47 protein-coding genes are annotated in these 47,773 nt (G+C 63.9%); 24 read left to right on the plus strand and 23 right to left on the minus strand.

All coding sequences use genetic code 11. From position 1 onward, the window contains the following. Positions 1-151 precede the first annotated feature (151 nt). From CV770_RS27595 to pncA, 5 genes are all read right to left on the minus strand, one after another. The gene (locus CV770_RS27595; protein WP_245453876.1) at positions 152-1,357 is read right to left on the minus strand and encodes a DUF1236 domain-containing protein; all 1,206 of its coding nucleotides are present in this window, start codon (positions 1,355-1,357) and stop codon (positions 152-154) included. Positions 1,358-1,487: 130 nt separating this feature from the next. Then, a complete protein-coding gene (locus CV770_RS27600; protein WP_245453877.1) occupies positions 1,488-1,868 on the minus strand; it encodes a GrlR family regulatory protein in 381 nt (126 codons plus the stop codon). Positions 1,869-1,900: 32 nt separating this feature from the next. Next, a complete protein-coding gene (locus tag CV770_RS27605) occupies positions 1,901-3,934 on the minus strand; it encodes an NAD(+) synthase (protein WP_104464610.1) in 2,034 nt (677 codons plus the stop codon). A gap of 156 nt (positions 3,935-4,090) precedes the next feature. Continuing rightward, positions 4,091-5,206: an alpha/beta fold hydrolase gene (locus tag CV770_RS27610; RefSeq protein ID WP_104464611.1), complete on the minus strand. Its 1,116-nt coding sequence runs from the start codon at positions 5,204-5,206 to the stop codon at positions 4,091-4,093. Between the two features lie 16 nt (positions 5,207-5,222). Next, the gene (pncA, locus tag CV770_RS27615; RefSeq protein WP_104464612.1) at positions 5,223-5,849 is read right to left on the minus strand and encodes a bifunctional nicotinamidase/pyrazinamidase; all 627 of its coding nucleotides are present in this window, start codon (positions 5,847-5,849) and stop codon (positions 5,223-5,225) included. Between the two features lie 271 nt (positions 5,850-6,120). Here pncA and glk point away from each other — a divergent pair, with 271 nt between their 5' ends. The 3 genes from glk to CV770_RS42770 all read left to right on the plus strand — a co-directional run bounded on the left by glk (position 6,121) and on the right by CV770_RS42770 (position 7,774). Continuing rightward, positions 6,121-7,122 carry a glucokinase gene (glk, locus tag CV770_RS27620; RefSeq protein ID WP_104464637.1) on the plus strand — a complete coding sequence of 334 codons (1,002 nt, stop codon included), beginning with the start codon at positions 6,121-6,123 and terminating at the stop codon, positions 7,120-7,122. Between the two features lie 150 nt (positions 7,123-7,272). Beyond that, on the plus strand, positions 7,273-7,476 hold the full coding sequence (locus CV770_RS27625; protein WP_104464613.1) for a hypothetical protein: 204 nt from the start codon (positions 7,273-7,275) through the stop codon (positions 7,474-7,476). Between the two features lie 142 nt (positions 7,477-7,618). Continuing rightward, positions 7,619-7,774, plus strand: coding sequence for a hypothetical protein (locus CV770_RS42770; RefSeq protein ID WP_201760071.1), 156 nt, complete (start codon positions 7,619-7,621; stop codon positions 7,772-7,774). A 155-nt stretch (positions 7,775-7,929) separates the two neighbouring features. Here CV770_RS42770 and CV770_RS27630 read toward each other — a convergent pair whose 3' ends face one another. Both CV770_RS27630 and CV770_RS27635 read right to left on the minus strand, forming a co-directional pair. Then, a complete protein-coding gene (locus CV770_RS27630) occupies positions 7,930-8,307 on the minus strand; it encodes a response regulator (RefSeq protein WP_104464614.1) in 378 nt (125 codons plus the stop codon). Between the two features lie 111 nt (positions 8,308-8,418). Next, positions 8,419-9,231: a Spy/CpxP family protein refolding chaperone gene (locus tag CV770_RS27635; RefSeq protein ID WP_104464615.1), complete on the minus strand. Its 813-nt coding sequence runs from the start codon at positions 9,229-9,231 to the stop codon at positions 8,419-8,421. A 467-nt stretch (positions 9,232-9,698) separates the two neighbouring features. On the opposite strand from CV770_RS27635, the gene CV770_RS27640 reads away from it, so the two are divergent. From CV770_RS27640 to CV770_RS42775, 6 genes are all read left to right on the plus strand, one after another. Continuing rightward, the gene (locus tag CV770_RS27640) at positions 9,699-11,039 is read left to right on the plus strand and encodes an ABC transporter substrate-binding protein (protein WP_091963592.1); all 1,341 of its coding nucleotides are present in this window, start codon (positions 9,699-9,701) and stop codon (positions 11,037-11,039) included. Positions 11,040-11,185: 146 nt separating this feature from the next. Beyond that, positions 11,186-12,124, plus strand: a complete 939-nt coding sequence (locus CV770_RS27645) for a carbohydrate ABC transporter permease (RefSeq protein ID WP_104464616.1) — start codon at positions 11,186-11,188, stop codon at positions 12,122-12,124. Beyond that, on the plus strand, positions 12,124-13,035 hold the full coding sequence (locus CV770_RS27650; protein WP_091963585.1) for a carbohydrate ABC transporter permease: 912 nt from the start codon (positions 12,124-12,126) through the stop codon (positions 13,033-13,035). The genes CV770_RS27645 and CV770_RS27650 overlap by 1 nt, the downstream gene beginning before the upstream one ends. 6 nt (positions 13,036-13,041) lie before the next feature. Continuing rightward, positions 13,042-14,142, plus strand: coding sequence for an ABC transporter ATP-binding protein (locus CV770_RS27655; protein WP_104464617.1), 1,101 nt, complete (start codon positions 13,042-13,044; stop codon positions 14,140-14,142). A gap of 34 nt (positions 14,143-14,176) precedes the next feature. Continuing rightward, positions 14,177-15,166, plus strand: coding sequence for a hydroxyacid dehydrogenase (locus CV770_RS27660; protein WP_091963580.1), 990 nt, complete (start codon positions 14,177-14,179; stop codon positions 15,164-15,166). Between the two features lie 169 nt (positions 15,167-15,335). Continuing rightward, on the plus strand, positions 15,336-15,827 hold the full coding sequence (locus tag CV770_RS42775; protein WP_165637621.1) for a hypothetical protein: 492 nt from the start codon (positions 15,336-15,338) through the stop codon (positions 15,825-15,827). Between the two features lie 61 nt (positions 15,828-15,888). On the opposite strand, the gene CV770_RS27670 is transcribed toward CV770_RS42775, so the two are convergent. Beyond that, a complete protein-coding gene (locus tag CV770_RS27670; RefSeq protein WP_028144585.1) occupies positions 15,889-16,386 on the minus strand; it encodes a DUF1993 domain-containing protein in 498 nt (165 codons plus the stop codon). A 126-nt stretch (positions 16,387-16,512) separates the two neighbouring features. On the opposite strand from CV770_RS27670, the gene CV770_RS27675 reads away from it, so the two are divergent. From CV770_RS27675 to CV770_RS27705, 7 genes are all read left to right on the plus strand, one after another. Beyond that, positions 16,513-17,292: a transporter substrate-binding domain-containing protein gene (locus CV770_RS27675; protein WP_104464638.1), complete on the plus strand. Its 780-nt coding sequence runs from the start codon at positions 16,513-16,515 to the stop codon at positions 17,290-17,292. Between the two features lie 14 nt (positions 17,293-17,306). Continuing rightward, positions 17,307-17,792: a hypothetical protein gene (locus tag CV770_RS27680; protein WP_104464639.1), complete on the plus strand. Its 486-nt coding sequence runs from the start codon at positions 17,307-17,309 to the stop codon at positions 17,790-17,792. A 203-nt stretch (positions 17,793-17,995) separates the two neighbouring features. After that, a complete protein-coding gene (locus CV770_RS27685; protein WP_104464640.1) occupies positions 17,996-18,859 on the plus strand; it encodes a DUF2147 domain-containing protein in 864 nt (287 codons plus the stop codon). Positions 18,860-19,189: 330 nt separating this feature from the next. Beyond that, positions 19,190-22,102 (plus strand): PAS domain-containing protein, encoded by a 2,913-nt coding sequence (locus tag CV770_RS27690; protein WP_104464618.1) that lies wholly within the window; start codon positions 19,190-19,192, stop codon positions 22,100-22,102. After that, positions 22,099-23,676 (plus strand): CHAT domain-containing protein, encoded by a 1,578-nt coding sequence (locus CV770_RS27695; RefSeq protein ID WP_161500035.1) that lies wholly within the window; start codon positions 22,099-22,101, stop codon positions 23,674-23,676. Before CV770_RS27690 ends, CV770_RS27695 begins: the two co-directional genes overlap by 4 nt. 23 nt (positions 23,677-23,699) lie before the next feature. After that, positions 23,700-24,938, plus strand: coding sequence for a hypothetical protein (locus CV770_RS27700; protein ID WP_146101368.1), 1,239 nt, complete (start codon positions 23,700-23,702; stop codon positions 24,936-24,938). 157 nt (positions 24,939-25,095) lie between these two features. Then, positions 25,096-25,452, plus strand: a complete 357-nt coding sequence (locus CV770_RS27705) for a hypothetical protein (RefSeq protein ID WP_091963561.1) — start codon at positions 25,096-25,098, stop codon at positions 25,450-25,452. A gap of 143 nt (positions 25,453-25,595) precedes the next feature. Here the strand turns inward: CV770_RS27705 and CV770_RS27710 are convergent, their stop codons facing one another. Further along, entirely contained in the window at positions 25,596-26,000 is a 405-nt protein-coding gene (locus tag CV770_RS27710) for a (R)-mandelonitrile lyase (RefSeq protein ID WP_027542853.1), read from the minus strand. A gap of 17 nt (positions 26,001-26,017) precedes the next feature. Then, a complete protein-coding gene (locus tag CV770_RS27715; RefSeq protein WP_104464621.1) occupies positions 26,018-26,716 on the minus strand; it encodes a ribonuclease activity regulator RraA in 699 nt (232 codons plus the stop codon). Positions 26,717-26,968: 252 nt separating this feature from the next. On the opposite strand from CV770_RS27715, the gene pxpB reads away from it, so the two are divergent. Genes pxpB through CV770_RS27730 form a run of 3 tightly spaced genes read left to right on the plus strand, consistent with a single transcriptional unit; the run spans position 26,969 to position 29,534 of the window. Then, positions 26,969-27,700: a 5-oxoprolinase subunit PxpB gene (pxpB, locus tag CV770_RS27720; protein ID WP_104464622.1), complete on the plus strand. Its 732-nt coding sequence runs from the start codon at positions 26,969-26,971 to the stop codon at positions 27,698-27,700. Beyond that, positions 27,697-28,734, plus strand: coding sequence for a 5-oxoprolinase subunit C family protein (locus CV770_RS27725; protein ID WP_104464623.1), 1,038 nt, complete (start codon positions 27,697-27,699; stop codon positions 28,732-28,734). Before pxpB ends, CV770_RS27725 begins: the two co-directional genes overlap by 4 nt. Positions 28,735-28,766: 32 nt before the next feature. Continuing rightward, on the plus strand, positions 28,767-29,534 hold the full coding sequence (locus CV770_RS27730) for a LamB/YcsF family protein (protein WP_104464624.1): 768 nt from the start codon (positions 28,767-28,769) through the stop codon (positions 29,532-29,534). Between the two features lie 119 nt (positions 29,535-29,653). On the opposite strand, the gene CV770_RS27735 is transcribed toward CV770_RS27730, so the two are convergent. From CV770_RS27735 to CV770_RS27760, 6 genes are all read right to left on the minus strand, one after another. Further along, positions 29,654-29,806 carry a hypothetical protein gene (locus CV770_RS27735; RefSeq protein WP_165637618.1) on the minus strand — a complete coding sequence of 51 codons (153 nt, stop codon included), beginning with the start codon at positions 29,804-29,806 and terminating at the stop codon, positions 29,654-29,656. 205 nt (positions 29,807-30,011) lie between these two features. Further along, positions 30,012-31,625 (minus strand): sulfite reductase subunit alpha, encoded by a 1,614-nt coding sequence (locus tag CV770_RS27740; RefSeq protein WP_104464626.1) that lies wholly within the window; start codon positions 31,623-31,625, stop codon positions 30,012-30,014. Beyond that, entirely contained in the window at positions 31,622-33,409 is a 1,788-nt protein-coding gene (locus tag CV770_RS27745) for a NirA family protein (protein ID WP_201760072.1), read from the minus strand. The genes CV770_RS27740 and CV770_RS27745 overlap by 4 nt, the downstream gene beginning before the upstream one ends. A gap of 335 nt (positions 33,410-33,744) precedes the next feature. Then, positions 33,745-34,908 carry a CmpA/NrtA family ABC transporter substrate-binding protein gene (locus tag CV770_RS27750; RefSeq protein WP_104464628.1) on the minus strand — a complete coding sequence of 388 codons (1,164 nt, stop codon included), beginning with the start codon at positions 34,906-34,908 and terminating at the stop codon, positions 33,745-33,747. Then, complete coding sequence (locus CV770_RS27755; RefSeq protein ID WP_008564898.1) at positions 34,905-35,495, minus strand: ANTAR domain-containing response regulator; 591 nt, start codon at positions 35,493-35,495, stop codon at positions 34,905-34,907. The genes CV770_RS27750 and CV770_RS27755 overlap by 4 nt, the downstream gene beginning before the upstream one ends. A gap of 247 nt (positions 35,496-35,742) precedes the next feature. Next, a complete protein-coding gene (locus CV770_RS27760; RefSeq protein WP_104464629.1) occupies positions 35,743-36,306 on the minus strand; it encodes a hypothetical protein in 564 nt (187 codons plus the stop codon). A gap of 279 nt (positions 36,307-36,585) precedes the next feature. Between CV770_RS27760 and rimO the strand changes: the two genes are divergently transcribed. Beyond that, positions 36,586-37,905 (plus strand): 30S ribosomal protein S12 methylthiotransferase RimO, encoded by a 1,320-nt coding sequence (gene rimO / locus CV770_RS27765; protein ID WP_104464630.1) that lies wholly within the window; start codon positions 36,586-36,588, stop codon positions 37,903-37,905. Positions 37,906-37,924: 19 nt separating this feature from the next. On the opposite strand, the gene CV770_RS27770 is transcribed toward rimO, so the two are convergent. Further along, positions 37,925-38,458: a YxiH-YxzG fusion protein gene (locus tag CV770_RS27770; protein ID WP_245453878.1), complete on the minus strand. Its 534-nt coding sequence runs from the start codon at positions 38,456-38,458 to the stop codon at positions 37,925-37,927. Between the two features lie 214 nt (positions 38,459-38,672). On the opposite strand from CV770_RS27770, the gene CV770_RS42780 reads away from it, so the two are divergent. Then, the gene (locus tag CV770_RS42780) at positions 38,673-38,810 is read left to right on the plus strand and encodes a hypothetical protein (protein WP_201760073.1); all 138 of its coding nucleotides are present in this window, start codon (positions 38,673-38,675) and stop codon (positions 38,808-38,810) included. 196 nt (positions 38,811-39,006) lie between these two features. Here the strand turns inward: CV770_RS42780 and CV770_RS27775 are convergent, their stop codons facing one another. The 3 genes from CV770_RS27775 to CV770_RS27785 form a co-directional block, all read right to left on the minus strand. Beyond that, positions 39,007-39,426, minus strand: coding sequence for a carboxymuconolactone decarboxylase family protein (locus tag CV770_RS27775; protein WP_104464631.1), 420 nt, complete (start codon positions 39,424-39,426; stop codon positions 39,007-39,009). Then, positions 39,359-39,790: a MerR family transcriptional regulator gene (locus tag CV770_RS27780; protein ID WP_091963536.1), complete on the minus strand. Its 432-nt coding sequence runs from the start codon at positions 39,788-39,790 to the stop codon at positions 39,359-39,361. Before CV770_RS27780 ends, CV770_RS27775 begins: the two co-directional genes overlap by 68 nt. A gap of 178 nt (positions 39,791-39,968) precedes the next feature. After that, complete coding sequence (locus CV770_RS27785) at positions 39,969-40,916, minus strand: hypothetical protein (protein WP_091963533.1); 948 nt, start codon at positions 40,914-40,916, stop codon at positions 39,969-39,971. Between the two features lie 124 nt (positions 40,917-41,040). On the opposite strand from CV770_RS27785, the gene CV770_RS27790 reads away from it, so the two are divergent. Both CV770_RS27790 and CV770_RS27795 read left to right on the plus strand, forming a co-directional pair. Next, positions 41,041-42,198 (plus strand): tetratricopeptide repeat protein, encoded by a 1,158-nt coding sequence (locus tag CV770_RS27790; protein WP_245453879.1) that lies wholly within the window; start codon positions 41,041-41,043, stop codon positions 42,196-42,198. 301 nt (positions 42,199-42,499) lie between these two features. After that, the gene (locus tag CV770_RS27795) at positions 42,500-43,690 is read left to right on the plus strand and encodes an acetylornithine transaminase (protein ID WP_104464633.1); all 1,191 of its coding nucleotides are present in this window, start codon (positions 42,500-42,502) and stop codon (positions 43,688-43,690) included. 143 nt (positions 43,691-43,833) lie between these two features. Here the strand turns inward: CV770_RS27795 and CV770_RS27800 are convergent, their stop codons facing one another. The 3 genes from CV770_RS27800 to pcsA form a co-directional block, all read right to left on the minus strand. Further along, positions 43,834-44,808, minus strand: coding sequence for a quinone oxidoreductase family protein (locus CV770_RS27800; protein WP_091963524.1), 975 nt, complete (start codon positions 44,806-44,808; stop codon positions 43,834-43,836). Between the two features lie 74 nt (positions 44,809-44,882). Further along, the gene (locus CV770_RS27805) at positions 44,883-45,617 is read right to left on the minus strand and encodes a TerC family protein (protein WP_091963521.1); all 735 of its coding nucleotides are present in this window, start codon (positions 45,615-45,617) and stop codon (positions 44,883-44,885) included. After that, positions 45,614-46,381 (minus strand): phosphatidylcholine synthase, encoded by a 768-nt coding sequence (pcsA, locus tag CV770_RS27810; RefSeq protein WP_104464634.1) that lies wholly within the window; start codon positions 46,379-46,381, stop codon positions 45,614-45,616. Before pcsA ends, CV770_RS27805 begins: the two co-directional genes overlap by 4 nt. Positions 46,382-46,467: 86 nt before the next feature. Between pcsA and CV770_RS27815 the strand changes: the two genes are divergently transcribed. Continuing rightward, positions 46,468-47,652, plus strand: a complete 1,185-nt coding sequence (locus CV770_RS27815) for a UbiH/UbiF family hydroxylase (RefSeq protein ID WP_104464635.1) — start codon at positions 46,468-46,470, stop codon at positions 47,650-47,652. The last annotated feature ends 121 nt before the right edge of the window (positions 47,653-47,773 follow it).

Genomic DNA, 47,773 nt, shown 5'->3' on the forward strand with positions numbered 1-47,773 from the left:
ACATGGGGCGGGGGATTGAAGGCTGGGGCAAGGTGACGAGGTCCGGACTCCTAGGCACTCCGGACCTCGAAACTTTCAGATTGAACGCAGCAACGCGCCGTCCGGTTGGGGCATCCGGGCGGCGCGTTGTCGTTTCAGCGTTGTCTTTCGATCAGCGCGTCTGCGGCTCGATCGTCACCGTGCAGTCCCCCTGCCCTTGCGTCGCGACCACGATATTGCCGGCGGCCGCCCCAAGGGCGACCGGTGTGGACGAGCTGCCATCCGGCATCTGAACCGTCACGCTCAGCGAATCCGTGCGCGCGGTCGAGCCGACAGTTGACGGCTCTGCCTGGGCGACATTGCCCGACGCATCGCGCCGCATGATCTGACAATTCACGCTACTGCTCGTTGCGCTGCCAGCGGCTGCCACGTTCGACGAGGCCGCGCCGCCCATCTGCGCGCGGGCTCGCGACGGATCGCGCGGCACCTGGCTGACGATGCGATGCGTCCGCGGCTCCACGATGACGACGTCATCATCGGTCGCGAAATACTCGTAATCCCGATATTGGGGCTCGATCGTGACGATCTCGGGCGGCAGCCGGTAGAGACGCACGCGCGGCGGGATCGTCTCGCCGATCCGGATCGAGATGTTCAGGTTGCGCTCGGGCTGCGCCAACCGCGCACGGCTCACCGTTTCGGACATCCGCACCTGTTTCTCGGTGGTCACGCTGGTCTGCTGACCAACTTGCGTGTTGGTCTGGGTGGTCTGATTGGCTTGATTGGTTTGCGTGCCGGAAGGCGCGGTTTGCGCATTGTTGGTCGGAGCTGCGCGGTTCGTGTCCGTCGCGGTGGCCGGCCGGTTGTTCTGTTGCGCCGGCTGTTGCTCGGCTGCATTGTGCGGAGGCTGGTTCTGCTCTTTCTGGTTGGCTGCAGCTCCCGTGCGCTCGTTCTGCTGGCCAGCCGGACCGGTCTTGGATTTCTCGGACTCGGCGGTTGATTTCTGCGGCGCAGACTTGTCCTGCTTCGTCTCTGCGCTGCTCTTGCCACTCTCGCGACCTTGTTTCGCCGTGTCGGCTTCACGATTGCGATCTCGCGATGGCTCGCGAGACTCCTGGGCCTGCTCTTTCGCATTGGGCTGGCCGCGTTCAGCGGCGGTGCCCGGTCGTCCCTTCTCTTCCTCCGCACGGCGGCCGCCGCCCTTCTCTTCGCGGCCGGCGCCCTGCAGTCGCTCCTGGGCGCCCTGGGCGCGATCTTGGACGCGTTCTTGAGCTGCACCACCGCGCTGGGGCGCGGCGCTTTTCGCCGGTTCCTCGGTCCGTTTTGGCTCGTCTCTGCGCTCACCGGGCGCCTGGGCGTAGGCGATGCCGGACGCGAGCATGAGCCCGACGGCCGCAGTCGATAACATCAAGTGTTGACGCATGGTCCCTCTCCTCGACAATTCGCAACAAACGCGAACGCTCTGTGGGTGCGAAGGTTCCTGAGCAGGAACGAGGGCCGATCACGCGGATTTACATCGCGTCCTTCAATGTGAGGCGGGCCGTGAATGTCACGGTGGTCTTGCCGACCAGTGCCATGCCTTCGACCTCGGCGCCGCCGGCGGAGTAGTCGCCCGAGAAGCCGCAGGTGACCTCCCTGCCGCCGAACGCAAGCGTCCTGCCGACCGCTTCGGTGTGCTGATTGACGATCATGTCGCCCCGCCACTTGCCGTTCCGGAAGGTGTAGGTGCCGGTGTAGTAGAAATAGCTGTCGCCACCCATGATGCGTCCGTCGCACAGCACGACGACGCCCCTCGCCTGCCCGCGCTTACCGTCGCGCATCTCGATGTCGAAGATGTAGAGGCCGTTGACGACCCTGGCCTCCTCCACTTCCGCTCCATCCCCCGCCGACATCAGATCATCTCCCCAACGATCCGCCGCCCCGATCAGTTCGGCACGTTCCGCTCGAGATCCTCGAGCCAGGCCGCCGCGCTCGAATCCGACGGCGCGCGCCAATCGCCGCGGGGCGACAGTGAGCCGCCCGCCGAGACCTTCGGGCCGTTCGGCATCGCCGAGCGCTTGAACTGGCTGAAGGCGAAGAAGCGGCGCAGGAACACCTCGAGCCAGCGGCGGATGTCCTTGAGATCATAGGCCTTGCGCCGGTCGCTTGGGAACGCCGGCGGCCATTCGCCCTTGGCGACATCCTTCCACGCGTGCTGCGCCATGAAGGCGATCTTGGACGGCCGCATGCCGAACCGCAGCGTGTAGAACAGGTTGAAATCCTGCAACTCGTAAGGGCCGACGGATGCTTCGGTGCTCTGCGGCTTCTGGCCGGGCTCGACCGGCACCAGCTCAGGCGAGATCTCGGCGGCGAGGATCGAGCCAAGCGTCCGGTTGACGTCGTCGCTGAACTGCTTCGATGAGATCACCCAGCGGATCAGGTGCTGGATCAGTGTCTTCGGCACGCCGGCATTGACGTTGTAATGTGCCATCTGGTCGCCGACGCCATAGGTGCACCAGCCGAGCGCGAGCTCGGAGAGATCGCCGGTTCCGATGACGATGCCGCCGTGATGGTTGGCGAGCCGGAACAGGTAATCCGTACGCAGGCCCGCCTGCACGTTCTCGAAGGTGACATCGTAGACCTTCTGGCCGTTGCCGAAGGGATGGCCGATATCCTTCAGCATCTGCGTCGCGGTGGTGCGGATATCGAGCTCCTGCCAACTCGTCTGCAACGCCTGCATCAGCGCCAATGCATGGGTCTTGCTTTCACTGCCGGTGGCAAAGCCCGGCATGGTGTAGGCCAGGATGTTTTCGCGCGGCAGGCCGAGCAGGTCGACTGCCTTGGCGGCGACGATCAGTGCATGGGTGGAATCAAGCCCGCCCGACACGCCGATCACGACGCGCTTGGTGCCGGTCGCGCGCATGCGCTGCACGAGGCCGGCGACCTGGATGTTGTAGGCCTCGTAACAATCCTGCTCGAGCAGGCTTTCGTCGCTCGGCACGAACGGAAAGCGCTCGACCTTGCGCAGGAAGCCTATGTCGGCGGCCGGCGGCTTCAGGGCGAATGTCACTTTGCGGAAAAACGCCTCGCGCTGCCGGCGGTTGTCGTCGAACGTCCCCATCGAGGCACGCTCCTGCCTGAGCAGATCGAGATCGACGTCAGCCAGCGTGATCTGGCCGCCCTGGCGGAACCGCTCGCCCTCGGCCAGCAGCACGCCATTCTCGTAGATCGAGGTCTGGCCGTCCCAGGAAAGATCCGTGGTCGATTCCCCTGCCCCTGCGGCCGAATAGACGTAAGCCGCGAGGCAGCGCGCCGATGTCGATTGGCACAGAAGCGCGCGCGAGCGCGCCCGACCGATCGTGATCGGGCTGCCCGAGAGATTGATCAGCACGCTCGCGCCCGCAAGCGCCAACTCCGAGGCCGGCGTCACCGGAATCCACATGTCCTCGCAGATCTCGACGCCGATGGTGAGGCCCGGAACGTCCTCGGCCGCAAACAAGAGGTCGACGCCGAACGGCGCGTGCAGCCCGCCGAACGCAATCGTCTCGCCGGCGATACCGGCGCCGGAGGCGAAATGCCGCCCTTCGTAGAATTCGCGGTAGGTCGGCAGATAGGTCTTCGGCACCACGCCGAGGATGTTGCCGCGGTGAATGACGACGGCACAATTGTAGATGCGATGACCAAAGCGCAGCGGCGCTCCGACGATCAGGACCGTCATCAGTCCCGCTGAGGCCTCGACGAGGCCTACGAGGCCGCGCTCGACCGCATCGAGCAGCGGATCCTGCTTGACGAGGTCTTCGATCGCATAGCCGGACAGGCACAGCTCGGGAAACACCGCGACCGCCACCGACTGCTCATGGCAGGCATTGGCCGCCGCCAGCACGGCCTTTGCGTTGGCCGAGGGATCGGCGACATGGGACGTGGTGACACAGGCCGCCACGCGCGCAAATCCGTGGGCGTAGATCGAGTGGAAAGTCATCGAGCGCAGTACCCTTAATCTCTTCGCTGCCGAAGCCGTCAGCTCCAGACCCTATGTAGCCCATCGACCCGGTCCCGTGCAGGCCATCCGCCGTCATGCATAACGGATTTGCGTCGTGGTCTGCCCGGCCTTGGTTTGCCCAGCACCTTGGCGAGCTCAGGCGCTGCGGGCCAGCACGCCGGACAGATCATCGCGCAGCCACGCGGCGATCCGCGGCCAGGCGTGCGCATGGGTGCGCGCGCCCATGAACAGGCCGAGGTGATTGCTCGGCTCGGACGCCGCCGCAACGAAGGCCGGCGGCGCGCCGAGGAGACCGGCGGTGGCGAGCGCCTGCGCAGCCGGCACGACCTCGTCGTCGAGCCCGGCCAGCAGGAAGACCGGCGCCTTGACGTCCCTCGGATCGACCGTGCGGCCAAGCGCAACGAAACTGCTGCCGGCGATCTGGTTCTCCCGGAAAATCCGGTTGACGATCTCCAGATAATATTTGCCCGGCAGATCGAGCGTCTCGGCGTTCCAGCGGTCGAACCGCGCGAGCAGCGCCGCGCCCTCCCCGTCCGACAGGTCTCTCTGCAACGCCGTTACGATATCGTCGCGGTTCGGCGCCTTGGACCAGAAGCGCAGCATCTCCTCGCCGCGGACATTGCCGCCGCCGCGTGCGACGAGCTGGTCGTAGACCATCTCGGGCGCGTTGCGGGTGAGCCGGCACAACGAGGATTCAATCGACAGATCCACGGGAGCGCCGACCAGCACCAGCCGCCGCACCTTGGCCGGAAAGCGCGCCGCATAAAGCAGCGACAGCCAGCCGCCCTGGCACAAGCCGACCAGATCGACCGGCGCGCCGATCTCGTCGATGGCGACGTTGAGATCGCCGAGATAGCTGTCGATCGAGAGATAGCGCATATCCGGCGTCGCCGACCGCCAGTCGGTGAGATAGACCCTGTCGATGCCGCCGGTTTGCAGCGACTGCACCACACTGTGGCCGGGGGCGAAATCGGCGATCAGGGCCCGATGCAGCGCATAGGGCGCGCAGACCAGCGTCGGCTGACCGGACCGCGCCTGCGAGCAATCGCGCAGGCGCATGGTCGCGAGTTCGAGCGCGACGGTGCTCGGGGTCGTCCAGGGCAGAGTGCTATCGTCCTGCTCCGCCGGACCGCGCTCCAGCCACCAGAAGCAGCTGTCCATGGCGAGGCGCGCCGCTGCAAACGGCCACATCAGCGGATCGTCCGGGACGGGCCCCTGCGCGCCGCTCTGTTTGCCGGCCTGCTTCACCATAGCTATCTCACGATTGTCACAGGAACGCCTCGAGGCTCACGATGGAAATGCCGAGGTCGCGAAAACTCCGATGGGCCGCGGCGACCGAGCCGTCGAGATCGATGCCGCGGCAGGCGTCCTCGATGACGGCGACCTCGAACCCTGCCTTGCGGGCATCCTCCGCCGAGAAGCGGACACAGAAATCAAGCGCGAGGCCGGCGACGAACACGGTCTTCAGCTCGCGTTCGCGCAAATATCCAAGCAGGCCCGTCGGCGTCCGCTTGTCGTTCTCGAACAGCGCCGAATAGGAATCGATGCCACGGCGAAAGCCCTTGCGCACCACGAGGTTCGCCCTGACCATGTCGAGATCGCGATGGAACTCCGCACCCGCGGTACCCTGCACGCAGTGCGTCGGCCAGAGCACCTGGGTGCCGTAGTCGAGCTGGATGGTCTGGAACGGCTGCTTGCCCGCATGGTTCGGCGCGAACGAGACGTGGTCGCGCGGATGCCAGTCCTGGGTCAGCACCACATTGGCGAATTTTTGGGCGATTCGGTTGATGGCAGGGACGACCTTCTCGCCGCCGGGAACGGCAAGCGCCCCGCCGGTGCAGAAATCGTTCTGCACGTCGATCACCAGCAGCACGTCGCGGTCGGAAATCTTCATCGCCAGTCTCGTTCGCTGTGCCCGACGCGCCGGCGCCGGACAAGTCCCCTGAGTGTCGGCCTTCCCGCGCAGCTTCGCAACCGCCCGCGCCGTGCGAAGCCCTGCGCGAATTGGTCATGGGAAGACCGCCATGATGCAACGGTTTGGCCTCGTCCGTGTTGACTAGGCGCACCCAAGGGCGGATTCTCGCACTGTCCGTGACTGCGCGGATCGGGTCGAAGGACTGGAGGACAGGGTTGTCGTGCCGCAAGGCGGCGGCGGCCACGAAGTCATGAATATCGGCAAGACAGGACAGATACTTCTCGCCGATATCGGCGGCACCAATGCGCGCTTCGCGCTGATCCGGAGCGAATTGGGCCACGGCGACCTCGGCAACGGCGACCAGACCGGACCGATCGATTATGTGAAGGTCGCCGACTTCCCGACCGTTCGGGAAGCCATCGCGGACGTGCTGGCGCGCCGGTCCGGCGGCGAGCAGCCGCAAAGAGCCGTACTGGCCGTGGCGGGTCCCGTCACCAACAACCGCTGCGTCATGACCAACAGTCCCTGGGTCATCGACGGCAACGAGCTGCAGCCGGCTCTCGGCTTCGACAGCGTCCATGTGCTCAACGATTTCGAGGTGGTGGCCTGGTCCCTACCCGCCTTGCGGCCTGCCGATTTGATCCCGCTCGGCGGACAGGATGGCCTGCCCGGAGAGCCGTGGCTGGTGGTCGGCCCCGGAACCGGCTTTGGCGTCTCCTGTCTGGTCGAACGCCATGGCGCGCGCCTCGCCGTCGTCACCGAAGCAGGACATGCGACCCTGCCGGCGGAGAACGAGCGCGAGGAACGTGTGATTGCGTGCTTGCGGCGACGCCTTGGCCACGTCTCCATCGAGCGCGGCGCGCTCTCGGGTTCCGGGCTACAAAACCTCTACGAGGCCTTGGCTGAGGTTGACGGCGCCCAGGTGCCCCACCGTGACGCTGCCGCCATCACCAAGGCCGCGCTGGAAGGCACCTGTCCCGTCAGCCGCGCGACGCTGGAGATGTTTTGCGCCATCCTTGGGTCGGTCGCCGGCAATCTCGCGGTGACGTTCGGTGCCCGCGGCGGTGTCTACGTCGCCGGCGGAATCGCGCCGCGCTTCCCCGAGTTCCTTCTCGCCTCCGCGTTCCGGGCGCGCTTCGAAGCCAAGGGGCGCTTCCAGGACTATTTGCGCAACATCCCGACCAAGCTCGTGACCAAGCCAGACGCGAGCTTCGTCGGCCTGAAGATGTTCGCCGACTCCAATCCAAACTGAAGTCGGTCGTTCTCCCTGCTCATGGTTCCATTAATACACAGCTGATTGCCGCGCACGCGCGGTTCCATGCAGAACGTGCTTGCCTGCGTGTTCCGGATGAGAAACAATCCTGCCGTGTGTTTGTGTGTGGCGTAGTTGCGGGGGCGTGACATGCGTAAGCAGGATTTGGGTTTCGACTATCACCGCTATCATCGGCTGCTGAGCGAGGCGGATGACGAAGACAAGCGGCTGGCCCTGATCGACCTTCTGATCGAGGAAAAGGCACGAGACCGGCTGGCTGCCCAGCGCGCTTCCAACCGCGCGGCCATGACCGCCCACACCATTGCCAGGGTGCTGAAGAACGGCCGCAGCTGAGACTTGCAATCCGGTCCGCGGCGCCCGAGAACGCGGGATCCAATTGGGATTCCGTTAAGGATGCCCCGCAATCTGACGTCAAACTTTTTGCTCTAGGGTTCCCTCACCTGATGCAATTCAGGGTCAACAAGGGGGCAATGACATGAGCATGATTTCGATCGCCGCGATGCCGGCCGTCGTCGAAACGCGTTTCGCCGATTCGTCCTTCAAGACCATCTTGCTGTTCAGCTGCACGGGCCTGGTCGCCTCATTCGGCCTGATGGCGTACGGCGTCGACCTCAGCGCCGGCCTGATGTGAGACGCGACAAATTCTGCCGCCAAATGGCCGCCCCTGACGGGCGGCCATTTTCGTTGGGCTATCTCAGTGCGGCGTCTTCGCCGTCACCAGTGCGGCGTCTTCGCCGTCACCAGTGCGGCGCCTTCGCCGTCACCAGTGCGGCGCCTTGCCGTCACTCAGTGCGGCGCTTTGACCGGGGCTCCCGGAAACATGGAATCGATCATCGCCTTGAGCTGATCCATTGCGATCGGCTTGCGCAGGATCGGCCTGCGCCGGAGCAAGGACGGCAGCAGTTCCGGACCGTACCCCGTGGCGAACATAAACGGCTTTCCGCGACGTTCGATCAGGTCGGCGACGGGATCGACGTAGACGCCCATCAGATTGATGTCGAGGATGGCCATATCGTATTGCGCGGTCATGGCGAACGCGCTCGCGTCCCGGACATTGTCCGCTTCCGCAACGACGTGGTGGCCGAGTTCCGCCACCATGTCGGCGATCATCATCCGGATCAACGCCTCGTCTTCGACCAGGAAAACGGAGAGTCCGTCCGCCATATCAACCCCGCAGTCAGCTTGCCAAACTAATCATAACTCAATTGCGGAGAAGATTCACGAATTCGTGGCGGGCGCCGTTAATTCACACGCGCCCGATCCGATTCAACTTGATCAATCCAATCCTCGCTCGTGGCTCAGCCGCACCATCTCCTGAATGAAGACCTGCCTCTGCTTGTCATCGAGGCTCGAAAACAGCGGCTCGGCGGCGTCGGCGACATTGCGCTGGTCGGCGGCGCGGTCGATCAGGAACTGCGCCTCGTTGCGCATTTGCTCAATAATGTCGTCGGGCGGATCCCGCTTGGCGCGCGCAACCCGCAAGTTGAGCCGCTCTGCACCATTATGCCCAAGGTAGTGCATTGCGCTCGAGAAGCCGTACCAGTGCTTCTCCTGATCAGCCGTAAGGTTCAGCTGAGTCTTGATCCGCTCGATATAGGAATCGCTGTTGGCGACGATCTGCTCGGCGGTCTGCTGCGGCGCGCCGGTCTGGGTGAGGACGGTGACATCCTTATTGTCCTTGCCCTGCGGTGCGTTCTTGGCCTCCTTGCTCGCCTTGGCGCCCTTGCCTGCTTTGGCGCCCTTTGCATCCTTATCCTTGGCATCCTTGTCCTTGGCATCCTTGTCCTTGGCCGCGCCCTGTTGCTTGGCGTCCTTGCCTGCATCCTTGGCGGCCGGGGCCTGATTGCCATTGTTGTTGCCGACGCCGAGCACGCCGGTGAAAACGCCGACCACGCCGCCGATTGCACCGCCGAGCACGCCACCAACCGGACCTGCCGCCTTGTTTCCGGCCGCCGCGCCGTCCTGAACGCCTTTGACCAAGCCTTGAGCTTGGGCCACCGCGGCCGCACCGAGCAGCAGCGTAAGCACGGCCCCCAGCGCGAGCCATCGCCGCATGTGAAGCCGCGCAGACGGCGCCGGGTTGATCATTCTCGTCTCCATCGTGATCTGACTGGCCTGTTGAGGCGGAGTCACCCGCCAGCTGCAACTCTATCGTTTCCGCCGCTTCGCGGTCCAGACGCGGCTGAATGCTGTCCACGCCCGAAAAGTCTTTCGCGCGAAGCGGTTATGCAGGCTTATTCGAAACTGCGGCGTAATTGCGCACGGATCGTTCCAGGCCGGTTCTCGCGAAGTGTGCGTCGCAAAACAAGCGATCGCAGCTCTCCACCGGCACAGCGCTGCCGCGTTCGAGGACGCAACGTTAGTTCTAGGCGCGAGCCGTTCGGCTTTCTCGACAGACGCGGTCAATCATGATCTGATCGCGCTACCAATTTGCTGCGGCCTGCGTGAATTGTTCACTTGGGCCGACGGCATCAATAAGAAAATCCAACAACAAGAACTCGGAAAAGAAGTCTTAGAGGAAACTCCAACAACAAACACCCAGGCGAGGAAACGAGATGTCACGCAAGACACTGACGCGACGTCAATTTGTGGCTGCCACTGCAATGTCCTCCGCGGCGCTGATCACAGCGCCCTATGTCCGGGGCGCTTACGCCGCCGGCAAGCTCTCGATCGGCTTCTGGGACCATTGGGTGCCGGGCGCCAACAAGGCCTCGACCGATCTCGTCAATGAATGGGCCGCGAAGGAGAAGGTCGAAGTCTCCATCGACTACATCACCAGCAACAACAAGAAGATCGAGCTGACCGCCGCGGCCGAAGCCCAGGCGAAGTCCGGTCATGACATCCTTCAGATGCCGAGCTGGTGGCCGCAGGCCTATTCCGAGAATCTCGAGCCGCTCAACGACGTCATGGAGCCGCTCCTCAAGCAGAACGGTGAGGTGAACGGCACCGTCAAATATCTCGGTCAGTCGGGCGGCAAATGGCTCGCAGTGCCCGCGACACCCGGCAGCCAGATCAAGGGCCCCTGCTCCCGCATCGACCTGATGAAGAAGCATGCCGGCATCGACGTGCAGGAGATGTACCCGGCCGGCGGACCGCCCAAGGTCGAGAACTGGACCATGGAGACCTTCCTGAAGGCAGCCGAGGCTTGCCACAAGGCCGGCGTTCCGTTCGGCATCGGTCTCGGCGAGACCACCGACAGCGTGGACACCGCCGGCGCGATCTTCCAGTCGTTCGGCGCCGAGCTCGTCAACGCCAAGGGCGATATCACGGTGAAGACCGATCAGGTTCGCCAGGCCATGGAGTTCTACAAGAAGCTGATCGCCTTCCTGCCGCCGGATGCGCCGTCCTGGGACGACGCGTCGAACAACAAATGGCTGATCTCCGGCCGCGGCGCGATGATCCTCAATCCGCCGAGCGCCTGGGCCGTCGCCAAGCGCGATGCGCCGCAGGTTGCCGAGCAGTGCTGGACGCACGGCTTCCCGTCCGGTCCGAAGGGCCGGTTTGCACCGTACCTGCCCTATTTCTGGGGTGTCTGGAGTTTTGGCAAGAACAAGGAGGCGGCCAAGAGCCTGCTTGTTCACATGTCCTCGCCGTCGTCGATCGAGAAGTTCGTCGCGGTGAGCGGCGGCTACGACCTGCCGGCCTACGCCAACATGACCAAGCTCAAGACATGGGCCGAGGAAGGACCGCCGCAGGGAACGCTGTTTCACTATCCCGACCCCTACAAGCACCAGACGCTGTCGATCGCGGCGTCGCCGGCACCGCCCAAGATCGCGCAGCAGATCTATTTCCAGGCGACGCTGACAAAGATGGCGCTGCGTTTTGCGCGGGGCGAGACGATGGATCAGGCGCTCGCCTGGGCCGAGGGCGAGTGCGAAGGCTTCATGCGGAGCTAGCCGGGTGCGCGGGGCGGTTCACGCCATCTGCGTGAGCCGCCTGCATCCCGTCATCGGATTCGCATGGCCGGGAAGCCGACCCCAATGGCCGGCTTCGCGGTTGGAAAAAGAAGTAGATCCAATAGAGCTGATTCAAGGAAGCTGAGATGGCCGATGTCGTCGTCGAGCAAGGTCGCGTCGTCCGTGCAAGGGGCGCGCGGAAAGGATCAAGCCTGCGCAACGCGCTCGGGCGGAAATCGACGGTGGCGTTCTTCCTGACGCTGCCGCTGATCCTTCTGATCGCCCTGCTCGTGCTCTACCCCGCCTTCTACTCGGTTTACCTCGCGACGCTGAACAAGGCGATGACGAAGTTCGTCGGCCTCAGCAACTTCACCTTCCTGTTCAAGCGCGAGACGTTCTGGATGGTGGTGCGGCAGTCCTGCATCTTCGCCATCACCGCGGTGGTCTTCAAGGCACTGATCGGTTTCATCGTCGCGCATTTCGTCCACAACATTCCGGGCAAGAAGCAGCGCAAATGGCGCGGCATGCTGCTGGTGCCCTGGGTGATTCCGCCGGCGATGAGCACGCTGGCCTGGCTGTGGCTGTTCGATCCCTCCTACAGCGCCTTCAACTACACGCTGTCCTTCTTCGGCGTCGGTCCGATCCCCTGGCTCGGCGACACTTTCTGGGCGCGCTTCTCCGTCATCCTCGTCAACGTCTGGTATGGCGCGCCGTTCTTCCTCATCATGTATCTGGCGGCGCTGAAATCCGTGCCTGATCAATTGTACGAGGCCGCGGAGATCGACGGCGCCAATTGGTGGCAGAAGATCTGGCACATCACCTTGCCGATGATGCGCAACATCATCGCCATCACCACCCTGTTCTCGCTGATCGTCACCTTCGCCAATTTCGACATCGTGCGCATCCTGACGTCGGGCGGCCCGCTGGATACGACGCATCTGTTCGCCACCTGGGCGTTCCAGGTCGGCATCCAGAGCAGCGACATTCCGCTCGGCGCCTGCGTCTCGCTGTTCATGGTGCCGATCCTGGCGGTCGCTGCGATCTTCATCCTGCGCGATGTCAACAAACGCGGAAACGAAGCCTGATGAGCACGCTCGCAATCGACAAGGCCGGACCGTCCCGCAAGGTCAAATACGGCAGCATGAGCCGCGACCGCGTCTGGGCGCTGCGCTGGTCCTATTTCTTCCTGGTGCTGTTTGCGATCTTCTTCCTGACGCCGCCGGTCTACATGCTGATCACCTCGCTCAAGAGCAGCGCGGAGATCTCGGCAGCGACCAACCCGTGGTGGGTGTTTCACCCGACGCTATCGAACTATGTCGAGCTGTTGAGCTCGAACCAGTTTCTGCGCTTCTTCTGGAATTCGTCGATAATTTCGATCATCGTGGTGATCGTGACCATGATGATCAGCATTCCCGCGGCCTTCGCGCTGGCCCGGATGAAGTTCTGGGGCTCGGCGACGCTGGCCACCGGCGTCTTCCTCACCTACCTGATTCCGGACAGCCTCCTGTTCATCCCCTTGTTCAAGGTGCTCGGGGGCGTCCAGGAGTTGACCGGCATCACGCTGCTCAACAGATGGTACGTGCTGGTGTTCATCTATCCGACGCTGACGGTGCCGTTCTGCACCTGGATCATGATCGGCTATTTCGCCTCGATCCCGAAGGAGCTGGATGAGGCGGCCCTCATCGATGGCGCCTCCTGGCTCCAGACGCTGACGCGGATCTTCATTCCCGTCGCGCTGCCCGGCCTGATCGCCGCCACCATCTTCGCCTTCACGGTGTCCTGGGCGCAGTTTCTCTATCCCCTGGTGTTCACGACGTCGGTGGATCAACTGGTGCTGCCGGTCGGCATCACCACCACGCTGATCAAGGGCGACGTCTTCAACTGGGGACAGATCATGACCGGCGCGCTGCTCGGCGCTGCGCCGCCGCTGGTCATCTATGCCTTCCTGATGGACTACTACATTGCCGGCCTGACCGCCGGCGCGACAAAGGGTTGATGTCTGATGGCTGACGTTGCTTTGCGGAAAGTAGTTAAGCGTTACGACGATGTCGAAGCCGTGCGCGGCATCGATCTCGATATCGCCGACCATGAGTTCATCGTGCTGGTCGGGCCTTCCGGCTGCGGCAAGTCGACGACGCTGCGGATGATCGCGGGGCTCGAGGACATCAGCGACGGCGACATCATGATCGACGGCGACGTCGTCAACGACGTGCCGCCGAAGGACCGCGACATCGCGATGGTGTTCCAGAATTACGCGCTCTATCCGCACATGACGGTCGCCGAGAACATGTCGTTCGGGCTGCGCCTGAAGCACTATCCCAAGGCCGAGATCAAGGCGCGGGTGACGGAAGCCGCCCGCCTCCTCGACATCACCGACCTGATCGACCGCAAGCCGAAGCAGCTCTCGGGCGGCCAGCGCCAGCGCGTCGCGATGGGCAGGGCCATCGTGCGCAACCCGAAGGTCTTCCTGTTCGACGAGCCGCTGTCCAATCTCGACGCCAAGCTGCGCGTGCAGATGCGGATCGAGATCAAGAAGGTGCACCAGAAGGTGCGCACCACCACGGTCTACGTCACCCACGACCAGGTCGAGGCGATGACGCTGGCCGACCGCGTCGTGGTGATGAACAAGGGAAAGATCGAGCAGATCGGCACCCCGAACGAGCTCTACCACAAGCCGGCCACGCGCTTCGTCGCCGGCTTCATCGGCTCGCCCGCCATGAACTTCATCCCGTGCCGGCTCGAGGACGTCGGTGGCACGCTCCAGATCCGGCTCACCGACCGCATCGCGTTCGCGCTGCCGCCGGCCCGCGCGGCGCGCTACAACGCGCTGCCGCGCACCGACAAGCTGCTGCTCGGCCTGCGGCCCGAGCATCTCACCGAGTCGCATGCGCATCTGGGGCCGGGCGTCGAGAGCTTCGACACCGTGCTCGACGTCACCGAGCCGATGGGAATGGAGACCCTGGTCTATTTCGGGCTCGAGGGCACGCCGATCTGCGGCCGCGTCGATCCCAACGCCGGCGCCAAGGACGGGGCACCCATGCGTTTGGCGATGGACCTCAATAACATGCACCTGCTAAACGAGGCGACCGGCGTCGTATTGTGACGCCAACCTAAGAAACTCGCGCAGGCAGGGGACGATGGCGACCAACAAGAAGAAGATTTTCGTTACACAAACTTTGTCGCAAGGGGCACGCGCCCTCCTCACCCAGCGGGACGATATCGAGCTCGTCGAGTTTGCGAACCTGATCTCGGCCATGGATTTCGAGGCCTTGCTGAAGAGCCATGCGCCGGTCCATGGCGTGGCGCTGGGCGCCACCGCCTTCGGCGAGACCGAGCTCGAGGCGTCCAAGGACATGAAGGTCGTGACCCGCATCGGTGTCGGTTACGACGCCGTCGACGTGCCCGCCCTCTCCCGCCGCAAGGTGCCGCTGATGGTCGCGGGCAGCGCCAACTCGCCCTCGGTCGCCGAGCAGGCGCTCTTCATGATGCTGACGCTGGCCAAGCGCGCGAACGAGTTGCACGCCTGCGTCAAGGACGGCAAATGGGCCGACCGGCTCGGCATGCTGCCGTTCGATCTCTACGGCAAGACCGTGCTGATCATCGGCTTCGGCCGCATCGGCAGCCGTACCGCCAAGCGGTGCCTGGCGATGGAAATGACCGTGCAGGTCTACGATCCCTACAAGCCAGCTGCCGAAATCGAGGCTGCCGGCTGCGAGCCCGTCGCTGACCTCGATGCCGCGCTGCCTCACGCCGATTTCGTCACCATCCACTGCCCGAAGACGCCGGAAACGGTCGGCCTGTTCGATGCGGCGCGGATCCGCCGGATGAAGCCGAAGTCCTATCTCATCAACACTGCGCGCGGCGGCATCGTGAAGGAAGCCGCGCTGTACGACGCCCTGGTCTCCGGCAAGCTCGCCGGCGCCGGCATCGACGTGTTCGAGGTGGAGCCGCCGCCCGTCAGCAACGCGCTGTTCGCGCTGCCCAACGTCATCATCGCCCCGCACGTCGCCGGCGTCACGGTGGAGGCGGTGAGCCGCATGAGCGAGCAGACTGCGCGCAACATCCTGAGTGTGCTGGACGGCGATCCCATCAGGCAGAACATCATCAATCAGGACGTGCTGGGCTGAACAAGCCGAAGGTGGGCGGGTTAAGCTACCCGCCTTCGGAAGGCCAGAATGCGTCCCATTTTGGTGCAGATCGAGCCCCAACTCAGCCTTAATCAAACGCGCGTAATAAGTCCGGCCGCGGCGGCAGTGGGACAGACTAGCCGGCCGCGTCGAGCTGGAGGATGGACCCTTGTCAGAGATCGACCCGACCGACCACGCGCTTGCGACTATCGCCAGCATCCTGGAGCACCCCGAGCCCGTCCTCGTCGTCCGCCACACCGAGACCGAAATCGTGGTCGCCGGCGAGCGTGAGCATCTGGCTTCCGACGAGCAGGCAGTCATCGACGAACAGCCGGCTCTCGACGAGCATCCGGTCGTCGAGGAACAGCCGCTGGTGCCGGAGCACACCGATGCCGACGGCTACAGCAAGGTCGGGCCAGGGCCCATGGTGGCGATCCGTCTGAAATGGACGGTCCATCGCAGCGATGACGACCAGTATTACGTCCACGAGACCATCGGCGAACAATCCGTACCCGTGGTGAGCGGCCCCATGACCAGCGAGGCCGCGGTACATTTCGTCGACGTCCAGCAGGACGAGGCGAACAGGCGCTTCGAGCAGCTGCGCAGCGAGATCGCCGGCCGCAGCTCGCTCGCCGATTACGAGCGCAAGGGCGAAGCCTGAGGCCGCGGGTCGAAATTCTCCACCTCTCCCCGCTGGGGAGAGGTGACATCGAGTCTCGCAACTACTTCCTTCCCAGATAATCCTTCTTCACGAGCTCGACGCCTGCATGCCGCAATAGGTCGTAGGCGGTCGTGACGTGAAAGAAGAACTGCGGGACACTGAACGTCAGCAGCAGCGCTCGCCCGGTAAAGGGCAGCTCGGTCCCGTTCTTCAGCCTGAAGAAGACATTCCGTTCCGCCGCCGCATCGATCTCCGCGCGCGGCAGGCTTTCGATGAACTCGATCGAGGTTGCGATCCGCGCCTGAAGCCCGGCCATGTCGTGCTCCAGCGCCGGCAGCGCCACCGGCTCGAGCTCCGCCAGCAAGGCCGGGGCGACCACGGCATGCCGGCAGGCCTCGCCGACCTGCTGCGCCAGATCGTACATGTTCGGGGCCAGCCGCATACCGAGCAGAACGGCCGGATTGAACTTGCGGGTCTCCGCATAGGCCACGCCCTTGTCGAGCAGCCCCGACAGGTTGCGCAAATGCGGGACGAAGAGGCCGACAGAGGCCTCGTACATCGAGATCGTCACGTCAGGATTCCCTTCAATTCCACCTCGCCAGCGACTGGCATCTGGTCTAAATCCACCCCTCAAGAGCTGCACAATGACAGCTCGCGCAGGGGTAGAAAAGAGATGATCGTTCGGATGGCTGTTCGAATCTTGGCGGCTGCGGCCGTGGCGTTGCTGGCAAACCTTTCGGCTCACGCGCAGCAGGCGCCCTCGCGCCTCGACGAGATCGTCAAGCGCGGCACCTTGCGCGTCGGCATGACCGGCGACTACAAGCCTTTCACCTATCTGGACAAGGCGACGCAGCAGTTCAGCGGCTTCGATGTCGACATGGCTGAGGCGCTCGGCAAGGCCCTCGGGGTCAAGGTCGAGTTCGTTCCAACGGCCTGGCCGAAGCTGATGAAGGATTTCGAGGCCGATCAGTTCGACGTCGCCATGGGCGGCGTGTCGGTCACGTTCGACCGGCAGAAGAAGGGCTTCTTCTCGACGCCGATCATGCGCGAGGGCAAGACGCCGATCACGCGCTGCGCCGACGTCGGCAAGTACCAGTCGCTTCCCGACATCGACAAGAAGGGCACCCGCGTGATCGTCAATCCCGGCGGCACCAACGAGCGCTTTGCGCGTGCCAACATCAAGGACGCCGAGATCACCGTCTTCTCCGACAATACCGTGATCTTCGACGAGATCGCCAAGGGCAACGCCGATCTGATGATGACGGACGCCTCCGAGACGCGCTACCAGCAGAAGCAGCACGCCGGCGTGCTCTGCGCGGTGCATCCCGAAAAACCGTTCGACTTCTCCGAGAAAGCCTATTGGCTCCAGCGCGACATGGCGCTGAAGGCCTTCGTCGACCAATGGCTGCATATCTCGATGGAAGACGGCAGCTACAAGAAGATCTATGCAGCGTGGTTCGACTAGCAATGCGAAGGGAATTGGCAGTCGCAATCGTGCTCGGGATCAGCGGGACTCACGGCGCGCTCGCGCAGACGAAGTTCACGCCCGCGACCGGGGCGGCCTGCAAGGACGAGTCGACAGATGAACTCGGCCTGTGGACCTGCCCGGGTCCGGCCGGTTACGTGGTGAGCTTTGCCGACGAAGGCAACATCGTATCAGTCACGATTGCGCCTCGGATCGCAATCGAGAAGGTGTCCGGGCCGACCGCGCAGTGGCGCGGCGCCGGCAAGTCGTTCGGCGAAAAGGTGCAATGGATCATGCGAGCCGGCGTGCCAAGGGCCGCGGTGATCCGTACCTGGCGAACGGTCGAGGATGAGAAGGAGCTCCAGGAGCTCTCCGTGTTCGCGATCAGCGGCGCAAAGGCCTGCCTCGTCGGTTCGGTCGATGTTCATACCGATAAGGCGAACGACGTAGCGCTTGCCCGCGCCCACCAAGCCGCCAATGCGGGCTGTCCGCGGAAGTAGACGCGGGCGCGCTGAATTTCCGCCGGTCGGGCGCGCCACATTGGCGCGGGGACCGCCCCGCCCAACTCCGGGCAGAGTTCGGCGTTATTGAACCAAGGTCGCCGCGCGCACGACTCATACCGAGGACAGTGATCTAGATCACTTTTGAAGATCGAACCGGGGCGTAAGCGTCGGTCCGGGGACTATCTGCTCAGGAGATGGAAATGAGGAAGCTGTTGGCCGCGGCCGCATTCCTTTTGGCGAGCACAGCTGCTCAAGCCCAGTACACTTTCGAATATGGCGGGCGCACCATCCGCATCGATCCGGACCGCGGCACGGTGCAGATTCCCGGCGTGTACGACAACACCGGCCAGGGCAAGGCCAAGAAGGCCAAGAAGAACGAGCAGGCGCCGCAGCAGGCCACGGTCGATCCGCAGGCACCAGCCGCTCCAGCTCCCGCTCCCGCCGCGCCGCCCGCAGCCGTGCAGGCGCCCGCGGCTGCTGCGGCCGTGGCGCCGCCTCCTGCGCCACCACCGTCGGCGCCTCCGCCGACGACGACCGCCACCAACGCGCCGGCTGATACGGCCGTGCTGCCGCCGCCTGCGCCGCCTCCGGCCCCTGCGCCCGCTGAGCAGCAGGCAGCGCCCGCCGTGGCGCCACCGCCCGCTCCGACCGTCGCTACTGCGCCATCGGCGCCGCCTCCGCCGCCCGCTCCGGCGCCTGCCGCCGCTCCCGTCCAGGCGGCCGCAGCCACGCCGGCTCCGGCAGCCGGGCCCACACGCGATCTGAGCTCGCCGCTCGGCGTCTGGCTCACCGAGGAAAAGGAAGGCAAGGTCCGCATCGAGCAATGCGGCACCAATCTGTGCGGCTATTCGGTCGACGGCAAATCGAACCAGAATGGCGAGCAGGTTCTGATCAACATGAAGCCCAGCAAGGACCAGAAATGGTCCGGCCGCATCCTCGATCCGAACTCCGGCTCGACCTACGATTCCACGATCGCAATGAAGGGCACCGACCGCCTGCGCGTGCAGGGCTGCGCCTTCGGCGGCATGTTCTGCGGCGGGCAGACCTGGACGCGCGTGAATTGAGCGGCGCCGATTGCACCTGAGCCAACATGGCGCAGCCAGGTTGACGCTTTTTCGCTCCACAACCTGCAATCGATGATCCGACTGCCGGGATAGTCGTCGCTATCCCCCCGCCGGGCCCCGGGCGTACGACCGCTCGATTCAAATGCCCCCACTGTGAACCATTTCATACTCTGCCCGCCGTCGTTGCTTCTAGTTTGGATTGATAGCCAGACTATTTGCGACCTGATTACCGCGCAGTCGGCGCCGTTTCGCCGAGATCGAGTAGACCGAAACGAGTCGTTTCTCGACCTCCTTTCGGCGCCTTTAGTTGCGTAAGCGAGCGAGGTTGTTATGGAGGAACTCCGTGCGACGCCATCGCTGGTCTCCGGTGACTGGGGCCCCGGCTTATTGATGTCGGAGGAGAGCGTACGACGCCATGTGATCGGCGCGCTCCGAAGTCGACAGACAAGCTTGACGACCGCGCTGCAGCCTCTGGTCGACGAGCAAGCGCGGATGCTGGTTTCGGAGTTTGGTTTCGACGCTCAGACCGTCGGCAAAATCCTGCAATCGCAAAACACCATGCTTAGCGTATTGTCGGATCGGTATGACGCGCTCGATGAAGCCGCACATTACAGCGAGCTTCCCTTCGTCGAACTGGCGAACGACGGCCGCATCGTCTATTCGAACGCGGCGTTCGACAAGCTCATTCCCGGCAGGCGCGGCGCGGCTTTCTCCGGGTTGTTCGGATCCCGTGCAGCTGATGTGTGCATGGCCCTCCGGGCAAATCACAACACGAGTTTGCGCGCAGACATCCAGACCGACGAAGCGGTTCGTCAGGTCAGAGTCGAGATCGGCCCGCTGCGCGACGAAGATGGAAAGCCGGGCAATTACGCACTCCTGCTTGACCAGAGCGCTGAACAGAGCCGCCTCGATGCCTTGCAGGATGGCGTGCTCCGCACCGACCTGACAGGCAAGATCCGGTTCGCGAACGAGCGCGCGGTGCAGGTTCTGGGCTTTTCGGAATTAGAACTCAAGGAGATGTCGCTCTCCCTCGTATTCGGATCCGAGGACGAGGGAACGACGAACCTGTTCGCCGAATGGATCACCAAGCAGACGGGCTTCTCGAGCTTCGTCAGGCTCCGCCCGAAAGACGGTCGTTCTGTTCTGGCAAGGGTTACCGGAACGCCCTACATGGAAGCCCCGAACAGCTCGGCAGGGTTATTGGTGCTGTTCGCCCCTCTTGCCGAAGATCGCGCCCGTCGCGAACTCAAGACGATTTTGGCCGAGCATGATGATCCACAGAAGATCATCGAGGCAACGCTCCAGGCCATCGGCAAGGTCATCCCCTTCGAAATGAGCACGTTCGGGGTCTACAACGATCTCAACGATTATTGGCGAGCGGTCACTGTCTATCCAAGACCCGGCTGGGAGTGGAGCACGCGTTGGTTCAAGGTGCCGCCCGGCGTGATCGATTGGCTCGAGCAGGGCAAGACGTGGGACAATAATTTGGCCGCGTTCGTCGAGCGCCTCAATCCGGAGGAAATGGACAACCCGGTGAGCAAGGCCATCATCGCCGACGAATTCGAGTCGATGATCGTATTGCCGATCCGCAAAGCCGGAGGCCGGTTTGGAAGTTCGCTGGCTCTGCTGTCCCGCAAGCACAAATACACCGCCTCGGACCTGCGCACGCTGCAAAATCTCGGCGTCGAGGAGATATTGCAGGCCGCAGACGCCGCCATGGAGCATGCCCAGGCGCGCGCCTTGCGCAAACTCAAGGACGATCTGAACAAGGCCGCGAGCGCACGCGCCATCGCTGAACTGCTGGCCACAGGCACCACGAAATGCCTGGGCTGGGAATATGTCGGCGTGTTCCGGGTCGATCGCCGCCGCAGCAAGTTCGTGCTGGTCGCCGAGCACGTCAAGAACGACCGAAACCTGCTCGTGAAAGCAGCTGACCGCAAGGCCGAATATACCCAGGAGCTGTCCAGCGGCATGCTCGGCAGCTGCCTGGCCGAGCGGAGCATTCTGGTTGTTCCTGACATCAGCGATACCGAGCGGAACTACGGCTTCATCAAAACCGCACCCGATCAGCGATCCGCCATGACAGTTCCCCTGTTCGTGAATGGCAAGATCGAACTGATCCTGGACATGGAGTCATCGGAGCTCAACGCGTTCCGTGGGCCTGATCAGGACGCGGCAAGTGGCCTCGCCGCTGACTGCGAACAGATCTTTGCGGCTCGCTGGCACGAAGCGATCGAGCACGCGCTCATGGATAGAATCGAGCAGGCGGCCGTCATCGTGGACGCCGTCGGGACGATCTGCCACACGAATGGTGCAGCCGAGAACATCTTCGGCCGGGCGCGTGACAAGAAGCTCTCGTCATTTGGCGCCCGGAACGAAGATTCCATGCAACTGTCGGAATGCGGGATCCAGCACCGCCTTCACATCCACCTGACAATCGGCGACGCACCGCGCACCGAGCTGACGACTCTCGCAAATCGCGAGCCGTTGAATGACGACTATGGTCATCAACTCTGGCTGTTCACCAGCCTTGCCGACCAAAGCCGGGAAAGCGACTGGGGTTATCTGGAAGAGACTGTTACGGCCGTTGCACGCGAGACCCGCGCCCCACTGTTGATGGCCGATGGCCTGCTGCGCGGCGCTGCATCGCTGCTGAGCAAACCAGAGCTCATGAGAGATTGCGCCGAGCTGCTCGAGCAGGCCGCCAACCACCTGCTGAGGGCCGACCTGACTTTCGAACGTCTGTCCGATCGTCTGACCGTTCAGCAGACGCCGCAGGAAGCCCCCGAGCAATTCGACGTATTGGAAGTGCTTTATCACGAGGTCGAAGGCCTTCCCGTCGAGGATCGTGATTCAATCCACGTCGTCGACGAGATTGCGATGCGTCGTCCGGTGCTTGTCAAGGGATGGACGAAGAGGTTGAGCTTTGCGTTTCGCTCTGCCCTCAGCTCCCTCCTGCTGTTGCGCATCACGCCGAACGACAGGTTGACCGTGACGATCGCGGAACGGCCGCCGCATCGTCTCTCGGTGTCCATGCGCTTACCCGCGACAATTGCCGACGCTCTGGCACCGTCGGCGGCGGACCCGATCGAGCAGAGCCAGCACCGGGCACGGCAGATGGCCAGCATCGCGATCGAGGCGATACGCAAGGCTGCCGAGCAGCACGACGGCACTCTGGTCGAGCTGGACGGCGCGGGATTCGAGTTCAACCTGCCATTGTGCGTGCAGGAGGCACCGGTATGACAGCAAAGATTGCCATAGCCACCGCCGAACCAAGCATGTTCGAAACCCTGCGAGGACATCTGCTCGCGGCAGGAGTGGCCCTGGCGGACTTGTACGACAAGCCTCTCATGACCCCGGACCAGACCAGCGAGTGGCTCATCGCGAATGAGACTGAATTGCTCGTGCTCGACGCCCGGCTGCCGACCGACCCCAGCGCTGTATACGACACACGCACGACTCTCGGCGCGAAGCACGTCCTCAACACCGTCGTCCTGGCCCAGGACCCCCACACCTCCGTGCTGGTCATCGCACCTTCGTTTGGAACCTGCGCGGACCTGGAGGAAGAGTGCAGAGCAGCAGGCAATGCGCTAATCCTGCCGATGGACGCGCTGCAGCTGCACCGGCATCGGATCTTGCGCCCGTTCATTGCGATCCTTACCGGGCATCCCGACGAGACGAATGCGATTCCGGGCGCCTTCCGCGTGATCGAGATCGAAATCCATAGCGCCAAGGTGGAATGCCGGCTCGGAACGGGTGAAGACGGCTCTCCGATGCTTCGCTGGAACACCATCAGCGATCTCGATGACCTCAAATCTGCCGCTCAAACCTACGCGCGCGATGAGATGCCGCTGAACAATTGGCTCGGCCAAACGCGGGACATCGGGACCCGCTTGTTCAAGAGCTTCGTTGTAAAAGCGATCGGCGAACATCTGTTCTCGCAGATCGAAAAGTCGGCAGGCGGGCTGGTGGGACTGTCGTTCCGGTTCGTCATCAGCGATGCCGGCTTTTATTCGGTGCCCTTCGAGGCGAGTGTACGTTATCTCTCGGAGGAAAATGGGCCATTCGTGCTGCTCTATGCGCCGATCGTCCGGCGCATTCCATCCTTTGTCCGCGGAAGGGCCAGTGAGCGCGCGCGGATCAAACCGGGCGCAAAACTGATGTTCGTTCGTTCTCAGATCGGTGAACATCCCGATCTGAAGCTCGACAGCGCGATCTGCGATGGCAAGAAATTCGACAAGCTTGGCAATATCGATACCGAACTGAAGCACGTGACGGAGCTGGGTGCCGCGGGCTGTTTCGATTTGAAGATCGTCAATTTGTCGGACGCCCCTCCGGGCGAGGCCGCCCCCTATCTGCTGAAGCAGCTCGATGCATTTAGGCCGACCATTCTCCACTACGCCGGTCACGCCTGGAGCGATGGCCAGCAAACCGCGACCCTCGTCCTTCCCGGACTGCAGCCGGAGCAAGCGGTCGGCTTGAAGCTCGACAGGGTGGCGGCATCCGACGGGCTTTCAACGACGACGCTGGTCTACCTCTCGGCGTGCCGCGGCATCTCGAAGGGCTGCGTTCAGCAACTGGTGATGAATGGAATCCCCTACGCCTTGGGCTTCCGCTGGAATGTCGAGGACGAACGCGCGCCGCAGTTCGCCAGGGAGTTCTATGACGAACTCCACAAGACGCGGTCCGTTTGCGTCGCGTTCCGCAAGGCCTGTCGCGCATCATGGGAAAGTCTGAACTACGACGAAGAAAGTCCGATCTGGCTCTCACCGATCTTGCTTGCGCAATCGACCGATTGGGCGGCTCGCTGCCAGTGAGCAGCTTGGAGTGGAAGGATGTCATGACAGTCTGGACCACACTCAAGAACGTCGTGGAGCACTGGGCGAGCCGCGAGTTGCGGCGCCCATATGTCGGTTATGTCGCATCGAGCGGTGGCAATGCGATGACAGCGGGACAGACCTTCCTGCCCGAAGCGAGCTATTTCGGCGTGCGCATGGTCGAAATGGGCTTGCGAGAGGGCGGCAAGTTTTTCAACTCGTTCCTTCCGCTCGGCGTCGTGCTCACCGAGTTCAGCTTCGGCGACGGGCGTCAGCGCCGACCCACGATCCTGAGCAATGACGAGATCGCCGCTCAGCTGAAGGCGGCCGGTGCCGCCCCGGGTTATGTCGACTTCAAGAATATCTACGCGGTCAGGCGCGCGCCCATGAAGCAGGACAATTTGTCCCTGTTCGTCGGGCTATTCCGCCTTCCGTTTCACGACGTCGCGCAACAGGTCCTGCAATTGGCCGCCGACCTGACCACACAGACCGGGCTCGCGCCGGGTGTTTCCGACGGGTTGCGTGTGGCTGAAAAGATCTACGACCGGGTCTCCGGCCTGTTCGGGCTCAACATCGTCACGCCCTTGTTCTCCTATGCCGACGGCAACGCGCTCGGCCGCAGCGGCTATCTCCTGGTTGCCGGTTCCGATCTCGACGAAGCGGTTGCCAAGCGACTGGTGGTGACCGACGACAGATTGCTGCTGGACGGTCAGCGTGTGTCCGGATTGGACTATTGCCTCCTGGCCATAGAGTTCACGGCCAGCCTGTTGCCTGAGGGGCCTGATACGATCAACCCTCTCACGCAGCTCGGATTTCATCGACACTGGCAGGGTGTTGCAAGCAGCATCATGAAGCGGGAGCTGGAGCGTGCGGACGAACAGATGCTGACGCTGCGCTCCGAGGTGATCACTTCGCCTGAACTCGCCGAGAACGATCGTCTCGTGGCCATCGGCGCCTACCAGACCAGCTACGACAAGCTCGTGGAGCGCGTGACGCCGAAAAATACTCACCGCGGCTGGGAAGAGGCACTCCTGGCCGCCCCCAACGACAAGACAATCGCCAACCCGGCCGTGACAGAGCTCCTGAAGGGCATGCAAATCCGCCTGCTCACCGGCATCAAGGACGCCCCTGATGATCCGGACAAGCTTTTTGCGTCCGAGGCGTTCGCACTGCGAAAGACAGTCGGCAAGGCCCCTCTGGTCGATACAAACTCCGCCGTCTCGCTGGCGCGCGTGATCAATCGCACCGCGAAAGCAAGGTGATGGCGCGAACGCCTGCTTTCACGCCTCTGCCAGACCGATGCGGCGACGCTAGGACACGATCGCGTTGGACCGTCCGACCGCATCCGTGACACCCCTCACATCGGTCCGCCCCGCGTCGTGACACGATTTCCCCCAGGTTCAGCCAATGGGGCGTGTCATGCGACTTCTTTGCAAGGGTATCTTTGCCGCGATCTCGGCCATCGCCCTGCTCTGCGGACAGGCAAATGCAGCTTCGACCAGCTTCGACGGCGCCTGGAACGTGCGGATCTCGTCCTCGAGCGAGACCTGCGGCAACGGCGCTACCGTCGCGATCGGCATCAACAATGGGCAGATTGCATCGACCAGCGCCGCGGTGACGGCATCGGGCCGTGTGGCGGACGCCGGAAGCATCAACGTCACCTTGAGCACCGGCATCAAGCGCGCCGTCGGCTTCGGCCGGCTCAGCGGCACCTCGGGCTCCGGCACCTGGCGCGGTGCGCTCTGCACGGGCACCTGGACGGCGGAACGGATGTAGGGCTTGTGTCCCGGACAAGCAGCAGCGCGAAGCGTTGCTGCGCCGAGCCGGGACCCAGCTTCCTTGCTCGTTCGGCAGTTCTGGGTCCCGGATCGGCGACGCATCGCCTTCGGGCGATGCGTCTTGTCCGGGACTCGAATGCCTCAACCCACCGCCGCCCCATACTCGGCGTCGGTCACCGGCTCCAGCCAGGTCGAGTAGACGCCGTCGAGCGCTTCCTGCATGGCGATGTGGCACATGCCGTTGGTCGGCGAGGCTCCGTGCCAGTGCAGCTCACCCGGCGGAATCCAGACGGTGTCGCCGGGACGGATCTCCCTGACAGGACCGCCCTTGGTCTGGACGCGGCCGACGCCGGAAATGACATACAGCGTCTGCCCGAGCGGATGGTGATGCCAGTTGGTGCGCGCCCCCGGCTCGAACGCGACGCGCGAGCAGTTCAGCCGTGCCGGCGCGGGCGCCATGATCACGGGATCCTGCCACACGGTGCCGGTGAAGTTTTCCTTGGGCGCGCGGCGGGTCGGTCGCGTGCCGGCAACAGTGATCTCCATGGGGGTCCTCGCTTCCGTTACTTCTTGCTGGCGGCGTAACGCGCCTTGGTTTCGGCGTTCATGGGATAGAGGCCCGGCAGCACCGCGCCATTGTTCACCTCGTTGACGATCCAGGCCTCCATCCGCTCCTGCTCGACGCCCTCGTTGAGCACGTGGTCGAGCATCGCCTGCGGGATCAGCACGCAGCCGTCCTGGTCGGCGACCACGATGTCGTTCGGGAACACCGCAACGCCGCCGCAGCCGATCGGCTCGCCCCAGCCGACGAAGGTCAGGCCGGCAACGGAGGGCGGCGCGGCATAGCCGTCGCACCACACCGGCAGGTTGGTGCCGAGCGTGCCCTCGACGTCACGCACGACGCCATCCGTGACGAGCGCGGTGACGCCGCGCTTCATCATGCGGGCACAGAGGATGTCGCCGAAGATGCCGGCATCGGTGATGCCCATGGCATCGACCACGGCGATGCAACCCTCGGGCATCGCCTCGATCGCGGTGCGGGTCGAGATCGGCGACGACCAGGATTCCGGCGTCGCCAGATCCTCGCGCGCGGGCACGAAGCGCAGCGTGAAGGCCGGCCCCACCAGACGCGGCAGGCCGGGGCGCAGCGGCCGCGCGCCCCGCATCCACACATTGCGCAGGCCCTTTTTCAGCAGGACCGTGGTGATGGTGGCAGTGGTGATGCCGGCGAGGATCTTGCGGGCTTCGGGGGACAGCGACATGGAAACAGACGAGCTCCGGATGGGCGGGAAAGAACGGGCGCATCTTGCGAGCCGGACGCTTTGCGTCAAGGGCCAAGAGCTATCAATAATGCAGGGCCGGTGGGCTGTTATGCGACGCGATAACAAAGCCTTATCGTGGCCTCCTGCATTAATTTATTGGACTTGCGGGCGCATTTACGCGAAGCAGGGGTGAGGCGGAACTTCGAGCCCGCTCCTGCAAAAGCCCGATTTCGACAGCTCTTCGACAGCTCAATGGCCGCGACGCTCCCCCCGCCCCGCCTTCTGCCCAGTGGCGACAGCGCCGTCACGGTCGAGTTCAGCCGCACCATCGACTACGACGCCAACCAGCGCGTGCTGGCGCTGGACAAGGCGCTCGCAGCAAATCCTATCGACGGCATCACCGAGACTGTGCCGACCTATCGCTCGCTGCTGGTGCACTACGATCCCGGCAGGATCGGTTTCGACACGCTCGGCGAAAAGCTGCTGCCGATCGCCATTCAGCCGCCGCCGCCGGTGACCAAGGCGCGGCGCTGGCGCGTCCCGGTCGCCTATGGCGGCGAGCATGGCATCGACCTCGAGGATGTCGCCAAGGCGCTGAACACCACGCCAGACGACATCGTCGCCCGGCATGCGGGCGGCGACTACAAGGTCGCCATGATCGGCTTCACGCCGGGCTGGTCCTATCTCAGCGGCCTCGACAAATCCCTGCACATGTCGCGCCGACAAAATCCGCGACTGTTGACGCCCGCCGGCACGATCTCAATCGGCGGCGTCCAGGCCGGGATCCAGTGCCTCGCCGCCCCCAGCGGCTGGCATCTGCTCGGCCGCACGCCTGTCAGAACCTATCAGCTCCACCGCAATCCGACCTTCCTCACCGAACCCGGTGACCGCGTGACGTTCTTCCCCATCGACCACAAGACCTTCGAGGAGCTGGACCGCGCTGCGGAAGCCGGAGAGATCGTCGCCGAGCAGGTGCTTGCATGAGCCGGCTCGTCGTCGCCAGCATCGGCCCCGCAAGCTCCGTGCAGGATGGCGGGCGCCTGGGGGCGCAGCGCTACGGCCTGACGGTGAGCGGTGCGATGGACCGGCTGTCGCTGGCGGCGGCGAATACGCTGGTCGGCAACGAGCCGTTCGCGGCCAGCGTCGAGATCGGCCCGTTCGGCGCCGCGTTCACCGCGCGCGATGGCGCCGTGCGCGTGGCGATTTCAGGCGCGCCGCGCAATGCGGACATCGCTGGAAACCCGGTCGCGATGGACACATCGGTGACGCTGAAGGACGGCGAGACGCTGACGTTGGGCTTTGCCCGCGGCGGCGCGTTTACGTATCTCGCCATCGAAGGCGCCATCAAAGGCGAGATGGTGTTCGGAAGTCTCGCGGTGAATGCCCGCGCCGGCCTCGGCAGCCCCTACCCGCGCCCGCTCCAGGCCGGCGACGAATTCAGCGTCAATGCCGCAAGCGGTGCGCCCGAATTGCGCATCGAGCTGCCCAAGCCCATGAGCGGTCCGATCCGCGTCGTGCTGGGTCCGCAGGACGACGAGTTCGACGACGCCAACAAGGCGCTGTTCCTGGGCAGCGAGTGGAAGATCTCGGCGACCTCCGACCGCATGGGCTACCGGCTCGAGGGCCCCGCCATCAAGCATCTGCACGGCCACAACATCGTCTCCGACGGCACCGTCAACGGCAGCATCCAGGTGCCCGGCAACGGCTCGCCGATCGCGTTGATGATGGACCGCGGCACCTCCGGCGGCTATCCAAAGATCGCAACCGTGATCACGGCCGATGTCGGCCGCCTCGCCCAGACCTCGGCGGGAACCGCGTTCCGCTTCAGGGCGCTCAGCATGGCCGAGGCGCAGGACGAGGCGAAGAAGTTCGCGCAACTGATCCGCAACCTGCCCGATCGCCTGCGCTCTGCCGACACCGTCGCGCTCAACATCGAGGCGCTCAGCGATGCCAACGTCGCGGGCTATGCTGTGAGCGCCATGGATGCCGGAACCTGGCAGGTGACGGCGGAGCCATAAACGACACGACGACCAGAGGCGGAGAGCAACCCATGAAGACGATCGATCTCAATTGCGACCTCGGCGAAGGTTTTGGCGCGTGGGAGATGGGCAACGACCCCGCGATGATCGAGCTGGCAAGCTCGGTCAACGTCGCCTGCGGCTTCCATGCCGGCGACCCCGACATCATGCGCCGGACGGTGGAACTGGCGAAGGCGCGCGGCGTCTCGGTCGGCGCCCATCCCGGATATCGCGACCTGCACGGTTTTGGCCGCCATCCGATCGCGGGCCTGAAGGCGTCCGAGATCGAGAACCTGGTCGCCTACCAGATCGGCGCATTGCAGGCGATTGCGACCGCGGCCGGCCACAGGGTCACGCATGTGAAGGCCCATGGCGCGCTCTCCAATGTCGCCTGCGAGGACGACATGACGGCGAAGGCGATCGCCGCCGGCATCAGGGCGGTCGATCCCAGCCTGATCTTCGTCGTGCTTGCCAACTCCAAGCTAGTGAGGGCTGGCGAAGACGCCAATCTGCCGATGGTCCACGAGGTGTTCGCCGACCGCGCCTATGAGGACGACGGCAACCTCGTCTCGCGCAAAAAGCCCGGCGCGGTGCTGCATGACGCCAAGGCGATCGCCGACCGCGTGGTGCGCATGGTGCAGGACGGCGCGGTGGTTTCGGTGACGGGCAAGGTGATCAAGATGCGCACGGACACGGTGTGCATCCACGGCGACACGCACGGCGCCGTCGAGATCGCGCGGACCTTGCGTCAGGCCCTGAAGGATGCGGGGATCGAAGTGGCGCCGTTCAAGCGCGGGTGATGCGCAATCGGTGCCGTAGGGTGGGCAAAGGCGCCTAGCGCCCTGCCCACGATCTCTGCATGATCGAGACAGGCGGTGGGCACGCTTCGCTTGCCCACCCTACGAGACCGAGCAAGATCTTAGAACGGGTGTATCGACAACGTGCCGAACACGATCGCCGCGATCACGGCAAACGCGCTGTAGAGCGCGAAATGATGCATGCTCGCCCCAGTCCGCCGCGAGAGCGAGCGCGCATAGAAATGCAGCCTGGCTTCCGCCGATAGTTCGCGCATGGTCGATCTCCAAGGCCCCATTTGCGGGATTATGAGGGATCAACCTGGGCGGGAGGCAAGATGCCGGAGGAAAAAGCGATGCGCCTCCTTTGAGGAGGCCGCATCGCAGAGGTAAATTCTCTCCAGGTACAGGTTCCGAGAATCTTATTCGTTCAAATCCGAGCCAGTTGGAACCGGCTCCGATGACGGTAGAGTGACGCTAGACTTAGTACACGTCAGCCTGGAAGCGGCCGGTCTTCTTGAGCTCGGCGACGAAACTGACGGCTTCGTCGGTCGAACGCGCGCCGAACTGGGCGACGATGTCGACCAGCGCGCGCTCGACATCCTTGGCCATGCGCTTGGCATCGCCGCAGATGTAGAGATGCGCGCCTTCGGCAAGCCAGGTCCACACCTCGCGGCCGACCTCGCGCATGCGGTCCTGCACATAGAACTTCTTCTCGCCGTCGCGCGACCAGGCCAGCGACATACGCGTCAGCAGCCCCGAGGTCTTCATCGCGTTGAGCTCCTCCTGGTAGAAGAAGTCGCAATCGCTGCGCTGATGGCCGAAGAACAGCCAGTTCTTGCCGGGCGCGCCGGTGGCCTTGCGGTCGAGCAGGAAGGCGCGGAACGGCGCAATGCCGGTGCCGGGGCCGATCATGATCACAGGCGTCTTCGGGTCCTGCGGCAGGCCGAAACCGTGCGCCTTCTGCACATAGACCTTGAGATTCTCGCCTTCGCCGATGCGCTCACCGAGGAAGGTCGAGGCGACACCGAGGCGCTTGCGCTTGCCGACGACGTAGCGCACGGAATCGACGGTCAGCGACAGCTTTCCGGGCGTCGCATTGTGCGAGGACGAGATCGAATAGAGCCGCGGCTGGAGCGGCTCCAGCGCTTCGACGAAGGCCTCCGGATGCGGCCGCGTCCCGGAAAACTTCTGCAGCGCCGCCATGACGTCCAGGGTGGCGGCATCGCCGTCGGGATCCTCGCCCTGCGCCAGCGCCCGCGCCTTCTCGCGCTGCGCGCCGCCGGTGATGAAGGAGATCAGCTCGAACAGCGTGTCGGGCGCCGGCGACAGCGAGACGTCGTCGATCAGCACCTCGCGCAGCGTCTTGCCGTTGACCTTGGTGGTGTGGGAGGCGCCGAGCAGCGCGATAATCTGGTCGACGAGGCCGACCTCGTTGCGCGCAAACACGCCAAAACTGTCGCCGACGACGTAGTCGAGCTTGCTCTCGGAGAGATCGAACTCGACGTGATAGGTCTCCTTCTCGGACTTGCCCTTGTTGAGAAGACGGCGCGACAGGAAAGTCGCGGCAACCGGATTGTCGCGCGAGCGGCCCGGCTCTGCGATCGTCACGGTCACGGCCGGCGCGGCCACCGCGTCCGTCTTGTCAGACGCCTTGGCCGCCGGAGCCTTGTCCAGCTCCTCATACAGCGACTTCAGCATCCGCGCGGTTTCCTTGCCGCCGGGAACGCAGAGATTGAGCCGGGCTTCGCTGCGGCCCGCGATCGCTTCCGAATAGTCGTGGCAATTGTAGCCGCACTGCCCGCAATCCTGCTGCGCCATCGCCGCCATCATCTTGCGACGCACCGGGCGACCCTCGGCGAGCTTCATGCGGTCGGCAATCGGCATGGTCTGGTCGTGCCACGGTGCTTCACCGTCGTCACCGTCACCGGCTGCGCCTTGCATGACGGCGGCGCCCTGCTCCGCCGACAGCGGCGCGGCGACATCAGGCGACAGCAGCCCGGCAAAGAAGCCGTTCAGCCAGGAGCGCTGCGCATCGGAAAACGGTGCGCTGGCGGGAATGATCTCGAGTTTCGGCGGAGGCGTGATCTGGTTCATGCGGACACCTGTGCATCGGCAAGCTTGCGCAGCGTTTCGCCGTCATGACGGCGCGCAAAGGACAGGAAGGTTTCGTCGGGCGACGAGCGATGGACGATATAGGCCTTGAGCAGTCCTTCGACCGTCTTCGGCGCGTCCTCGGCCTTGAGGTCGTGATAGACCTCCTGCCCGACATCGGCGTCGGGGCCGAACCCGCCACCCGTGAAGAGGTGATAGCCCTCGACCGTGTCGTCCTCGTTCACCGGCACGCGCGCACCGATCAGGCCGATGTCGCTGATGTAATGCTGTGCGCAGGAATGGTGGCAGCCGGTGACGTGGATGTTAACCGGCTTGTCCATGGCGACGCGCGGCTCGCACCAATCACCGATCTCGGCCGCGCTGCGCTTGGTGTTGGACGCCGCGAAACGGCAGCCGGCATTGCCGGTGCAGGCGATCAGGCCGGCACGGATGTGCGAGACCTCGACCGCGAGCCCGATCTGCTTGATCGCCGCGATGGCGAGTTCGACGTTCTCATCGCCCACCCCTGATATCAACAGGTTCTGCCAGACCGTGAGGCGGATATCGCCGTCGCCGAGGTCGCGCGAGACCTTGGCGAGGCCCCGCATCTGGTCACAGGTGAGCTTGCCGAGGGGCAGCGACACGCCGATCCAACTGAGGCCGTCCTGCTTCTGCTTGTGTACGCCGACATGCGCCATGCGGTCCGCCGCGGGCCGAGGCGCGAACGCCTCTTCCGGCACGCGCGTGAACGGCGTCTTCAGCCGTTCCTCGACGAGCTTCAGAAAGCCGTCATGGCCCATGGCGTCGAGCACGTATTTCAGCCGCGCCTTATTGCGGTTGGTGCGGTCGCCATGGTCGATGAACACGCGCACGATGGCGTCGGCGACGGCCGTCGCCTGCTCCGGCTTGACGATGATGCCGGAATATTTTGCAAAGTCCTTGTGGCCGGTGATGCCGCCGAGGCCGAGGCGGAACCAGATTCCGGGCTCGACGCCGAAGCCTTCCTTCACCTCATACGCCGTGAAGGCGATGTCGTTGGTCTCCTCGAGCACCGCGATCCTGCCGGCACCGTCGAAGGCGACGTTGAACTTGCGCGGCAAGCCGTAGAGCGAGCGATCGTTGAGGATGTGGTAGTGCCATTCGCGAGCATAGGGCCGCGTGTCGATGATTTCCTGCGGATCGACGCCCGCGGTCGGCGTGCCCGTCACGTTGCGGATGTTGTCGGCGCCGGAGCCGCGCGAGCACAGGCCGAGGTCCTGGATACCCTCGATCAGCTTCACGGCGTTCTTCGGCGGGATCTCGCGAAGCTGGAGATTGGCACGCGTCGTGACGTGGCTGTAGGGACCGCAGAGCTCGTCGGCGAGATCGGCAAGGCCCGACATCTGCCAATGCTTCATGATGCCGTTCGGAATCCGCAGGCGGCTCATGTAGGAGTCCTGCGTCGGCGCGACATAGAAGATGCCGTAATAGCGCCAGCGGAAATTATCCGCCGGGCTCGGCGGCGTGTTGTCGAGCGCTTGCTGGCGAAGCCGCGGATAAGCATCGAAGGGATGCTCGTCGCGCTTGAACTTCTCCTGGTCGGCGAGCTTCTTGCCCGACGCGATCACCTTGTCCTGCGCCTTGATGTGCAAGGCATCGGGACCAACAGGCTCGGCGTTCGCCTTGCCGGCGCTGCCTCCACCGCCGAGACCACGACCGACCCGGCTGATCTGCAGACCGGTCGTAAAACCTTCGAGATAGCGTTTCTGCTCGTCGGTAAAGTCGACTGCGAGCGTATCGATTTTCATGGTCGGTAACGAAGCTCCTGCGGCCACCTGGGTGGCATCGACGGACATTGGCGCGACCCGCGAGGAACTGGGCTGGCCCTTAGGAGCCGGCTTCGTTACCCGACGGTCCGATCAGCTTCGTTGCTGCGGGACTCGGCTCAGCAGGCACCTGTGACAAGCTGGCCGCACTGCAACATTCAAGTTGCGTGCCAGCTTGGCCAAAATGGAAATGTCCCTATTTCAGATGCTTAGGCGCTCCCCGGGAAATCCCGGGCGGCGCACTCTAACGAAATTCGGGCAGCCGGACCAAACTTTGGGCAATGAGATGGATTGCCTAAAAAAGGCGCAGTCTCGAATCAGGCCTTCCAACGCCCGACCTCGAAGGCCTCGAGATGTCCCCGGATGTTGTCGGGATCGAAGACGGGCCCGGCGAATGCCCCGAACGCGGCGGGAGCCTGCTCGGGCGGCCGGCGGCCGAGGGCCGCATCGTAGAGGTCGGGCCTGAACACGGCCATCGCCGTCTTGACGCCCTCCGGATTGAGCGCCGTCTGCCCCCAACGCACCATCTGCGCATAGAGCCAGGCGGCCTGGACCGGATCGGGCCGCCCCGCCTCTTCCCGCCCCACCAGGAGATAGCGGCCGCTTTCGCGCACCTCGCCCTCGGGCGAGATCTTCAGGCGGCCGACGAGCGAGCGCTGGATCACCTCGGCATCGACACCGATCCGCTCGGGCTGCGCCAGGATCTGTGCCGCCTCGGTCAGGTTCGCAGGGCTCTCGATGAACTCGGCGGCCTTCACCGCTGCGCGCACCAGCGCAGCGACCACATCCGGATTCTTGTCGGCCCAGGTCTGGCGCACCGCGAGCACCTTCTCCGCCGCGCGCACCAGAATGTCGGAGACGAAATGCAGGATGTGACCGATGCCGAGATCGACCGCAATCGAATTCCAGGGCGCGCCGACGCAGAACGCATCGACATGGCCGCTCTTGAGGCTGTCGACCATGTAGGGCGGCGGCAGCACCACGAGGCGCACGTCCTCGTCGGGATCGACGCCGGCCGCCGCCATCCAGAACCGAAGCTGATAATTGTGGGTCGAGAACGGAAAGGTCATGCCGAAGGTCAGCGGTTCGGCACCTAGCTTGCGCCGCTTGGCAACCACCTTCGCCAGCGCCTTCGCCGTGGCCATCGGATCAAAACGGTCGCCGTCGATCTCCTCCATCAGCGCGGCATGAAGCGCCGGCGACACCGTAATCGCGTTGCCGTTGATGCCGAGACTGAAGGGCGCGGCGATCGGCACCTTGACGTGACCGAGCCCGAGCGAGGACGCGATCGCCACGGGCGCGAGCAGATGAGCCGCGTCGAACAGGCCGATATTGAGCTTGTCGCGGACGTTGGACCAGGAGACCTCGCGCACGAGCTCGATCTCGAGCCCTTCGGCGGCGGCAAATCCCTTGTCGACGGCGACGATCAGCGCGGCGGCATCGACCAGCGGGATGAACCCGATGCGGAGGGGAGCAGTCATTTCAGCATCTCCGACGCGGTGATGATCGACTGCGCGATCTCGCCGATTTTCTTCTTCTCGCGCATCGCGGTGGAGCGCAGCAGCACGTAGGCCTCGTCCTCGGTGAGGCCCTTCACCTTCATCAGGATGCCCTTGGCGCGTTCGATGATCTTACGGTCCTCGAGCTGCGACTTGGTGCGCTCGAGCTCCTCCTGGAGCTTGGCAAAGGCGTTGAAGCGGGACACGCAGAGGTCGAGGATCGGCTTGATGCGCTCCTTCTTCAGTCCGTCGACAATGTAGGCGGATACCCCCGCCTCGACCGAGGCCTGGATCGAGGCTGAATCGCTCTGGTCGACGAACATCGCGATCGGCCGCTTCACGGCGCGGCTGACCTGGAACATCGCCTCCAGCACGTCGCGGCTGGGGTTTTCGAGATCGATCAGGATGATATCGGGGTCGACCGCATAAATACGGGCGAGCAGGCTCTGCATCTCGCGGATATGGACCACTTGCGTGAATCCGGCCTCCCGCAATCCTTCCTCCAGGATCGCAGCGCGGATCGGGCTTTCGTCGACGATCACGATTTTGGGCGACTGTTCGGCGCTCATAGCTCACTCACGACAGGTGATTCATCCATAGCACGCCGGAACGCCCTGCAAAGGGTTGTAATTGTGGGCAATTGGGACTAGCTCAGGCCGGTCAATCAGGCAGATCAGATATGGATCAGACGGCTGCGCCCAAGGTCAGCTTCGTGTCGCTCGGGTGCTCCTGAGACAACGAATGTAGACTTTTCGAGCCGCGCTGCTCCCCAAAGAAAAAGCCGCCCGAAGGCGGCTGTCATCTGGGCTTGTGCCGTCACGGAATCTTCGCGCCAACGATCATCTTGTCGAGAAGTGGCACGGCAGCCAGCACCGCCGTCTCGTTGAGGCCGGAGACCGCTAGCCGCACGACGTAAGAATTGCCGTCCTTGTCGAGATCGGCGTAATGCGCGATTACTTCGATCGGCTGGTCCTTCAGGGACGGATTGTCGTAGCGGTTGATGATGACCTTCGGGTTGACCGAGGGAAGCGTGGTGATCTTGGCATTTTTGCCGGATGTCGCCGTCCAATCCCGATCGCTGGCTGCGACCCATTGAACCAATTCGGTCCGATCCTTGTTGTAGCGGCCTTCGGCATAGATGATTGATTTTGCTTTTCCGAATTTCCTCCCGTTAGGCACGAACATTGAGGCGCCATACTTGAGACTCGCGGCCTCGTCCCTCGCCCACCCATCAGGTGCTTTCACGCGTGGCCTGAATTCCGGACACAATCGTTCTTGCCGATCGCAGACGTGGATGATCTTGTCGACTTCAGCTCGCGCCGGAAACATCGCGCCATAAGAAAGGGTAACGAAAGCCAAGCCGAAGATGAAACGGCGCATCGCAATTAAGCTCCGTGGATTGAAGCAAATCAGAACAACAACCAAAACGGGTATGTTCGACCAATTCACCTCGGATCCTCCACTCGCTCGATCCCGAATGAGTTTCCAGATTAGGAACCCTCAGTCAGTCCATACCGTCCTAGTGACTGGCCGATCACGCCAAATACGCGCGAGCACTGCTTTAGTATCGCGCCGCATACGTTAGTTATTGAATTTCGCCATCGGTTCAATTACTTGGATCGCAAATCCAGACAATTCAGATAGGCTCCAGGCGATTATATGGACAGAGCGCCGCGCATTTCATTCACATCACTCGGGTGTCCCAAGGCATTGGTGGATTCCGAGCGCATCATCACGCGCCTGCGCGCGGAGGGTTACGAGCTCGCCCGCAAGCATGACGGGGCCGATATCGTCATCGTCAACACCTGCGGCTTCCTCGACAGCGCCAAGCAGGAATCGCTTTCGGCGATCGGCGAGGCCATGGCCGAGAACGGCAAGGTCATCGTGACCGGCTGCATGGGCGCGGAACCCGAGCAGATCGAGCAGGCCTATCCCGGCGTGCTCTCGATCACCGGTCCGCAGCAATATGAAAGCGTGCTCGACGCCGTGCACCGCGCGCTGCCGCCCGCCCACAATCCGCATATGGATCTGGTGCCGCCGCAGGGCATCAAGCTGACGCCGCGCCACTACGCCTATTTGAAGATCTCCGAAGGCTGCAACAACCGCTGCACCTTCTGCATCATTCCCAAGCTGCGCGGCGACCTCGTCTCGCGCCCGGCCAATGACGTGCTGCGCGAGGCCGAGCGCCTGGTCGGCGCCGGCGTGAAAGAGCTGCTGGTGATCTCGCAGGACACCTCGGCCTATGGCGTCGATCTCAAATATGCCGAGAGCCCGTGGAAGGACCGCCAGGTCCGCGCCAAATTCCTCGATCTCGCGCGCGAGCTCGGCGAGCTCGGCGCATGGGTCCGGCTGCAATATGTCTACCCCTACCCGCATGTCGACGAGGTCATCGCGCTGATGAATGAGGGCAAGGTGCTGCCCTATCTCGACATCCCGTTCCAGCATGCGAGCCCGGAGGTGCTGAAGGCGATGAAGCGTCCGGCGGCGCAGGACAAGACGCTGGCGCGGATCAAGCGCTGGCGCGAGGAATGTCCCGATCTTGCCTTGCGCTCGACCTTCATCGTCGGCTTCCCCGGTGAGACCGACGCCGATTTTGCCTATCTGCTCGACTGGCTGGATGAGGCCGAGATCGATCGGCTCGGCTGCTTCAAATACGAGCCGGTTGCGGGCGCGACATCGAACGCGATCGAGAACCCAGTGCCGGAAGAGGTCAAGCAGGAGCGCTACAACGCGCTGATGGCCCGGCAGCAGAAGATCTCCGCGCGCAGGCTGAGGCGCAAGGTCGGCACGCGCCAGCAGATCATCATCGACGAGGTCGGCCCGACCGTCGCCAAGGGCCGCTCCAAGGCCGATGCGCCGGAGATCGACGGCGCGGTGTACCTGACGAGCCGCCGCCCGTTGCGCGTCGGCGAGATCGTCACCGCCAAGATCGAGCGCGCCGACCAGTATGATCTGCACGGCAGCGTCGCGGGGTTCTGACGGCGGTCGCCAACGGCCTTTAGTCCACGATCGCCCGGTAAACGCCATCCTTGCCGAAATGATAAAGACGCTTTCCGCGGCCCTGCAATCGGCCGGGCGGGCGGCCCGAGCCGTCGGGCATCAACAGGCGTGCTCGCCTGACAAGGATAGTCCCGTCTCGATCCAATCGTCCGATGTAGGCCACATCGGGTGGATCGTCATATTGCCCTGAAAACAGAATCTCCGCCTCGGACATTGCGAACGCGTGGCAGCCGCGAAGCTTCGTGCGCTTCGAGGTCAATTGAAAGTCCGCGCTTATCCTGCAGATCGGGAAATCCGGGTAGGAGAAAATGACAGCCTCCGCTCCGGACACATTCAGCGCGTAGCAATCATAAATCGCCGGGCCCGCATCGTTCGGAAACTCCCAGATCTTCTCCCCAACAGCCGAGAAGCAGACCAGCCCGGCCTGCCCGACCGGCGCCGGGCCCGGATGCCCCCATCCATAATTTCCAAAAATGCCCTCGTCGAAATACCCCACCCAGATCCGGCCGCGGCCGCCCAGTACGGGGATCAAAGACGACTCCGTTCAGATCGTAGTCCTTCGCGCCCCGCCAGTTGCACCTTGTACCGGCCAGCAGGAGGCGGCCGTCGGGAAACATGTCCACCTTCGGAAACGCGATATCGAGTGGCGGCAAGTCGATCGACTGGACCGACCCGACGTTTTCCCGCAGGAGTCGAAATCGCTTTAGACCGTCCATTCTTGCTCGCGGAAGCGAGCCGATACCACCATGATCGCTCTCGAACACGGCGTCACGTCCGGCGTCCTCGACGTACAAGAACAGCAGCGATTCGCCCGCAACCCCGCTCGCGGCAAGCGAGAAACCGGGAAACGTCGGCGCAGCGCCAATCCTCTCGAACTGTATTGATCTGATCAACTGTGCCCCTGGTACCACCGAACTGCCTGAGGCAGCATCACCAAGCGCGCGCCGGGCGCAAGTGCGAAGTCGCGATTAGGCTTACGCCAGCCATTTCGGCACCGAGCGTTCCGGACGCCGGGGCAAGGCGTGCGGGAGGCCGCAATGCCCAGGCTGCCAAGCAGACGGAATGTTTGGCGCAAGTCCGTTACGTCGCGTCTCCCGACGTCTGCTGTCCGTCCTGCGCGGCGAACACCTCCTTGGCCGCGAACAGCCCGTTCAGCGCCGCCGGGAACCCCGCATAGACGGCCATCTGCATCATGATCTCCACGATCTCGTCGCGAGAAAGCCCGACGTTCAGCCCCGCCTCGATATGCACTTTGAGCTGAGGCGCGGCATTTCCGAGTGCCGTCAGCGCGGCGATCGTCGCGATCTCTCGATCGCGCAGGCCGAGATCCGGGCGGCAGTAGATGTCGCCGAAGGGAAACTCGATCACGTAGCGTGCGAAATCCGGAGCGATGTCGGCGAGTGAGGCGACGACCTTTTCGCCGGCCTTGCCGTCAATGCGTGACAGGGCCCGCTGGCCGCGATCGAAGCGGCTTTCGGCGTGTGTTGGGGCGTGCGTCATTTTCCTTCGTCCTCTGTTCGTCGCCGGCGTAGCCGGCGATCTTGGTATCAAGGACGAGCAGGCATTCCTGGAGTTCGGCAATCTGCGTGCGAACCTGTTCTCGATGGATTTCCAGCATCTGCCGCCGGGCTGGCCCAGTGGCGTCGCCGTCGTCACGAAGCGCCGCGTAACGCAACATGTCCCGGATTGGCATTCCGGTGGTCTTGAGCCGACCGAGGAATTCGATCCATGTGAGGATTGATGCGTCAAAATCACGTTGACCGGAGCGATCCCGGTCAGCGTATGGAAGCAGCCCGATGCGCTCATAGTAGCGCAGCGTGTGAGTCGACAAGCCGGTTCGTCTTGCAAGGTCGCCGATCTTCATTTGTGCCCGTTCTCGTACTGACGCACGTACAGATACCCCTTCGAGCGCGCTCTAAGTCAAGGGGGTTCGAAAGGTGCCGTTCCCGCGAGGTCAAGCAAGAGTTACAACGCACTGATGGTGCGACAGCGGAAGGTCTCGGCGTACCGACTGCACGGCAGCGCCGCGGAATTCCGAGGCTTCAGGCTTCCGTCAGCCATTTCGGCACCCAGCGCTCCGGGCGCGGGGCGCGGGTGAGATCGGCCTGCGCTTCGGACAAGGTCGCCGGCTCGCCGGCGATGGTCGGGCGCACGTCGTACTCGAAATTCGGCATGACGCGGCCGTCGGCATAGAGCCCAAAATTCATCGCGTACCACAGGCCAAGCTCGGGCTGGGCGCGGCGCATCTCCTCGCGCAGGTCGCGCAGCAGGGATTCGATCGAGGCGGCTTCCTCGAACGGCTGTGGTCCGTGCGAGAGCACGCACGCCTCGTATTGCTTGCCGACGATCGCGATCTCGAATCTCGTCCGGTCCCAGGGCTTCTTGCCCTTGGGCAGATGGGCAGCCAGCCGCCAGCCGAGCTCGGCCATCAGGCGGTGATTGGCCCAGTAATCTTCGCGATCCCGGCTCCATTTTTCCATGAAGCCGCGGAAATCGGGCAGTTCCGACGAATTGTCGTCGGGCGTCGCCGGCTCGCCGAGCGGCCGTCCGGCCAGCCATTGCGCGAGCTCGACCGTCTGCGGCTCGACCTCGTCATGCGGCTTGAGATCGCTCCAGGCATTGTCGAATTGTTGCGATGTCAGTTTGGCGAGCAGGCCGTCGAGGCTCGGCGCCAGCAATTCGTAGTCGCCCTCCGATCCCAGTCCCACGATCGGCGGATTGTCGCGGTCGAGACCGGCGCCGTACCAGCCGCCGACGGCCGAGCCGTCCGGCAGCCGCATGAACAGCGAAAACCTGTCCCGCAAGGGACTGCCGTCGGTGATCGGCGCGTGATCCGAGAATTGCCCCTGCAGCGAGAAGCAGCCGACGCTGCCCCAGGGACGCCCCTTGAGCCAGGTGGCAAAGTCGACAAGCAGCGGCGGCGCTTCGATACCCGGCGGAAATGCGCCGCGAATGCTGTCGAGGTCGATGGGATAAGGCGTATCGGACAAGGCTGAAAACTGTCTGGTTGGTCCCGTCCCCCTTGGTCTCGCCCGAATTGCGTCCGGTTCGAACCAAGTCGCGTCCTTCGATCACAAACGCGCTAGAGGCGCAATGGTTTCGACGCGGTCGCAAATGGAATACGACGAAACATCAGCAATTTGGTTCAAGCTGTCGGCCATCGGCCTTACGATGGCCCTGCTCGCGCTATCCGCCCCCGCTGCGGCGCGATCCCCCTCAGCCGCACAGCTGCGCCAATGGTGCTATGAGGACGACGACGCGGGCCGCGAGGAGCAGCGCATCGAGGGCTGCTCGGCCGTGCTCAAGGCCAATCCCAAAGATGTGCATGCGCTCGCCAATCGCGGCGAGATGCTTCGGCGAAAGGGTGACGCCGCGCGTGCGCTGGTGGACTTCGACCGTGCGATCGAGCTCAATCCTCGGCATTCCGACCTCTGGTACAACAGGGGGATTGCCCATGACGATCTCGGCGAGAAAGATCACGCCATTGCCGACTACACGCGCGCCATCCGGCTGAACGCCCGCGACCCGCTCTACTACAACAACCGCGGCAACTCCCTCATCGACAAGAACGACTACGAGCGCGCAATCGTCGACTACGATCAGGCCATCAAGCTCGACCCGAAATTCGCGCTGGCCTATTTCAACCGCGGCACCGCTTATCGCAACCACGGCGAGGACGAGCGCGGGCTTGCGGATTTCGATCTCTCGATCAAGTTCAACCCGAACTACGGCCCGGCTTACGGCAACCGCGCACGCGTCTACCGCGATCGCGGCGACCGGGTCCGCGCGCTGGCTGACTTCGCCAAGTCGCTGCAGCTCAGCCCGAACAACGACCGCGATTTCTATGCGCGCGCGAACATGTATTTCGATGCGCACGATTATGCGCTGGCGCTGGAGGATTACGATCGGTCGATCAAGGCCAATGCGAGCGATCCCGGCGCATTCAATTCGCGCTGCATGACGCGCGCGATCCTCGGCCGTCTGCAGGAGGCGCTGGCCGACTGCGATCAGTCGCTGAAGATGGCCCCCAACGATCCCTATACGCTGGACAGCCGAGCCCTCACCTACCTCAAGCTCGGCAATCTCGACGCGGCGATTGCGGACTACGACGCGGCACTGAGCACCAAGCCCGCGTACGACAGCTCGCTCTACGGCCGTGGGCTCGCAAAGCGGAAGAAGGGCGACAACGAAGGCGCCGAGCGCGACATCGCGGCAGCGAAAGCGATCAACGCTGGGATCGCCGATGAGTTCGCACATTACGGCGTCGAGTAAGCCTCTTGGGCAACGAAGATGGACCTGATCGATGCACGCCAGGCGGGTGGTTTGCAAAAAAACGACCGCTTGACAAGCCCTGCCATTCGGCTGTAGGGACCCGCCCCATGATCAATTCCCGGACCAACCTGCGCACCGAAATGCTCCGTCGTCGCTCCCGCGACGATGAGAGGGTGCGCCATGTCCGACGACGCCGCTGAACCACTGAATTCAGCTGAAGTTTTCGAGAAGGCCGCACCCGCAAGGTGCGGCCTTTCTGCTTTTTGCGCCCGTTTTCCACCCGCCTCCAGAGGAGTTCGACATGACCACGCATCCGTATGACGCGCTGATGGACATCACCGCACGGCCCAAGGCCGTGTTCGTCCGCGGTGCGGGCTCCTACCTCTGGGACGATGGCCGCAAGCGCTATCTCGATTTCGTGCAGGGCTGGGCCGTGAACTGCCTCGGCCACTCCCCGTCCGTGATCGCCGACGCGCTTTCCGCACAGGCCAGGCGGCTGCTGACGCCGAGCCCGGCCTTCTACAACGAGCCGAGCCTGAAGCTTGCCGAAGCGCTGGTCGCGAACAGCGCCTTCGACCAGGTGTTCTTTGCCAATTCCGGCGCGGAAGCCAACGAGGGCGCGATCAAGCTCGCGCGCAAATATGGCACCCTGCACAAAGGCGGCGCGTTCGAGATCATCAGCTTCGAAGGCGGCTTCCATGGCCGAACGCTGGCGACGATGTCGGCCTCGGGCAAGAAGGCGTTCGAGCCGCTGTTCGAGCCGAAGGTCGCAGGCTTCAAGAAGGCGAAGCTCAACGACATCGCCTCGGTCGAGAGCTTGATCAATGACAACACCGTCGCGGTCATGCTCGAACCGATCCAGGGTGAATCAGGCGTGTGGCCAGCGACCGATCAGTTCCTGCAAGCGCTGCGCGCGCTCACCCAGGCGCATGGCCTACTGCTGATCTTCGACGAGATCCAGACCGGCATGGGCCGGACCGGAAAACTCTTCCACTACGAGCACACCGGGATTGCGCCCGACATCATGACGCTCGGCAAGGGCATCGGCGGCGGCGTGCCGCTCGCCGCCTTGCTTGCCACCGAACATGCCTCCTGCTTCGAGCACGGCGACCAGGGCGGCACGTTCAACGGCAACCCGATCATGTGCGCGGCGGGGCTCGCGGTGCTCGAGGAGGTCAGCAAGCCCGACTTCCTGAAACAGGTCACCGAGACCGGCCTGCTGCTCGAAAGCGAGCTGCAGAAGGTCTCGGCCCGGCACGGGCTCGGCGGCGTGCGGGGACGCGGGCTGCTGCTCGCGCTCGACCTCAAGCTGCCGATCGCGCCCGGCATCGTCGCGCAGGCGTTCGAGGAAGGCGTGCTTCTCAACGCGCCGCAGCTCGACACGCTGCGCTTCATGCCGGCGCTGAACGTCACGAGGGCAGAGATCGCCGAGATGATCGATTGTCTCGACGGGATCTTGACCAAGGCCGGCGCAGCACGGCGCGTGGCGTAAGGCGAGTTTCGGGCCCCCGAGGCAGCGCCGTAGGGTGGGCAAAGCGGAGCGTGCCCACCACTCAGAAATGGTGGGCACGGCGCAAGTGCGCCTTTGCCCACCCTACGAGAGCCGTGTCGGCCCTTACGGCAATATCGGTGAACCTACGGCTTCAAAATCGAAGCCCCCGTGGTCTTGCGGCTCTCGAGATCGATATGCGCCTTCGCGGCATCCTTCAGCGCGTAGGCGTGGTTGATCGGCACGTGCAGCTTGCCGTTGATGACGGCGGCGAACAGCGTGTCGGCGCCTTCGAGCAGCTCCTTGCGCGTGCCGACGTAATCGTTGAGCTTCGGCCGCGTCGCAAACAGCGAGCCGTGATTGTTGAGCTCGGCGATCGAGAACTGCGGCACCGGGCCGGAGGCGTTGCCGAAGGAGACGAACATGCCGCGCGGCTTCAGGCAGGACAGCGAGCCCGGGAAGGTCGCCTTGCCGACGCCGTCATAGACGACGTCGCAGCCTTCGTTGCGGCTGATCTGCTTGACGCGCGCGACGAAGTCCTCCTCGTTGTAGAGGATGACGTGATCGCAGCCATTGGCCTCGGCGAGCTCGGCCTTTTCGCGTGAGCCGACCGTGCCGATGACGTGGGCTCCGAGCGCCCTCGCCCATTGGCAGGCCAAGAGGCCGATGCCGCCGGCCGCGGCATGGATCAGCACGCGGTGATGCGGCTCGACCTTGAAGGTCTTGTGCAGGAGATACCAGACGGTCAGGCCCTTGAGCATCAGCACGGCGCCCTGCTCGTGGGTGATGTGATCGGGCAGCTTGACCAGCTTCTCCCAGGGAAGATTGCGCTCGCCGGTATAGGCTCCGAGATTGTGGTAGTAGGCGACGCGATCGCCGGGATGGAAATGCGTCACGCCGGGCCCGACGGCGATGACCTCGCCCGAGGCCTCGTTGCCGGCAATGAAGGGCAGCCCCGGCGCCTTGTAGAGGCCGGTGCGGTAATAGACGTCGATGAAGTTCAGGCCGACCGCATGCTGGCGGATGCGCACCTCGCCGGGGCCGGGCGCCGGGACATCGACGCTCTCGTAGACCAGGGCTTCGGGGCCTCCAACCTTGTGCACACGGACCGCTTTGGTCATCACCTGACCTCCTCTTCTCAAAGGCCAGCGAAAGACATCGCGCCCGCCTTGTCAACTCGATGTAGCTGAAACGTCTAAACCGACGACTTGCTGGTCTTCCTGCGGTTGCGCTTGGCCAGCACGTTGAAGAATTCGACGGCCGCCGAGAACGCAATTGCAAAATAGATGTAGCCGCGCGGAATGTGGAATTGGAATCCGTCCGCGACCAGCGCGACGCCGATCAGCACAAGGAAGGCCAGCGCCAGCATTTTCGTGGTCGGATGCTCCGCGACGAAGCGCGACACCGGGCCCGACGAAATGTACATGATCAGGCAGGCGATCACGACCGCCGCGACCATGATCTCGATGTCCTGCGCCATGCCGATCGCGGTGATGATCGAATCCAGCGAGAACACGATGTCGATGACGATGATCTGGATGATCACCCAGAAGAAGGCGCTGCCGCCGGATTTCTGATCGCCCTCGCCGTCATCGGCCTCGACCTCGGCGTGGATCTCGTGCGTCGCCTTCGCGATCAGGAACAGGCCGCCGCCGATCAGGATGAGGTCGCGCCAGGAGAAGTCCGAACCCTTGAATGAAAAGACCGGCGCGGTCAGGCCGATCAGCCAGACCAGGACGCTGAGCAGCATGATGCGGAAGACCAGCGCGAGAGCGAGTCCGATCTTGCGGGCGCGGTCCGCCTGCTGCTGGGGGATGCGCGAGACGATCACCGACAGGAAGATGACGTTGTCGATGCCGAGCACGATCTCGAGCGCGGTCAGGGTGAGCAACGCGGCCCAGGCTTCGGGACTGGTCAACAGATGCATCATGCGAAGGATCTTACCAATCGTATTAATGCATCGCTGAAGCTGATCCAGAGCGCGATCGCGCAGAGCGCGACGGTGACGCCGGCGCCGACGCGGAAATCCATCTCCAGCACGTAGAGGGCGAGCAGCGCCCAGATCGCGATCAGCGACATCGTCAGCCAGCGCAGCCGCACGACGCGGACCGGATGCAGCACGTGGAATGGCACGAAGGTCAGCACGACGAGCGCGGCCACCAGCAGCGTCGACCACAGCGGCGGCCAGTGCAGCAGGAACAGATAGAACGCAGCCGCATTCCACAGTGCCGGGAATCCGCGGAAATGATTGTCGTCCGCCTTCATGCGCAGATCGGCGAAATATAGTGCGCTGGTGACGATGATGGCGACGCCGAGCAAGGGAGCCGCGACCGGCAGCAGCAGGCCGCTCGCCACGATCGCGTAGGCCGGCACGAAGACATAGGTGACGAAGTCGACCACGAGATCGAGCACGTCGCCCGACCAGTTCGGCTGCACGTTCTTGACGTCGAGCCGGCGCGCGATCGGCCCGTCGATCGCGTCGATGATCAGGGCGAGGCCCAGCCATTGAAACATCGCCGCCCAGTGCTCGCGCACGGCCTCCAGCATCGCCAATAGCGCGATCGCCGCGCCGAACGCGGTAAAGATGTGCACCGAGAAGGCCGCGGCGCGGATCGCCGGTTTCGGCTTCAGGGAATCCTGCTGGGTATCCATGGCTTCTGCTATCAGAATGAGGCCGGTTTGCACATCCGCCATTGCGGCGCCCGGTCGCACAATCCGTCATAAAATCAGGCACGATCAGCGGGCTTGAATTTGCCGCGGAGCGTGTCATTTGTCGTTCCATGACAGACGCATCGACACTCCATGACGCCGCCGTGATCGGCGGCGGACCGGCCGGACTTGCCGCAGCGATCGCGCTGGCGCAGGCGGGTGCCCGGACCGCACTGGTGGCGCGGCGCGTTCCCTATGCCGACAATCGCACCACCGCGCTGCTCGGCGCCTCCGTCGAGCTGTTGGAGACGCTCGACGTATGGTCCCGCTGCAGGGACAAGGCCGCCGCTCTGGAGGTCATGCGCCTCGTCGACGACACCGGCCGGCTGTTCCGCGCGCCGGAGGTCCGGTTCTCCTGTCACGAAATCGCGCTCGACGCCTTCGGCTACAATATCGACAACCGCTCGCTGATGCTGGCGCTGGAAGCGCGTGCGGCTGAGCTGCCCAATCTCGTCCGTTTCGACGACGAGGCCGAAAGCGTCGTCATCGAAGCCGACGACGTCGCGGTCCGCACGGCCTCCGCGCAATTTCTCTCGGCCCGCCTGGTGGTCGGCGCCGACGGCCGGCATTCGCTGTGCCGCGAGGCCGCCGGGGTCGAGGTGACGCGGCGCGCGCTGAACCAGACCGCACTGACCTTCAACGTCGGTCACACGCGGCCGCATCGCAATGTCTCGACCGAGTTCCACACGCCGCACGGTCCCTGCGTGTTCGTGCCGCTGCCCGGCGACCGCTCCAGCATCGTCTGGGTCTCGGCGCCTGCGGAGGCGGAGCGGCTCCGCGGCCTCAGCGATGCCGAGCTGTCGAACGCGGTCGAGAAGCAGTCGCATTCGATCCTGGGACGCATGACGGTCGAGCCCGGCCGCAACCTGTTCCCGCTCGCGATCGAACGTCCGAAATCCTTCGGCCGCGACCGCATCGCGCTCGTGGGCGAAGCCGCCCATGTGGTTCCGCCGATCGGCGCCCAGGGCCTCAATCTCGGCCTGCGCGATGCCGCCGACATTGCCAGGCTGGCGGGCGAGGTCATCGCAGCCGGCCAGGATCCCGGCGCGCCCGACGTGCTCAAGCGCTACGACCGCGCGCGGCGTCCTGACGTTTTGAGCCGCACCTTTGCGATCGACATCGCCAACCGCTCGCTGCTCAACGATTTCCTGCCGCTTCAGCCGGTCCGTGCCGTCGGCATGCACCTGCTCGGCGCCATCGGCCCGCTCCGGCGTTTTGCCATGCGCGAAGGCCTGACGCCGACATGGCGAAGGTAGTTCTCAGGCGCGATAGCGCGCGATGAATTGGATTAAGTTCGATCGAGCCGCGGGCTCGGTGCAACCTCTCCCGCTTGCGGGGGAGGTCGGCGCGAAGCGCCGGGTGGGGGCTCTCTCCTTT

The sequence above is a fragment of the Bradyrhizobium sp. AC87j1 genome (genome assembly GCF_002936975.1).
GTDB classification, from domain to species: Bacteria; Pseudomonadota; Alphaproteobacteria; order Rhizobiales; family Xanthobacteraceae; genus Bradyrhizobium; species Bradyrhizobium shewense.

Coding starts and splice junctions, on each gene's coding strand:
- CV770_RS27595 (WP_245453876.1), bottom strand. CDS start 1,357: ATGCTCGCGTCCGGCATCGCCTACGCCCAGGCGCCCGGTGAGCGCAGA.
- CV770_RS27600 (WP_245453877.1), bottom strand. CDS start 1,868: ATGTCGGCGGGGGATGGAGCGGAAGTGGAGGAGGCCAGGGTCGTCAAC.
- CV770_RS27605 (WP_104464610.1), bottom strand. CDS start 3,934: ATGACTTTCCACTCGATCTACGCCCACGGATTTGCGCGCGTGGCGGCC.
- CV770_RS27610 (WP_104464611.1), bottom strand. CDS start 5,206: ATGGTGAAGCAGGCCGGCAAACAGAGCGGCGCGCAGGGGCCCGTCCCG.
- pncA (WP_104464612.1), bottom strand. CDS start 5,849: ATGAAGATTTCCGACCGCGACGTGCTGCTGGTGATCGACGTGCAGAAC.
- glk (WP_104464637.1), top strand. CDS start 6,121: ATGAATATCGGCAAGACAGGACAGATACTTCTCGCCGATATCGGCGGC.
- CV770_RS27625 (WP_104464613.1), top strand. CDS start 7,273: ATGCGTAAGCAGGATTTGGGTTTCGACTATCACCGCTATCATCGGCTG.
- CV770_RS42770 (WP_201760071.1), top strand. CDS start 7,619: ATGAGCATGATTTCGATCGCCGCGATGCCGGCCGTCGTCGAAACGCGT.
- CV770_RS27630 (WP_104464614.1), bottom strand. CDS start 8,307: ATGGCGGACGGACTCTCCGTTTTCCTGGTCGAAGACGAGGCGTTGATC.
- CV770_RS27635 (WP_104464615.1), bottom strand. CDS start 9,231: ATGATCAACCCGGCGCCGTCTGCGCGGCTTCACATGCGGCGATGGCTC.
- CV770_RS27640 (WP_091963592.1), top strand. CDS start 9,699: ATGTCACGCAAGACACTGACGCGACGTCAATTTGTGGCTGCCACTGCA.
- CV770_RS27645 (WP_104464616.1), top strand. CDS start 11,186: ATGGCCGATGTCGTCGTCGAGCAAGGTCGCGTCGTCCGTGCAAGGGGC.
- CV770_RS27650 (WP_091963585.1), top strand. CDS start 12,124: ATGAGCACGCTCGCAATCGACAAGGCCGGACCGTCCCGCAAGGTCAAA.
- CV770_RS27655 (WP_104464617.1), top strand. CDS start 13,042: ATGGCTGACGTTGCTTTGCGGAAAGTAGTTAAGCGTTACGACGATGTC.
- CV770_RS27660 (WP_091963580.1), top strand. CDS start 14,177: ATGGCGACCAACAAGAAGAAGATTTTCGTTACACAAACTTTGTCGCAA.
- CV770_RS27670 (WP_028144585.1), bottom strand. CDS start 16,386: ATGTACGAGGCCTCTGTCGGCCTCTTCGTCCCGCATTTGCGCAACCTG.
- CV770_RS27675 (WP_104464638.1), top strand. CDS start 16,513: ATGGCTGTTCGAATCTTGGCGGCTGCGGCCGTGGCGTTGCTGGCAAAC.
- CV770_RS27685 (WP_104464640.1), top strand. CDS start 17,996: ATGAGGAAGCTGTTGGCCGCGGCCGCATTCCTTTTGGCGAGCACAGCT.
- CV770_RS27690 (WP_104464618.1), top strand. CDS start 19,190: ATGGAGGAACTCCGTGCGACGCCATCGCTGGTCTCCGGTGACTGGGGC.
- CV770_RS27695 (WP_161500035.1), top strand. CDS start 22,099: ATGACAGCAAAGATTGCCATAGCCACCGCCGAACCAAGCATGTTCGAA.
- CV770_RS27700 (WP_146101368.1), top strand. CDS start 23,700: ATGACAGTCTGGACCACACTCAAGAACGTCGTGGAGCACTGGGCGAGC.
- CV770_RS27705 (WP_091963561.1), top strand. CDS start 25,096: ATGCGACTTCTTTGCAAGGGTATCTTTGCCGCGATCTCGGCCATCGCC.
- CV770_RS27710 (WP_027542853.1), bottom strand. CDS start 26,000: ATGGAGATCACTGTTGCCGGCACGCGACCGACCCGCCGCGCGCCCAAG.
- CV770_RS27715 (WP_104464621.1), bottom strand. CDS start 26,716: ATGTCGCTGTCCCCCGAAGCCCGCAAGATCCTCGCCGGCATCACCACT.
- pxpB (WP_104464622.1), top strand. CDS start 26,969: ATGGCCGCGACGCTCCCCCCGCCCCGCCTTCTGCCCAGTGGCGACAGC.
- CV770_RS27725 (WP_104464623.1), top strand. CDS start 27,697: ATGAGCCGGCTCGTCGTCGCCAGCATCGGCCCCGCAAGCTCCGTGCAG.
- CV770_RS27730 (WP_104464624.1), top strand. CDS start 28,767: ATGAAGACGATCGATCTCAATTGCGACCTCGGCGAAGGTTTTGGCGCG.
- CV770_RS27735 (WP_165637618.1), bottom strand. CDS start 29,806: ATGCGCGAACTATCGGCGGAAGCCAGGCTGCATTTCTATGCGCGCTCG.
- CV770_RS27740 (WP_104464626.1), bottom strand. CDS start 31,625: ATGAACCAGATCACGCCTCCGCCGAAACTCGAGATCATTCCCGCCAGC.
- CV770_RS27745 (WP_201760072.1), bottom strand. CDS start 33,409: ATGAAAATCGATACGCTCGCAGTCGACTTTACCGACGAGCAGAAACGC.
- CV770_RS27750 (WP_104464628.1), bottom strand. CDS start 34,908: ATGACTGCTCCCCTCCGCATCGGGTTCATCCCGCTGGTCGATGCCGCC.
- CV770_RS27755 (WP_008564898.1), bottom strand. CDS start 35,495: ATGAGCGCCGAACAGTCGCCCAAAATCGTGATCGTCGACGAAAGCCCG.
- CV770_RS27760 (WP_104464629.1), bottom strand. CDS start 36,306: ATGCGCCGTTTCATCTTCGGCTTGGCTTTCGTTACCCTTTCTTATGGC.
- rimO (WP_104464630.1), top strand. CDS start 36,586: ATGGACAGAGCGCCGCGCATTTCATTCACATCACTCGGGTGTCCCAAG.
- CV770_RS42780 (WP_201760073.1), top strand. CDS start 38,673: ATGATCGCTCTCGAACACGGCGTCACGTCCGGCGTCCTCGACGTACAA.
- CV770_RS27775 (WP_104464631.1), bottom strand. CDS start 39,426: ATGACGCACGCCCCAACACACGCCGAAAGCCGCTTCGATCGCGGCCAG.
- CV770_RS27780 (WP_091963536.1), bottom strand. CDS start 39,790: ATGAAGATCGGCGACCTTGCAAGACGAACCGGCTTGTCGACTCACACG.
- CV770_RS27790 (WP_245453879.1), top strand. CDS start 41,041: ATGGAATACGACGAAACATCAGCAATTTGGTTCAAGCTGTCGGCCATC.
- CV770_RS27795 (WP_104464633.1), top strand. CDS start 42,500: ATGACCACGCATCCGTATGACGCGCTGATGGACATCACCGCACGGCCC.
- CV770_RS27800 (WP_091963524.1), bottom strand. CDS start 44,808: ATGACCAAAGCGGTCCGTGTGCACAAGGTTGGAGGCCCCGAAGCCCTG.
- CV770_RS27805 (WP_091963521.1), bottom strand. CDS start 45,617: ATGATGCATCTGTTGACCAGTCCCGAAGCCTGGGCCGCGTTGCTCACC.
- pcsA (WP_104464634.1), bottom strand. CDS start 46,381: ATGGCGGATGTGCAAACCGGCCTCATTCTGATAGCAGAAGCCATGGAT.
- CV770_RS27815 (WP_104464635.1), top strand. CDS start 46,468: ATGACAGACGCATCGACACTCCATGACGCCGCCGTGATCGGCGGCGGA.